Origin of the sequence: Janthinobacterium sp. 78 (assembly GCF_003096775.1) — a bacterium.
Taxonomy (GTDB): domain Bacteria; phylum Pseudomonadota; class Gammaproteobacteria; order Burkholderiales; family Burkholderiaceae_D; genus Janthinobacterium; species Janthinobacterium tructae.
Genome location: NZ_QENT01000001.1, coordinates 6,069,904 through 6,127,574, shown reverse-complemented (window position 1 = coordinate 6,127,574; position 57,671 = coordinate 6,069,904). Strand labels below are relative to the sequence as shown.

Annotated in this window: 50 protein-coding genes (2 of these 50 only partly in view); 32 read left to right on the top strand and 18 right to left on the bottom strand. The window is 62.9% G+C overall.

The features are described 5' to 3' along the window. The 6 genes from secD to C8C92_RS27630 form a co-directional block, all read left to right on the top strand. A protein-coding gene (secD, locus tag C8C92_RS26960; protein ID WP_099761859.1) for a protein translocase subunit SecD crosses the window boundary here: on the top strand, positions 1-104 show its end. Its footprint begins 1,762 nt before the window's first position; only the last 104 of its 1,866 coding nucleotides appear in the window; its start codon lies off the left edge, out of view; it ends in the stop codon at positions 102-104. Between the two features lie 90 nt (positions 105-194). Further along, positions 195-1,217, top strand: coding sequence for a protein translocase subunit SecF (gene secF / locus C8C92_RS26955; protein ID WP_099761860.1), 1,023 nt, complete (start codon positions 195-197; stop codon positions 1,215-1,217). A 73-nt stretch (positions 1,218-1,290) separates the two neighbouring features. Then, entirely contained in the window at positions 1,291-2,040 is a 750-nt protein-coding gene (locus C8C92_RS26950) for a hypothetical protein (RefSeq protein ID WP_133250841.1), read from the top strand. After that, complete coding sequence (locus C8C92_RS26945; protein WP_165829559.1) at positions 2,037-2,738, top strand: YafY family protein; 702 nt, start codon at positions 2,037-2,039, stop codon at positions 2,736-2,738. Before C8C92_RS26950 ends, C8C92_RS26945 begins: the two co-directional genes overlap by 4 nt. A gap of 74 nt (positions 2,739-2,812) precedes the next feature. Then, on the top strand, positions 2,813-3,439 hold the full coding sequence (locus C8C92_RS26940) for a glutathione S-transferase family protein (RefSeq protein ID WP_116745775.1): 627 nt from the start codon (positions 2,813-2,815) through the stop codon (positions 3,437-3,439). Between the two features lie 186 nt (positions 3,440-3,625). Beyond that, positions 3,626-3,799 carry a hypothetical protein gene (locus C8C92_RS27630; RefSeq protein WP_165829558.1) on the top strand — a complete coding sequence of 58 codons (174 nt, stop codon included), beginning with the start codon at positions 3,626-3,628 and terminating at the stop codon, positions 3,797-3,799. Here the strand turns inward: C8C92_RS27630 and C8C92_RS26935 are convergent. From C8C92_RS26935 to C8C92_RS26925, 3 genes are all read right to left on the bottom strand, one after another. Further along, positions 3,796-4,641: an HDOD domain-containing protein gene (locus C8C92_RS26935; protein ID WP_116745774.1), complete on the bottom strand. Its 846-nt coding sequence runs from the start codon at positions 4,639-4,641 to the stop codon at positions 3,796-3,798. The genes C8C92_RS27630 and C8C92_RS26935 overlap by 4 nt on opposite strands. 153 nt (positions 4,642-4,794) lie before the next feature. Next, a complete protein-coding gene (locus C8C92_RS26930) occupies positions 4,795-5,079 on the bottom strand; it encodes a hypothetical protein (RefSeq protein WP_071075179.1) in 285 nt (94 codons plus the stop codon). A gap of 45 nt (positions 5,080-5,124) precedes the next feature. After that, positions 5,125-5,559: a MarR family transcriptional regulator gene (locus C8C92_RS26925; protein ID WP_165829557.1), complete on the bottom strand. Its 435-nt coding sequence runs from the start codon at positions 5,557-5,559 to the stop codon at positions 5,125-5,127. 131 nt (positions 5,560-5,690) lie between these two features. On the opposite strand from C8C92_RS26925, the gene C8C92_RS26920 reads away from it, so the two are divergent. The 9 genes from C8C92_RS26920 to C8C92_RS26880 all read left to right on the top strand — a co-directional run bounded on the left by C8C92_RS26920 (position 5,691) and on the right by C8C92_RS26880 (position 19,580). Further along, entirely contained in the window at positions 5,691-6,635 is a 945-nt protein-coding gene (locus C8C92_RS26920) for a helix-turn-helix domain-containing protein (RefSeq protein WP_099761864.1), read from the top strand. A gap of 140 nt (positions 6,636-6,775) precedes the next feature. After that, positions 6,776-8,017 carry an acetylornithine/succinylornithine family transaminase gene (astC, locus tag C8C92_RS26915; RefSeq protein ID WP_071075182.1) on the top strand — a complete coding sequence of 414 codons (1,242 nt, stop codon included), beginning with the start codon at positions 6,776-6,778 and terminating at the stop codon, positions 8,015-8,017. 107 nt (positions 8,018-8,124) lie between these two features. Then, positions 8,125-9,156 carry an arginine N-succinyltransferase gene (locus C8C92_RS26910; protein ID WP_116745773.1) on the top strand — a complete coding sequence of 344 codons (1,032 nt, stop codon included), beginning with the start codon at positions 8,125-8,127 and terminating at the stop codon, positions 9,154-9,156. A gap of 13 nt (positions 9,157-9,169) precedes the next feature. Continuing rightward, positions 9,170-10,222: an arginine N-succinyltransferase gene (gene astA / locus C8C92_RS26905; RefSeq protein ID WP_116745772.1), complete on the top strand. Its 1,053-nt coding sequence runs from the start codon at positions 9,170-9,172 to the stop codon at positions 10,220-10,222. Beyond that, positions 10,215-11,696: a succinylglutamate-semialdehyde dehydrogenase gene (astD, locus tag C8C92_RS26900; RefSeq protein WP_116745771.1), complete on the top strand. Its 1,482-nt coding sequence runs from the start codon at positions 10,215-10,217 to the stop codon at positions 11,694-11,696. The genes astA and astD overlap by 8 nt, the downstream gene beginning before the upstream one ends. Positions 11,697-11,705: 9 nt before the next feature. After that, positions 11,706-13,046, top strand: a complete 1,341-nt coding sequence (gene astB / locus C8C92_RS26895; RefSeq protein ID WP_207781054.1) for an N-succinylarginine dihydrolase — start codon at positions 11,706-11,708, stop codon at positions 13,044-13,046. Positions 13,047-13,199: 153 nt separating this feature from the next. After that, the gene (locus C8C92_RS26890) at positions 13,200-17,915 is read left to right on the top strand and encodes an NAD-glutamate dehydrogenase domain-containing protein (RefSeq protein WP_116745769.1); all 4,716 of its coding nucleotides are present in this window, start codon (positions 13,200-13,202) and stop codon (positions 17,913-17,915) included. After that, entirely contained in the window at positions 17,915-18,934 is a 1,020-nt protein-coding gene (locus C8C92_RS26885) for a succinylglutamate desuccinylase (protein WP_116745768.1), read from the top strand. Before C8C92_RS26890 ends, C8C92_RS26885 begins: the two co-directional genes overlap by 1 nt. A 136-nt stretch (positions 18,935-19,070) precedes the next feature. Then, the gene (locus tag C8C92_RS26880; protein ID WP_099761870.1) at positions 19,071-19,580 is read left to right on the top strand and encodes a DUF1993 domain-containing protein; all 510 of its coding nucleotides are present in this window, start codon (positions 19,071-19,073) and stop codon (positions 19,578-19,580) included. On the opposite strand, the gene C8C92_RS26875 is transcribed toward C8C92_RS26880, so the two are convergent. Beyond that, positions 19,577-20,101, bottom strand: coding sequence for a glycine zipper 2TM domain-containing protein (locus tag C8C92_RS26875; RefSeq protein WP_116745767.1), 525 nt, complete (start codon positions 20,099-20,101; stop codon positions 19,577-19,579). The two genes, C8C92_RS26880 and C8C92_RS26875, sit on opposite strands and share 4 nt — an antisense overlap. 161 nt (positions 20,102-20,262) lie before the next feature. Here C8C92_RS26875 and C8C92_RS26870 point away from each other — a divergent pair, with 161 nt between their 5' ends. From C8C92_RS26870 to C8C92_RS26845, 6 genes are all read left to right on the top strand, one after another. Then, positions 20,263-21,375 (top strand): NADH:flavin oxidoreductase/NADH oxidase, encoded by a 1,113-nt coding sequence (locus C8C92_RS26870; protein ID WP_116745766.1) that lies wholly within the window; start codon positions 20,263-20,265, stop codon positions 21,373-21,375. A 153-nt stretch (positions 21,376-21,528) separates the two neighbouring features. Then, positions 21,529-23,112 carry an ATP-binding cassette domain-containing protein gene (locus C8C92_RS26865; protein WP_116745765.1) on the top strand — a complete coding sequence of 528 codons (1,584 nt, stop codon included), beginning with the start codon at positions 21,529-21,531 and terminating at the stop codon, positions 23,110-23,112. Positions 23,113-23,366: 254 nt separating this feature from the next. Beyond that, entirely contained in the window at positions 23,367-23,825 is a 459-nt protein-coding gene (locus tag C8C92_RS26860) for a RidA family protein (protein WP_116745764.1), read from the top strand. A 115-nt stretch (positions 23,826-23,940) separates the two neighbouring features. Next, on the top strand, positions 23,941-25,371 hold the full coding sequence (locus C8C92_RS26855) for an amino acid permease (RefSeq protein ID WP_116745763.1): 1,431 nt from the start codon (positions 23,941-23,943) through the stop codon (positions 25,369-25,371). Between the two features lie 293 nt (positions 25,372-25,664). After that, the gene (locus C8C92_RS26850; protein WP_099761875.1) at positions 25,665-27,137 is read left to right on the top strand and encodes an amino acid permease; all 1,473 of its coding nucleotides are present in this window, start codon (positions 25,665-25,667) and stop codon (positions 27,135-27,137) included. A gap of 67 nt (positions 27,138-27,204) precedes the next feature. Then, complete coding sequence (locus C8C92_RS26845) at positions 27,205-29,166, top strand: S9 family peptidase (protein ID WP_243420378.1); 1,962 nt, start codon at positions 27,205-27,207, stop codon at positions 29,164-29,166. 55 nt (positions 29,167-29,221) lie between these two features. On the opposite strand, the gene C8C92_RS26840 is transcribed toward C8C92_RS26845, so the two are convergent. Both C8C92_RS26840 and C8C92_RS26835 read right to left on the bottom strand, forming a co-directional pair. Continuing rightward, entirely contained in the window at positions 29,222-31,375 is a 2,154-nt protein-coding gene (locus C8C92_RS26840; RefSeq protein WP_116745762.1) for an FUSC family membrane protein, read from the bottom strand. A 90-nt stretch (positions 31,376-31,465) separates the two neighbouring features. Next, positions 31,466-33,154: a M14 family zinc carboxypeptidase gene (locus tag C8C92_RS26835; protein ID WP_116745761.1), complete on the bottom strand. Its 1,689-nt coding sequence runs from the start codon at positions 33,152-33,154 to the stop codon at positions 31,466-31,468. A 149-nt stretch (positions 33,155-33,303) separates the two neighbouring features. Here C8C92_RS26835 and C8C92_RS26830 point away from each other — a divergent pair, with 149 nt between their 5' ends. Next, positions 33,304-33,870 (top strand): hypothetical protein, encoded by a 567-nt coding sequence (locus C8C92_RS26830; protein WP_116745760.1) that lies wholly within the window; start codon positions 33,304-33,306, stop codon positions 33,868-33,870. A gap of 68 nt (positions 33,871-33,938) precedes the next feature. Here the strand turns inward: C8C92_RS26830 and C8C92_RS26825 are convergent, their stop codons facing one another. From C8C92_RS26825 to purB, 6 genes are all read right to left on the bottom strand, one after another. After that, entirely contained in the window at positions 33,939-36,092 is a 2,154-nt protein-coding gene (locus C8C92_RS26825; protein WP_099761879.1) for a S46 family peptidase, read from the bottom strand. A 305-nt stretch (positions 36,093-36,397) separates the two neighbouring features. Next, a complete protein-coding gene (locus C8C92_RS26820; protein ID WP_071075198.1) occupies positions 36,398-36,667 on the bottom strand; it encodes a GlsB/YeaQ/YmgE family stress response membrane protein in 270 nt (89 codons plus the stop codon). 164 nt (positions 36,668-36,831) lie between these two features. Continuing rightward, entirely contained in the window at positions 36,832-37,407 is a 576-nt protein-coding gene (locus tag C8C92_RS26815) for a YceI family protein (protein ID WP_116745759.1), read from the bottom strand. 36 nt (positions 37,408-37,443) lie between these two features. Beyond that, the gene (locus C8C92_RS26810) at positions 37,444-37,998 is read right to left on the bottom strand and encodes a YceI family protein (RefSeq protein WP_116745758.1); all 555 of its coding nucleotides are present in this window, start codon (positions 37,996-37,998) and stop codon (positions 37,444-37,446) included. A 41-nt stretch (positions 37,999-38,039) separates the two neighbouring features. Then, positions 38,040-38,564, bottom strand: a complete 525-nt coding sequence (locus C8C92_RS26805) for a cytochrome b (protein WP_070311507.1) — start codon at positions 38,562-38,564, stop codon at positions 38,040-38,042. Between the two features lie 186 nt (positions 38,565-38,750). Then, positions 38,751-40,130: an adenylosuccinate lyase gene (purB, locus tag C8C92_RS26800; protein WP_116745757.1), complete on the bottom strand. Its 1,380-nt coding sequence runs from the start codon at positions 40,128-40,130 to the stop codon at positions 38,751-38,753. Positions 40,131-40,407: 277 nt separating this feature from the next. Between purB and C8C92_RS26795 the strand changes: the two genes are divergently transcribed. The 5 genes from C8C92_RS26795 (at position 40,408) to C8C92_RS26775 (ending at position 47,868) form a co-directional block, all read left to right on the top strand. Next, positions 40,408-41,022 carry a glutathione S-transferase N-terminal domain-containing protein gene (locus C8C92_RS26795; RefSeq protein WP_116745756.1) on the top strand — a complete coding sequence of 205 codons (615 nt, stop codon included), beginning with the start codon at positions 40,408-40,410 and terminating at the stop codon, positions 41,020-41,022. Positions 41,023-41,029: 7 nt separating this feature from the next. Then, positions 41,030-42,058: a LacI family DNA-binding transcriptional regulator gene (locus tag C8C92_RS26790; protein WP_116745755.1), complete on the top strand. Its 1,029-nt coding sequence runs from the start codon at positions 41,030-41,032 to the stop codon at positions 42,056-42,058. Between the two features lie 312 nt (positions 42,059-42,370). Continuing rightward, the gene (locus C8C92_RS26785) at positions 42,371-44,665 is read left to right on the top strand and encodes a TonB-dependent receptor (protein WP_116745754.1); all 2,295 of its coding nucleotides are present in this window, start codon (positions 42,371-42,373) and stop codon (positions 44,663-44,665) included. Positions 44,666-44,680: 15 nt separating this feature from the next. Continuing rightward, positions 44,681-46,543, top strand: coding sequence for an alpha-amylase family glycosyl hydrolase (locus tag C8C92_RS26780; protein ID WP_243420377.1), 1,863 nt, complete (start codon positions 44,681-44,683; stop codon positions 46,541-46,543). Next, entirely contained in the window at positions 46,540-47,868 is a 1,329-nt protein-coding gene (locus C8C92_RS26775) for an MFS transporter (RefSeq protein WP_099761886.1), read from the top strand. Before C8C92_RS26780 ends, C8C92_RS26775 begins: the two co-directional genes overlap by 4 nt. Positions 47,869-47,922: 54 nt before the next feature. Here C8C92_RS26775 and bfr read toward each other — a convergent pair whose 3' ends face one another. Continuing rightward, positions 47,923-48,399 carry a bacterioferritin gene (bfr, locus tag C8C92_RS26770; RefSeq protein WP_034745609.1) on the bottom strand — a complete coding sequence of 159 codons (477 nt, stop codon included), beginning with the start codon at positions 48,397-48,399 and terminating at the stop codon, positions 47,923-47,925. A 398-nt stretch (positions 48,400-48,797) separates the two neighbouring features. Here bfr and C8C92_RS26765 point away from each other — a divergent pair, with 398 nt between their 5' ends. Then, positions 48,798-49,478: a Fe2+-dependent dioxygenase gene (locus C8C92_RS26765; RefSeq protein WP_071321708.1), complete on the top strand. Its 681-nt coding sequence runs from the start codon at positions 48,798-48,800 to the stop codon at positions 49,476-49,478. Positions 49,479-49,700: 222 nt separating this feature from the next. Here C8C92_RS26765 and C8C92_RS26760 read toward each other — a convergent pair whose 3' ends face one another. Both C8C92_RS26760 and C8C92_RS26755 read right to left on the bottom strand, forming a co-directional pair. After that, positions 49,701-50,402: an energy transducer TonB gene (locus C8C92_RS26760; protein ID WP_116746136.1), complete on the bottom strand. Its 702-nt coding sequence runs from the start codon at positions 50,400-50,402 to the stop codon at positions 49,701-49,703. Positions 50,403-50,419: 17 nt separating this feature from the next. Then, positions 50,420-50,635: a (2Fe-2S)-binding protein gene (locus C8C92_RS26755; protein WP_071075208.1), complete on the bottom strand. Its 216-nt coding sequence runs from the start codon at positions 50,633-50,635 to the stop codon at positions 50,420-50,422. Positions 50,636-51,047: 412 nt separating this feature from the next. On the opposite strand from C8C92_RS26755, the gene C8C92_RS26750 reads away from it, so the two are divergent. From C8C92_RS26750 to C8C92_RS27625, 4 genes are all read left to right on the top strand, one after another. Further along, on the top strand, positions 51,048-51,332 hold the full coding sequence (locus C8C92_RS26750; RefSeq protein ID WP_071075209.1) for a FeoA family protein: 285 nt from the start codon (positions 51,048-51,050) through the stop codon (positions 51,330-51,332). Between the two features lie 2 nt (positions 51,333-51,334). Continuing rightward, on the top strand, positions 51,335-53,236 hold the full coding sequence (locus C8C92_RS26745) for a ferrous iron transporter B (RefSeq protein WP_116745753.1): 1,902 nt from the start codon (positions 51,335-51,337) through the stop codon (positions 53,234-53,236). Positions 53,237-53,245: 9 nt separating this feature from the next. Then, the gene (locus C8C92_RS26740; protein WP_099761889.1) at positions 53,246-53,521 is read left to right on the top strand and encodes a hypothetical protein; all 276 of its coding nucleotides are present in this window, start codon (positions 53,246-53,248) and stop codon (positions 53,519-53,521) included. A 70-nt stretch (positions 53,522-53,591) separates the two neighbouring features. Further along, positions 53,592-53,753, top strand: coding sequence for a hypothetical protein (locus C8C92_RS27625; protein ID WP_165829556.1), 162 nt, complete (start codon positions 53,592-53,594; stop codon positions 53,751-53,753). A gap of 51 nt (positions 53,754-53,804) precedes the next feature. Here C8C92_RS27625 and nagZ read toward each other — a convergent pair whose 3' ends face one another. The 3 genes from nagZ to C8C92_RS26725 form a co-directional block, all read right to left on the bottom strand. Continuing rightward, positions 53,805-55,346, bottom strand: a complete 1,542-nt coding sequence (gene nagZ / locus C8C92_RS26735) for a beta-N-acetylhexosaminidase (RefSeq protein ID WP_116745752.1) — start codon at positions 55,344-55,346, stop codon at positions 53,805-53,807. A 181-nt stretch (positions 55,347-55,527) separates the two neighbouring features. Then, positions 55,528-57,138 (bottom strand): FMN-binding glutamate synthase family protein, encoded by a 1,611-nt coding sequence (locus C8C92_RS26730; protein WP_116745751.1) that lies wholly within the window; start codon positions 57,136-57,138, stop codon positions 55,528-55,530. 103 nt (positions 57,139-57,241) lie between these two features. After that, positions 57,242-57,671 carry the 3' end of a M48 family metallopeptidase gene (locus tag C8C92_RS26725; protein WP_099761892.1) on the bottom strand. It continues 581 nt past the right edge of the window, so only the last 430 of its 1,011 coding nucleotides appear in the window; its start codon lies beyond the right edge, outside the window — the gene reads right to left on this strand; the stop codon is at positions 57,242-57,244.

Here is a 57,671-nt window from a genome sequence, read left to right as displayed (position 1 = left end):
CCGTGTTCGTGTCGCGCGGCGTGGTCAACCTCTGGTATGGCCGCAAGAAAAAGCTGACGACCTTGTCGATCGGCACGGTGTGGGTGCCGGGCACGAGCAAATAAGCGGCGGCCCCGACTCACCCAATAGCGACAACAGCGATCGCGTCCGGTGGCACAACCGCCGGACGCACAGAATAGAACTCAGAGGATTTCATGGAATTTTTCCGGATCAAAAAAGATATTCCCTTCATGCGCCATGCGTTGATTTTCAACGTCATCTCGGCCGTGACCTTCCTTGCCGCCGTCTTCTTCCTGTTCCACAAGGGCTTGCACCTGTCCGTGGAATTCAAGGGCGGCACCGTGCTGGAGGTGAAGTACCCGAAAGCGGCCAACCTTGAAGGCATACGCGGCACCCTGATCGGCATGGGCTACGAAGAGCCTGGCGTGACCAGCTTCGATACGGCGCGCGACGTGATGATCCGCCTGCCGGTGGAAAAGGGCGTGACTGCCGCGAATACCTCGCAGCGCGTGTTCGAAACCCTGTGCAAGGTCGAGCAAGGCACGACCAAGGGCATCGATACCGTCACCGACAAGGGCGAGCACGTCATCAAGACCGCCTGTATGGACGCCGCCGGCAACGAAGCGCTGGTGCTGCAGAAAGTCGAATTCGTCGGCCCGCAAGTGGGCGACGAATTGACGCAGAACGGCTTGAACGCGTTGGTGATGGTGATCCTGGGCGTGATGATCTACCTGGCCATCCGCTTCGAATGGAAATACGCGGTCTCGGCGATTATCGCCAACTTGCATGACGTGGTGATCATCCTGGGCTTCTTTGCCTTCTTCCAGTGGGAATTCTCGCTGACGGTGCTGGCGGCGATCCTGGCGGTGCTCGGCTACTCGGTCAACGAATCGGTGGTGATCTTTGACCGTATCCGCGAAAACTTCCGCAAGCAGCGCAAGGCGACCGTGCATGAAGTGATCGACAGCGCGATCACCAGCACCATTTCGCGTACCATCATCACCCACGGTTCAACCCAGATGATGGTGCTGTCGATGCTGGTCTTCGGCGGCCAGACCCTGCACCACTTCGCACTGGCGCTGACCATCGGTATCTGCTTCGGTATTTACTCGTCCGTGTTCGTCGCGGCCTCGATCGCCATGTGGCTGGGCGTCAAGCGCGAAGACTTGATCAAGCCGGTCAAGGAAAAAGACGAGACCGACGGCGCCGTGGTGTAAGCGCAGTTTGTTGCATGACGAATTCAAGAACGATCACCCGCGCGGTGGTCGTTTTTTTTTGTAACGGATGACGATGAAGCGTTTGATAGTGATGGGCCTCATGGCGGGCATCGGCACGCTGGCCAGTGCCGCGGAATTGCGCCGCGTAGGCAGCGATACCATCGCCCTGCGCGGCGCCATCGCCGAGGGCGACGTGGATCAGTTGCGGCAACTGGCCACGCCAGCGACCACCGTGCTGCGCATCAATAGCGCAGGCGGCGACCCGCAGGCGGCCATGCTGCTGGGGCGCTACCTGCGCCAGCAGCAATGGCGCCTTGCCATCGACACCGTGTGTGCCGGCAGCTGCGCCCTGTACCTTTTCCCGGCCGCGCACCATACAAGCATTCCAGACACCGCCGTGCTGGCACTGCAGGACTCTGCCTTTCTGCGCGCGCAGGAAGGCCCGCAGCACATGCGCCGCAGCCTGCTCGAGGCGGGCGTACCGGCCGATGAGCTGGAGCGTGAAACTGCGGCGCTGGCCGTGCAACTGGCGCAGGTGGCGGCGCTGGAAGCGGCGTTTGCCGCGGAGCTGGGCATCGCCCCCGCCTTCTACCGCGATTTCCGGCAGGTGGCGGCGCAGGCCGATGGCGTGCGCCAGCGCTTTCCCGACCAGGAGGCGGCCGTTCACTGGTGGCCGGGGGCGGCACGGCTGCAGCGCTGCTACGGTATCGCTGGCGTGGACGAAGGCTCGCGCGCGGCGCGCCTGGCGCCCGACGGCTATCTGTACGTGCCGGCCCTGTCGGCCCTGGTGATGGGCGACCAGGCTTTGCAGGCTTGTCCATGAGCCGCAGCGGCCGTTTGTTCCTGCTGATGGACGCCATGCGCGCCAAGCGCGTGCCCGTCACGGCGGCCCAGCTGGCGCAGCAGCTGGGGGTATCGGAGCGCACGATTTACCGCGATATCCAGACCCTGGCCGAACTGGGCGCACCCCTGCAGGGTGAGGCCGGCATCGGCTATGTGCTGCGCCGCGGCGCCTTTCTGCCGCCACTGATGTTCGGACCCGATGAACTGGAAGCGCTGGTGCTGGGCGCGCGCTGGGTGCGCCGCCAGGGTGATGCGGGCCTGGCGCAGGCGGCCAGCAATGCCCTGGCGAAGATCGCCGCCGCCTCGCCGCGCGACCTGCGCGACAGCATGGCCGAGACCAGCTTGTGGGTGCCGCTGGGCCGTCCTGCCGATGGCACGCAGCCGGCCGACCGCTACGTGCAGCCGGTGCGCGAGGCCATCCGCTACGAACAGAAGCTCACGCTGGCCTATCAGGATGAGCACGGCAGCGCCACCTCGCGCACGGTGTGGCCGTTTGCCCTGGCCTTTTTTGAAGGCAAGCGCCTGCTGGCCGCCTGGTGCGAGCTGCGTGGCGATTACCGGCATTTCCGCATCGACCGTATCGCCGACGTGCAGCAGCATGAGGAGCGCTATCCCACGCGGCGCCATGTGCTGTTGGATACCTGGCGCAAGGCGCATGAGATTGATCCGGAATCGTGAGATGCGCTCCTGACAAAAACTGTCAGTGACTGGTTCTACGATAGTGGCTTCTTCACTCACCGGAGCCATCCACCATGCGCCTGTACCACCACCCCATGTCTTCGAATGCCCGCCGTGCCCTGATGACGGCGATCCACCTTGGCCTGCCTCTGGAACTGGCCGAAGTCGACCTGATGAATGCGGACGACCGCCGTCGCCTGGCCGAACTGAACCCGAACGGCAAGGTACCCGTGCTGGCCGATGGCGATTTCCTGCTGTGGGAATCGTGCGCCATCATGCAATACCTGGCCGAGCAGGTGCCGGGCCAGACGCTTTATCCGCAGGCGCCGCAAGCGCGCGCCGACGTCAACCGCTGGCTGTTCTGGGCGGCGCAGCACTTCGCGCCGGCCATCAGCGTGCTGGCCTGGGAACGCGCCTGGAAGGGCATGACGGGCAATGGTCCGGCGGACCCGCTGGAAGAGGCACGCGGCGAGCGTGATCTGCATGAGTGCGCCGTGGTGCTGGACGCGCATCTGGCGCAGCGCAGCTGGATCCACGGAGACGATGTGACCCTGGCCGATTTCGCCGTGGCCGCGCCGCTGATGTACAGCGAGGCCGTGCGGCTGCCGCTGGCGCAGTACCAGCATATCGAGGCGTGGTTTGCCCGCGTGCGGCAACTGCGCGCCTGGCAGGAAACGGATGTGCAGCTGTTGCCGGGATAATCTGCCCGCTAAGTGTGCCAGCGCACGGAGCCGGTGCGGCGCACCACATAAGATAGGGCTGTCTCTTTCAGGACATCCCTAGCTTTGGACTTTACCCGCTTTCGAGCGGGTTTTTTTTTGTTCGGAGCTTGATAACTGGATCATCGCTGCACAGATGCGGCGTCTCCCACTGCAAGCAGGTACGCCATGTTCATGCCACGCCATCCGAAGCCACTCTTGAGTACCCGGGCGGTCGCCACGCAAGTCGCCCAGCAGAAGCAGGGAACGCAGGCCATGGACAAGCATGTGCTGATCGTCGACGTGCCGAAGCCGGCGCCAGGCGTGCCGATCATGCCGCCGGTGCCGGTAAAACAGGATTAATGCACGAGCACCTTCAGCAGCGACTGCACTTCATCGTCCGATTCTTCCATGATGCTCGACAGGGTCGCATCGCCGATCACGCAATCGATGCTGCCGGCGGCGCGGGCTGCCCGCACGGCGATGGCGGCCGGACTTTCGTTGAGGGGCGACGATACGGGCGCCAGGTCATTCGCCAGCAGCAAGGTGTCGCCCAGCGATTCGGGCGGGATGGCGCGCAAGCCTTCCCACAGCGCAGCGATGGCGCCCATCACCGCTTCCGGCACCTTCAGTTTGGTCAATACGCCATGGCCGATGGCTTGTTCGCCATGTTCGACCCAGTCCGCCGGTTCGCCGTCGAGGATGCCGGGGAATTCGGCTGCGCGTGACAGCAGATAAAAGCCGCCCACTTCATGCATGATGCCGGCAAACAGGGCCGTATCGGGGTCCACCCTGGTGACGCGGCGAGCCAGTACCTGCGACAGGGCCGCCACGTGGGCCGTATGTTCCCACAGCTGCTTGGCCTTCGCCTGCAGCACGGGATCGGTAATGGTGCTGCCCAGCTGGCGCACGATCAGCGACGCTACCACCGACTGCAGGGTACGCACGCCGAGCCGTTGCACGGCATTGCGCACGCTGGTGATTTCGTTGCCGGAACGGTTGAACGCCACCGAATTGGCGATGGCCACCGTGCGCGCGGCCAGCAGCGGGTCGGCTTGCACCAGCTTGGCAGCGGCCTCGATATGGCAGTCGGGATCGGCCAACGCCTCTTGCAGCTTGAGCGAAGCGTTCACATTGGCAGGAAAGGTCAGCTCGCCACGAGCGGCTTGTGCGGCGATGCTTTTAAAGGCGTCGAGTCTGTTCATTGAAAAAATTATACTCGCAATATTTCCGTACGGAACTTTTTAAGCGTGATCTTTTCGCAAACAAGCGAGTAAAAGGCAAGTAAACCCCCGTAAACGGAAAAAGGGCAGGCCACTGGATCAGCGGCATGCCCTTTTTGGATTATGCGAGCGCTATCAGTCAGATTCGCTGAAGATTGCGTCGCAGCCTTCAACGAGCTCGTCGCTGTCTTCCAGCTCATCCGTCAAGCCCAGGTCGAAGAGTTCCTCGACGGCATTCATGAAGCTGTTGTGCTTGGTGGCGCCGATCAGGCGGTAGATTTCGCCGTCTTCGTTGCGCACGCCGATGATCAGTTTTTCCTGGCGTACCAGTTCCGGCGTGCTGGCGTTGAGCAGCAGGTTGCCGATGATGTGTTTATCGAAATGAGCGGGCTTTTTGCCGTCGAGCAGTGTGGTTTTCAACTTGGTTTCCTTTGTCTTGTTTGAATGTCTGTGCTTGGTGAATGATCAACTGTGGCCGTTGGCGATGGCGTGTTTCAGGCTTGCCAGGGTGGTTTCCAAGCGCATGAAATCGTCTTCGGTATAGCCGTCAAACAAGCGCTGTCCCTGCTTTGTCAGCTTGGGGAACACGTCATGGAACACCTGTTCACCCTCGCAGCTCAAGCGCACGAAGTAGGAGCGCTTGTCTTTGTTGCAACGTTCGCGTACCACCAGCCCCTTTTGCTCCAGCCGGTCCACCACGCCCGTCAAGGTACCCTTGGTAATCAGGGTTTTCTGCCCCAGCTCCTTGTAGGACATGCCGCAGGTGTTGCCGAGCGTGGCAATGATGTCGAATTGCGCATGCGTCAAGCCGTACTGGCGCACGAAGTCGCCTGAAAACCGCTCGAAGCCTTGCATGCATTCGGCCAGCAGCCGGATACTTTTTAAATATCGTTCACCCATGGGGTGTGATTATATCCTTCCATCCCGCTTTTTTCCGCCGGGGCAGCGGCGTTATTGCATCAAGGGTTCGATGGGGCGGAAGTCCGGTATCATGTGGGCAACTCAGCCCTTGCCCCTGGTCCGTCCCGCCGATGTCTTTCGCTAATCTTTCCCGTATCGGCCTCGACAAACCGCTGCGTCTGCTGTTGGTCCATGCCGGCGATGCCGAGTCGATTACCTGGGCGGGCCTGGTGCAGCCGCTGCGCCTGTGCGCGCGGGCACTGGGGCCGGACGCGCTGCAACTGGACGTGCGCACGCCCGAGCAAGTGGCCGCGCAGGGCGGCAACTGGCATATCGCGCTGCTGGTGGCCGATGAAACGGAGGCGCCGCTGCGCGCCGAGCTGTGCCGGGCCGTGATCGAGCGCTGCCGTTCGGCGCCATTCTGGGGTGGCGTGGGCGCGGCCGTGCTGTGGCTGGCCGACGCGGGCGTCATGGATGGCGTGCGCATCGCCTTGCCCTGGGCCCTGTACGCCGATGCGGAAGCGAAGGCCGAACGCGCCATCCTGACGCCGCACCTGTTCGACATCGACGGCCCGCACATTACCTGCTGCGGCGGCGCGGCCAGCATCGACTTTTCGCTGACCCTGATCGAGACCATCTTTGGCGCCGACGTGCAGGCGCTCGTCAAGGAAGCGTTGTGCGTGGACAAGGTGCGCGGCAAGGAAGAACGCCAGCGCGTGGCCTTGCAGGCGCGTTTCGGCGTGCTGCAGCCGAAATTGTCCGAAGCGGTCACCTTGATGGAAGCCAATATCGAGGAGCCGCTGTCGACCGATGACATCGCCAGCCTGGTGGGCCTGTCGCGCCGCCAGCTGGAGCGGCTGTTCAAGCAATACCTGGGCAGCTTGCCGTCGCGCTACTACCTGGAGCTGCGCCTGCAGCGCTCGCGGCAACTATTGCTCGATACACATTATTCCATCGTGCAAGTAGGCCTGATGTGCGGCTTTTCCTCCGGTTCGCACTTTTCCACGGCGTTTGGCACCCTGTTTGGCAATACCCCGCGCGAAGAGCGGCAAAGAAAGCTCATGCCACCAGCTTAGTCAGCGGCAAGGCAGCTGTGATGAATTGTGAAAATCCTTGTCGCAGATTCAAAAGAGTTTTAGCATCCCGCTTTTTATAATGCAGTACACACGTAGCTGTCGTAGCTGCGGAGTACCTAACATATTGATGGGGAAATGCTATGAATGCCAAGCTTGATTCGACCGTAACGGCTCGTCCAGTCACCCGGGATACCTTTGACCAGGTCCTCGTTCCTACCTACGCCCCTGCAGCCATGGTTCCCGTGCGCGGTTCCGGACTGGATCTGTGGGATCAGACCGGCAAGCATTACCTCGATTTCACCTCCGGCATCGCCGTCAACAGCCTGGGCCACTGCCATCCTGTGCTGGTCGACGTGCTGACCAAGCAAATCAATAATTTGTGGCATTTGGGCAACGGCTACACCAACGAACCGGTGCTGCGCCTGGCGCTGGCCCTGACGGAAGCGACTTTCGCCGACCGCGCTTTCTTCTGCAACTCGGGCGCGGAAGCCAACGAAGCGGCCCTGAAACTGGCGCGCAAGTACGCGCACACCAAATTCGGCGCGCACAAGTCGCGCATCATCTCGTGCTTGAGCTCCTTCCACGGCCGCACTTTGTTTACCGTCTCCGTCGGCGGCCAGGCCAAGTACACGGAAGGCTTCGAGCCGCTGCCACCGTCGATCGACCACATCGCCTACAACGACATCGAAGCGGCGCGCGCCGCCATCGGCGATGACGTGTGCGCCGTGATCGTCGAGCCGGTACAAGGCGAAGGCGGCGTGGTGCCGGGCAATCCTGAATTCCTCAAAGAGCTGCGCGCCCTGTGCGACAAGACGGGTGCTTTGCTGATTTTCGACGAAGTCCAGAGCGGCATGGGCCGCACTGGCGCGTTGTTCGCCTACATGGGCTATGGCGTCACGCCGGACATCCTGACGGCCGCCAAGGCGCTGGGCAACGGCTACCCGATCGGCGCCATGCTGACCACGAATGAACTGGCGCAAACCCTGTCCGTCGGTACCCACGGCACCACCTACGGCGGCAACCCGCTGGCCGCTACTGTGGCCTTGAGCGTACTGGAAACGATCAACACGCCAGCGTTCCTGGCGCGTGTGAAGGAAGCGAGCGTCAGCACCATCGCCATGCTGCAAGGCTTGATCACGGATTACCCGCAAGTGTTCTCCATCGTGCGCGGCAGCGGTTTGCTGCTGGGCCTGGTAGTCAGCGATGCCTGGAAGGGCCGCGCGAAAGACATCCAGAAGGCGGCCGAAGCGCAAGGCTTGATGGTGCTGATCGCCGGCATGGACGTGGTGCGCCTGGCGCCGGCCCTGATCGTCTCGGACGAGCAGATTGCCGAAGCGGGCCGTCTGCTGCGCGTCGCCATCGACGGCATGCTGAAAGCCTGAGGCTAGCCTCGCTCCCTGTTTGATCACCGGCCCGCCGCTTTGCTGCGGGCCGGCTTGGTTCTACCCGGGTATTCAGCCCAAGTATCGTCAGCATTGAAGGAGTACCCATGTATGTTGTCCGTCCGGTAGAAATTGCGGATATCGCCGCCCTCGAAGCGCTGGCTGCGGTAACCATGCCGGGTGTCCATACCCTGCCGAAGACGCGCGAAAAAATCGCCGCCTCCGTCGAGCGCTCCATCGCCTCGTTTGCCGCCCATGTCGACATCCCCAGCGAAGAGTCGTATCTCTTCGTGCTTGAATCCCTGCCCGACAAGAGTATCTTTGGTACCGCCGCCATCTTCGCCTCGGCCGGCTCGAACGGCACCTATTTTTCCTTTCGCAACGACGTCATCCAGCAAGTCTCGCGCGACCTGAACATCAGTCATAGCGTGCATGCGCTGACCCTGTGTTCGGAGCTGACGGCGTATTCGCAGCTGTCCGGCTTTTACGTACGCAACATGGAGCAGGCGGGCCTGGAAGCGGCCCTGCTGTCGCGCGCGCGGCTGCTGTTTGCCGTACTGGCGCCGCACCGTTTCGGCGACCGCTTCTTCGTGCCGCTGGCCGGCATCACGGACGCCAACGGCCAGTCGCCGTTCTGGGATGCGCTGGGCCGCAAGTTCTTCCAGATGGATTTCCTTGATGCCGAAAAAGTCATCGGCGGCGCGCGCAACCGCACCCTGATCGTCGAACTGATGCCGCACTACCCCGTGTACGTGCCGCTGCTGCCAGGCGACGCGCAGGCGGCCATGGGCCAGATCCACCCGAGTGGCGAACTGGCGTTCAATTTGCTGACGGAAGAAGGCTTTGAAGCCGACGACTACATCGACATTTTCGATGGCGGCCCGATCCTGCAAGCGCACAAGCATGCGCTGCGCTCGTTTACGGGCTCGCTCACGCGCCGCGTCGTCGCTGGCGTCACGCCCAGCCGCACGGGCCTGAAAGTGCATTACGCGGTCGCTTCGGGCGCGGAGCGCAACTTCCGCGCCGTCACCTTTACCTGCGATGCGCTCGAAGCGCAGGACACCGTCGGCTTGCCGCCCGAGCTGCTCGAAGCGCTGGCCGTGGCCGAAGGCGACAGCGTCATTTGCGTGCGCATTTAACCGAGAGAACATTATGCTAGTAGTACGCGCCATCAACGCTTCTGACCTGGACGCCCTGTACGGCTTGGCCAGCCAGGTCGGCACCGGCATGACCACCCTCAAGCCGGACATGAAAATGCTGGGCGACCGCCTGGCCATTGCCTGCGCCTCGTTCGCCGAAACCATCGCGCCCGAAAAGCGCGACTACATGTTCGTCATGGAGGATACCGATACGGGCCGCCTGGCCGGCGTGTGCGCCATCAAGGGCGCCGTGGGCCTGGAAGAGCCGTTCTATAACTACCGCATCGGCACCCTGGTCCATTCCAGCCGCGAGCTCGACGTGTTTACGCGCATGGAAACCCTGTACCTGTCGAACGACCTGACGGGCAGCACGGAACTGTGCTCGCTGTTTTTGCACCCCGATTACCGCAGCGGCAACAACGGCAAGCTGCTGTCGAAAAGCCGCTTCCTGTTCATCGCCCAGTTCCCGCACCTGTTCACGGAAAAGCTGATCGCCGAAATGCGCGGCTACCAGGCGCCGGACGGCAGCTCGCCGTTCTATGAAGGCCTGGGCCGTCACTTCTTCAAGATGGATTTCCACCACGTCGACGACTTGACGAGCCTGGGCAAGAAATCCTTCATCGCCGAACTGATGCCGCGCCAGCCCATGTACGTGGCCTACCTGCCCGACGAGGCGCAGGAAGTCATCGGCAAGGTGCATCTGAGCACGGCGCCCGCGCGCCGCCTGCTGGAACAGGAAGGCTTGCACTTCGAAGGCTATGTCGACATTTTCGACGCCGGTCCCGTGCTGCAGGCGCGCGTGTCCGAGTTGCGCGCCATGCGCGACAGCATGCCGGCCGTGTTGGACGCCGAGGTTGTCCCCGATGCCTGCGGCGATGCGGCGCAAGCCGAGCCCTATCTGGTGTCGAACACCGACCTGAAAGATTTCCGCATGATCGTCACCAGCGCCAATCCGCACAGCGGCAAGATGGCGCTGAACGACGATGAATTGCACCTGCTGCGTTGCCACAACGGCGACACCGTGCGCACCTTGTCACTCAACCCGAGGAAGCATCCCCATGTCTAATGTGAATACCATGCAATCGAACTTCATCAACGGCGCCTGGCTGCCAGGCACGGGCCGTGAACTGCTGACCATCGACCCATCGAACGGCAAGCAAACCTGGGCCAGCCTGGAAGCGACGCCAACGCAGGTCGAAGAGGCTTGCCAGGCCGCGCGCGCCGCCTTTGACGCGTGGGCCGATACGCCCGTCGAAGAACGCATCGCCATCTGCGTGCGCTTTCGCGACCTGCTCAAGGAGCATGCGGAAGCGCTGGCGCTGCTGATCTCGGAAGAAGTGGGTAAACCGTTGTGGGAGTCGCGCACGGAAGTGGCCACCATGGCCAACAAGATCGATATCTCGGTGCAGTCCTACCACGCGCGCACGGGCATCACGCAAAGCAAGATCGCCGATGGCGACGCCGTGCTGCGCCACCGTCCGCATGGCGTGTTCGGCGTCTTTGGCCCGTACAATTTCCCCGGTCACCTGCCGAATGGCCACATCGTGCCAGCCCTGATCGCCGGTAACACCATCGTTTTCAAGCCCAGCGAATATGCGCCGCGCACGGCCATCAAAACCGTGCAGCTGTGGCAGCAGGCCGGCTTGCCGAATGGCGTCGTCAACCTCGTCAACGGCGGACGCGACACGGGCGTGGCCCTGGGCGCGAATGCGCACCTCGACGGCGTGCTGTTTACGGGTTCGTGCCAGACGGGCATCAGCCTGCACCGCCAGTTCGGCGGCCAGCCGGGCAAGATGCTGGCGCTGGAAATGGGTGGCAACAATGCCTTGGTCGTATGGGATGTGCAGGATGTCGACGCCGCCGTGCACCACGCGATCTTCTCCGCTTTTGTGTCGGCCGGCCAGCGCTGCACCTGCGCGCGCCGTCTGGTAGTGCAAGATAACGCCGCCGGCGCAGCGTTTGTGGCGCGTCTGGTGGAAGTGGCGGCGAAACTGGGCATCGGCGCGTCCGACGCGCAGCCGCAGCCTTTCATGGGCCCAGTCGTGTCGGCTGCCGTGGCCGCGCGCCTGGTGCAGGCGCAGGCGGACATGGTCGCCAGGGGCGGTACCACTCTGCTGCAGATGCGCCAGTTGAACCCCGCAGCGGGTTTTGTGACGGCCGGCATCGTCGACGTTACCAACGCTGTCGGCATCCCCGACGAAGAGTGGTTCGGTCCACTGCTGCAAGTGATCCGCGTGGCCGATTTCAACGCAGCCCTGAAGGTTGCCAACGCCACCGAATTCGGCCTGGCCGCCGCGCTCCTGTCCGACGATGCGGCGCTGTGGCAGCTGTTTCAAACGCGCGCGCGCGCCGGCATCATCAACTGGAACCGCCCGACCACGGGCGCGGCCAGCACGGCGCCGTTCGGCGGCATCGGCAAGTCGGGCAACCACCGTCCGAGCGCCTATTACGCGGCCGATTACTGCGCCTACCCGGTCGCCTCGATCGAAAACAGCGCGCTGGAAATGCCGGCCAAGCTGTCGCCCGGCCTGAATTTTTAAGGAATCCTCATGCACAGCACGCGCGAATACAATTTTGACGGCCTGGTCGGGCCATCGCATAACTATGCCGGCCTGTCGTTCGGCAATGTGGCCTCGTTCAGCAATGTGAAAAGCGCTTCGAATCCGAAGCAGGCCGCCTTGCAGGGTCTGGCCAAGATGCGTGCCCTGGCCGCGCGCGGCTTTGCGCAAGCCTTGCTGCCGCCGCAGGACCGCCCCAATTTCCGCCTGCTGCGCAGTATCGGTTTCACGGGCACGGACGCCGAGGTGCTGGCGCGCGCCTGCAAGGAATCCCCTGTGATTCTGGCCTGCGCCTATTCGGCCTCGCCCATGTGGACGGCGAACGCCGCCACGGTCAGCCCGTCGGCCGACACGCAGGATGGCCGCGTGCATTTTACGGCCGCCAATCTGAACAACAAGCTGCACCGCGCCTTCGAGCACGCGCAGTCGGCACGCAGCTTGCGCGCCATCTTCAGTGACGAAAAACACTTTGCCGTGCACGACGCGCTGCCATCGACGCCCGCCTTTGGCGACGAGGGCGCGGCCAACCACACGCGTTTGGGCGCCAGCCACGGCGCGCCATCGGTGGAGTTGTTCGTGTATGGCCGGGTGGAGTTCGATCCTTCCGCGCCGTCGCCGAAGCGCTATCCGGCGCGCCAGACCCTGGAAGCGTCGCAAGCCGTGGCGCGCCTGCATGGCCTCGATGCAAAACGCACCGTGTACGTGCAGCAGAATCCCGAGGTGATCGACCAGGGCGTGTTCCATAACGACGTCATCGCCGTCGGCAATGGCAATGTGCTGTTCTATCACGAGCAGGCGTTTACCGATGAAGAGGCGAGCCTGTCGCAGCTGCACCGCGCCGTCGCCGCCACCGGTGCGCAACTGGATGCTCTGCGCGTGGACACGGGCCAGGTGCCGATCCAGGATGCGGTGACCAGCTATCTGTTCAACAGCCAGTTGCTGACGAAAGAAGGCGGCAAGATGGCGCTGGTGATACCGCAAGAGTGCCAGGAAAACCGCGCTGTGTCGCGCTACCTGGAAGGCCTGGTGGCCAGCGGTGGACCCATCGATGAACTGATTCATTTCGACCTGCGCCAGAGCATGCGCAACGGCGGCGGGCCCGCCTGCCTGCGTTTGCGCGTGGCCCTGACGGAAACCGAAGCGCGCGCCATGCACCAGGGCGTGATCATGACGGAAACGCTGTACCATCGGCTGGTGCAGTGGGTGGAAAAACACTACCGCGACCACCTGGAGCCGGGCGACCTGGCTGACCCGCAGCTGGCGCTGGAAGTGCATGCGGCGCTTGAAGAATTGACGATCATCCTCAACTTACCTGGATTGTACGACTTGTAGGCGATAGAAAAAACACAGAAAAAATCCGAGACAGACTATCCGCAACACAGACAGAATTGGACGGGCGACCCCCGTCTCTTGACACCGCTGCCGCCCAGCCACAAGCCCGAACGACAGCGTTGGACATTCACATTACCGTAATGGAGATGCAAGATGAATCACACGCCACAAGATTTGCGCACACAAACGCTGGAGCTGATTAACGCGGCCGGCAATGCGAACAAGGCGGCAGCGCCTGTCGTACAACTGGTGCAGGCATGGCTCGACTCGCTCGACGCCGAAGACCTGGCCGATATCGCGCCCGACAGCCTGGCGCCCGTGCTGGTCGACGGTTTTACGCAAGCGGCCAAGCGTACCGGCAGCGGCTGCCAAATCGCCACCCTGCGTTATGCGGATGGCCGTGGCGGCATGGCGAGCGCCTTGCTGATCCTGAACGAAGACATGCCTTACCTGGTCGACTCCATCGTCATGGCCATGCGCCGCCAGCACCTGGCCGTGCGTGGCGTGATGAACACCGTGCTGCCCGTGCGCCGCGCCGCTGACGGCAGCGTCGAAGCGGTGCGCCAGCCGGGCGACCCGCTCGAATCGTATGTGCTGGTGCTGCTCGACGAAGAGCTGGCGCCGGAAGCCCTGGCTGCGCTGGTCGCCGCCCTGGAGATGGTCGCGCGTGACGCCGCCATCGTGCGTCGCGATGCTGCCGCCATGGGCGAGCGCCTGGCCTCCGTCGCCGTGGCTGCAGCGCAGCATGGCGAAGAAGGCGCGGAAGTCGCCGCTTTCCTGGAATGGGCCCGCAGCGGCGGCTTTGAAGTGTTCGGCTATGCGTATTACCGCGTCAAGCCGGGCGTGCGCGAACTCGAACGCGACATCCCGAGCCGCGTCGGCGTGCTGCAGGATACGGCCCACCCCGTCTACAGCACCTGCCTGGCGAATATTCCCGGCGACTTCGACACCCTGGCCAAGCGCGACTCGGCGCTGTCCATCGTCAAGGCCGACGTGGCAGGCACTTTGCACCGCGACCAGCAGCTCGATTTCATCGGCGTGCGCGACATGGATGCGCAAGGCGCGATCCTGGGCGAGCATTGCTTTGTCGGCCTGTTCACCCGCGCCGGCAATTCCACCCCGTTGGCGGCGCTGCCGTTTGCGCGCGGCCGCGTGGCCAAGGTACTGAGCCTGGCCGGCGTGCGCCAGCAAGGCTTCCGCGCCGAGAAATTCCGCGAAATCCTTGAGTCCTTGCCGCGCACCGAAGCGCTGGAAGCGGACCTCGACTGGCTGGCGCAAGTATGCGGCGCCGTCGTCTCGCTGTACAAGCAGCCGCGCACCAAGGTCTTTGCGCGCCGCGACGTGTATGCGCGCCACCTGAACGTGCTGGTCTACCTGCCGCGCGAGCGCTACAGCGCCAGCGTGGCATCGAGCCTGGCAAAAGCCCTGCAAGCCAGTTCCGGCGCCACGCACGTGAGCACGCAAACCCTGGTAGCCGACGGTCCCCTGGCGCGCGTCTACCTGATCGCCCACGCCGCCCGTTACCCGCTGGACCTGGAAACGGACATCGAACAGCCGCTGCTGGGCGTGCTCGATGGCTGGCATAACGGCTTTGCCGCCGTGGCCGACGCCGTGCCCGACGTGGCCCTGCGTACCAGCCTGCGCAAACTCTGCGCCACCTTGCCGCTCGATTACGTCGCCGCTACCGCGCCGGCCGTCGCCTTCCGCGACCTCGACACCATCCTGCGCAACACCGATCCATCGCACGTAGCCGTGCGCATCGAGACGGGTGCCGTCACCACCATCCGCCTGCATTCGGCCAACAAGGTGCCGCCGCTGTCGGCCATCCTGCCGGCCCTGCATAACGCTGGCGTGGCCATCGACCGCGAGCAGGCCTTTTCGATTTCGCCACCGGACGGCACGCGCTATTTCGTCACCAGCCTGACGGTCGATGCCGCCAGCGCGGCGAAATTGGCACAGCCATCCGTCGTCGCCGTGGCGCAGGAACTGTTTGCCGCCCTGTTCAACGATGAAGCTGAAGATGGCCGCCTGAATGGCCTGGTCATCGAAGGCGGCCTGTCGACGCGCGAAGTGCAGCTGGTGCGCGCCTACACCAGCTACTGGCGCCAGACGGGCAGCCGCTTCTCGGTGCGCTACATTGCCGAAAGCCTGCGCAAGCAGCCGGCCCATGTGAAAGCCCTGGTCGACGCCTTCCTGCAGCGCTTCGATCCCGCGCTGTCCGACGCGCAGCACGCGGCCGCCCTGGAGGCGATCGCCACCATCAAGGCCGGCCTGCCATCGGTGAATCACGCCGATACCGAGGAAATTCTCGGCGCGCTGGCCGACCTGATGGCCGCCACCCTGCGCACCAGCTATTTCCAGAACAATCAACAAGGCGACAAGATCATCTTCAAGTTCGATACCAGCAGCCTGGCGCTGGTGCCGGAACCGCGTCCTTACCGCGAGATTTTTGTCTTCTCGCGCCGCTTTGAAGGCGTGCACCTGCGCGGCGGCCCTGTCGCCCGCGGCGGCTTGCGCTGGTCCGACCGCATGGAAGACTACCGCACCGAAGTGCTGGGCCTGGTGAAGGCCCAGATGGTGAAAAATGCCGTCATCGTGCCGGCCGGCGCAAAGGGCGGTTTTGTCTGCAAGATGATGCCGAAGGACGCCGTGCGCGAAACCATCGCGGCCGAAGGCGAAGCCGTGTATCGCCTGTTCATTTCCAGCCTGCTGGAAGTGACGGACAACCGTTCGCTGGGCAATATCGTGCCGCCAGTCGATACCGTCTGCTTCGATGAAGCCGATCCTTACCTGGTGGTCGCCGCCGACAAGGGCACGGCCACGTTCTCGGACATCGCCAACGGCATCGCCGTGCAGCGCGGTTTCTGGCTCGGCGACGCGTTCGCCTCGGGCGGCTCGAACGGTTATGACCACAAGAAGCTGGGCATCACGGCCAAGGGCGCATTCGAAGCCGTGAAGCGCCACTTCTATGAAATGGACCACGACTTGAACACCACGCCGATCACCATGGTCGGCGTGGGCGACATGTCGGGCGACGTGTTCGGTAACGGCGTATTGCTGTCGCGCCAGCTGAAACTGGTGGCCGCATTCGACCACCGCCACATCTTCCTCGACCCGACACCGGACGTCGCCGTCTCGTTCGACGAACGCGCGCGCCTGTTCGCCTTGCCGCGCTCTTCGTGGGACGACTACAACAAGGAATTGATCTCGGCTGGCGGCGGCGTGTATCCGCGTTCCGCGCGCACCATCGAGCTGTCGCCGCAAATCCGCGCCGCGCTCGATATCGCGGAAACCTCGCTGGCGCCGGAAGAACTGATGCACCGCATCCTGAAGTCGCCGGTGGATCTGTTCTACAACGGCGGCATCGGCACCTATATCAAGGCATCGACCGAGACGCACGCCCAGGTGAAGGACCGCGCCAACGACCATATCCGCGTCAGCGGCAATGAGCTGCGCGTGAAAGTGGTGGCCGAAGGCGGCAACCTGGGTGCGACGCAGGCAGGCCGCATCGAGTTCGCGCTGACGGGTGGGCGCATCTTCACCGATGCGATCGACAATTCGGCCGGCGTGGATTGCTCGGACCATGAAGTGAACGTGAAAATCTGGCTGGACGTGGAAGTCAATGCGGGCAAGCTGACGGAAGCGGAACGCAATCGCGAGCTGTATGCGATGACGGACGACGTCGAGCGCCTGGTCTTGCGCGACAACACGCAGCAGACGCATTTGCTGGTGCGCGAGTTGCAGGCGCAAAGCGAAAGCGCGGTGCAGGATGGCTATGCCGCGCTGATCGCCAGCCTGGAAGAAGAGGGTGCCCTGTCGCGCGAGCTGGAGCAACTGCCTTCGGTGGCCGAACTGGCGCGCCGCAAGCTGGATAACCGTGGCCTGACCACGCCGGAACTGGCGGTGGTGATCGCCAACGTGAAGAACCGCTTCAAGCGCATCTTGTCCGCGCTGCCGTTGACGGATGAAACCTGGGCCGAACCGGTCTTGAAACCGTACTTCCCGTCGCTGCTGGTGGAAACCCGTTCGGCGCTCGACCACCCGCTGGCCAACGCTATCCTGGCGACCGTGCTGGCCAATGAAGTGATCAACCGCTGCGGCCCGCTGATGATCCGCAACCTGGCGGCAGAACATGGCGTGGACGAGTCGGCCGTGATCCTGGCCTGGGGCCAGGCCTGGGTGGCGCTGAATCTGGCGCCCGTCTTCGACGCGCTCGATGCGGATGCCTTGACGATTCCGCGTGCCGTGTCGATCAAGGTCGACGCGCAAACGCGCGTGCTGCAGCAGACCATGATCGCGGGCGTCTTGTCCGTGCCGGCCGAGCAATTGCGTGGCGCCGGCCTGGCCGAACTGACGCGTTTGTTTGGTGCGGAATCGAAGCGCGAACTGCTGCAAGCCGTTGGCATCAAGTCCGAAGCGGCGCTGGTGCCGGGTTTGACGCCGGCCTTCGTGCAAGCGTGGGATGCGGTCGACGCGCTGGAAGTCGTCGCCGGCTTCCTGTTCCCGGCCCTGTCCGTGCCGCGTCCTGCGGCGATGGACCTGGCGGCCTTCCTGCAAGTGGGCCTGGCCCTGCGCAGCCAGGCGGGCATCGATACGCTGGAGCGTGGCCTGAAGCTGGCCGCGCAAGGCAAATCGCAGGAACAGTTGCGCAACTACGCGCAGCAAGCGCTGCGCCGCACGCAACAGCGTCTGCTGACGCAGGTGCTGGCGCGTGCCGGGCAAGGCAATGCGGGCCAGGCCGTCGATGCGGTGACGGGCGCGCTGGGCTTGTCGGCGTATGTGGCGGCGACGGAACTGGAGCAAGCCATGCTGGACGTGTGGACGCTCTCCGAGGCTGTGAATAAAGTGACAGTGGAAGCGGCGGTGTAATGACGCAAGCAGTACGACAAGTTGGACCGGGCGCTGGCGGCTTGCCGCCAGCCGTGCAGGCGCTGGCGCAGGCCGATTTCAGCGGCGTGGCGCAGTTGTTTGCCAACGCCGGTTTCACGGTGGCCTTGCCGGCGCCGGGCATGCTGCAAGTCGTCAAGCCGCAAGCCGATGCGGGGCGCGCCAGCGTGGCCGTCTCGGTGGGCGTGCATGGCGATGAGACGGGGCCGATCGAAGTGCTGGCGCATCTGCTCGACGCGCTGTCGCGCGATGCGTCGAAGCTGGCCGTCGACCTGCTCGTTTGCGTGGGCAATGTCGATGCGATCCGGGCCGGCAAGCGTTTCATCGACGCCGACCTGAATCGCATGTTCCGCCCCGTGCGGGGGAGTTTGGCGCAAGCGGCGGAAAGCGCGCGCGCCGATGAAATGATCGCTGCGACAACAGCGTTCTTTGCAGCGGCCGGTCCCGTGCGCTGGCACCTGGATTTGCACACGGCCATCCGGCCTTCCGTGTACCCCACGTTTGCCATCGTGCCGGACCTGGTGGCCGACGACGCCAAGGCGCAGCTGATAGCCTGGCTGGGCCAGGCGGCCATCGGCGCCATCATCATGAACCCGCAGTCGGCCGGCACGTATAGTTATTATTCGGCCGAGCATTGCGGTGCGGCCGCCAGCACGGTGGAGCTGGGCCGCGTGGGCACCCTGGGGCAGAACGATTTATCGCTGTTCGACGACGTGTCGCGGGCGCTCGATGGCTTGCTGCGCGGGCTGCCTGCGCAGCCCGTCAAGGCGCAACCGCACGTGTTCAAGGTGGCGCAGGAAATCATCAAGCACAGCGATGAATTCCGCATGGCGTTTGACCGCAGCACGCAAAACTTTACGTCGCTGCCGCAGCACGCCGTGATCGCCAGCGATGGCGACCATGTCTACACGGTGCGGCACGCGGAAGAGCTGGTGGTGTTCCCCAACCCGGACGTGCGCGTGGGCTTGCGCGCGGGCTTGATGGTGGTGCGCGTGGCCTGATCGTCCAGCCTTCACACAGCATTTGGCGCCAGCCGGGGAAGCCCGTTTGGCGCCATTTTTTTGCCTGGCGTTCGGTGCGCACCCGCAGGCGGCGCCTCGGGTACACTGGCTCATCGTTCACTATCAGGAGTTCGCCATGTCCGTGTCCATGTATCAGGCAACCATTCCCGTCTTCATCCGCGGCTTGCGGGTCGTCTCGGCCCTGCTGGAAAAAGCGCAAGCGCATGTCGAGGAAGATGGCATCGTGCCCGAGATTTTGCTGGGCGCGCAGCTGGCGCCCGACATGCTGGACTTGACGGCGCAGGTGCAGCGCGCCAGCGATACGTCGAAGATGTCGGTCGAGCGCCTGAGCGGCGTGCCGGCACCGAAGTTCGAGGATAACGAAGCGTCGTTCGAGCAGCTGCAAGAGCGCATCGCCAACACCATCGCCTACATCGACAGCGTCAACGCGGGCCAGATGGCCGGCAGCGCGCAGAAGGAAGTCGTGCTGAACTGGACAGACGAGGGCAAGAAATTCTCGGGCGACGATTACCTGCTCGGCTTTGCCTTGCCGAACTTCTATTTTCACGTCTCCATGGTCCACGCCATTCTGAGAAACAATGGCGTGGCCGTGGGCAAGCTCGACTATCTGGGACCTTACGATTAACGTTGCGGTTGCTGCTCAACCTGGTTCTGCACCGCATTGCCCAGCATGCCGCCGCCGATCACGCCGGCCACCGTCGCCAGCGCCTTGCCGCGGCCGCCACCGACCTGATTGCCGATCAAGCCGCCGATAACGGCACCCGTGCCGATGCCCACGTAATTGGGTTGTGCCGGTGCCGGCGCAGGCACTGGCTGCTGCTGGCGCACCGGTTCGCGGTAGCCATCGTTGTTGTTATTGTAGGCAGGACGCGCCTGTGCCACTGGCGTGTGGTGCACGACGCGCTTGTGCACGACGGGTGCCGGGGCTGGCGCCGGGGCAGCTTGTGCGACGACGGGCGCGGCAACCGGTGCGGCCACAGGCGCTGCCAGGGCCGCCACGTCGGCAGGTGCGGCCGGCACATTCGCCCGCGAATTGGGCAGGATGCCGGCGATGGACGCCGCGCCGACCAGGCACAGGACCGTCACGGAAATGGCGGCGCCGGCCATCAAGGGGTGGATGCGGCTGGCGGTGGTCGTCGTGTTCATGTGTTCTCCTGGGGTGGTATTGCCGGTGTTATTGATGTGTCCAGATTAGCGGCCGCGCCTGCCCAAGGCTAGCCCTTGCGCTGTATCAAACGTAAGCAGGTGTAAGCCCTGCTGTCCAAAGCGCAGTAGAATCGGTGCTTCCCCCTTTCCGAAAGTCCGCCATGAGCCAGCTATTCACGCCGTATGCACTGGGGCCGCTGCAGGTGGCCAACCGCATCGCCATTGCGCCCATGTGCCAGTACTCGGCCGACAATGGCAACGCCACCGACTGGCACATGATCCACCTGGGCCACCTGGCCCTGTCCGGCGCGGGCTTGCTGATGACGGAAGCGACGGCCGTCTCGCCCGAGGGACGCATCTCGGCCGATGACCTGGGCCTGTGGTCGGATGCGAATCAAACGGCGCTGGCCAAGGTGGTGCAGGCGATCCGCCATCATTCTCCGATTCCATTGGTGGTGCAACTGGGCCACGCGGGACGCAAGGCGTCGAGCCGCGCGCCATGGGACGGCGGCGCCTGCGTGCACCTGGCCGACGGCGGCTGGCAAACGGTGGCGCCGTCCGCCATTGCCCACGCACCGGGCGAAACGGTGCCGCTCGCCCTCGACGAGATGGGCTTGTTGCAAATCAAGGGCGCCTTTGTCGCGGCCGCCCAGCGCGTGCATGCGCTCGGTATTGAGGGCATCGAACTGCACGCGGCGCACGGCTATCTGCTGCACCAGTTCCTGTCGCCCCTGTCGAATCACCGCACCGATGCGTATGGCGGCAGCCTGGATAACCGCATGCGCTTTCCGCTGGAAATCTATGAAGCCGTGCGCGCCGCCGTGCCGGCCACGGTGGCCGTGGGCGTGCGCCTTTCCGCCACCGACTGGGTCGAGGGCGGCTGGGAAATCGAGCAAAGCGTGCGCTTTGCGCAGGAACTCAAGCAACTGGGCGCCGATTTCATCCACGTCTCCAGTGGCGGCATTTCGCCACAGCAGCAGATTCCTGTGGGACCGGGCTACCAGGTGGCGTTTGCCGAACGCATCAAGCGCGACAGTGGCTTGCCCACCATCAGCGTGGGCTTGATCACGGAGGCGCAGCAGGCGGAAGATATCATCGCCAATGGCCAGTCCGACATGGTGGCGCTGGCGCGCGCCATCCTGTTCGACCCGCGCTGGCCCTGGCATGCGGCGGCCCAGCTGGGTGCGCAAGTGTCGGCGCCACCGCAGTACTGGCGCTCGCAGCCGCGCGAGTACAAGAACCTGTTTGGCGACAGCACCCTGGGCCAGCGCTAAGAGACCTGCTCTGCTACACTGACGCTTCTTCCCCATTTCTCCAGGACGCTTCGACATGCGCCATTGATACTGCCGTGCTGTGCACGGCCTCGCCCTTCCCGCCAGCGCAGCATTGCGCCGCGCGGGTTCGCCAGCCTTGCTCAAGGAGTATCCATGCCTGCATTACTACAACTCGACCGTCTTTTTTTTGTGCTGCCCGATGGCCGCACCCTGTTTTCCGATTTGCAATTTGCCTTTGCCCCGCAACGTATCGGCCTCGTCGGCGATAACGGCGTGGGCAAGAGCGTTCTCGCGCGCCTGCTGGCGGGCCAGGCGCAGCCGTCTTCTGGCGCCGTGCGCTGCGACGGCAGCGTGCATTACGTGGCGCAGGAGCTCGATCCGCAGCGCTATCCCACCGTGGCGGCCCTCGCCGGCATGCAGGACTTGCTGGCGGCGCTGGCGCACATCGCCGCCGGCAGCGTCGACGAGGCCGACTACGCCCTGGTGGGCGAGCGCTGGGATGCCCCCGCCCGCCTGCGCCAGGCGCTCGACGCGCTCGATTTGCGCCATGTCGATGCCGACACGCCGACGAGTCGCCTCAGCGGTGGCGAACGCCAGCGCATCGCCTTGCAGGGTGCCTGGCTGTCGCAGGCGGACTGGCTGGTGCTCGATGAACCGAGCAACCACCTTGATGCTCAGCAGCGCGCCCGCCTGGTGGCGCAGATGGCGCGCTGGCCCGGCGGCTTGCTGTTGATCAGCCATGACCGCGCCTTGCTGCAGCACGTCGATGCAATCGTCGAGCTGTCGCCGCAGGGCTTGCGCAGCTATGGCGGCAATTACGCCTTGTATGCGCAGCAGCGGGAACTGGAGCAGGCCGGCTACGTTGCCGCCCTGCAAGCGGAAAAGGCCGGTGCCAGACGTGAACAGCGCGAGGCACAGCAGCAGGCAGAACGGCAACATAAACGGGTGACGCGCGGTGAGCGCGAGGGCCGCGAAGGCAATCAAAGCAAGCTGCTGCTCGACGCGAAAAAGGAGAAAAGCCAGGATAGCCAGGGCAAGCTGCGCCTGCGCGCGCAAGAGGCGCAGCAGGCACGCCAGCAGCGCGTGATGGACGCCAGCGCCCGCTGCGCGCCCGAGGTCGAACGGCTGCTGCTGGCGCCCGAGAGCCTGGTGCCGAACGGTAAATTGCTGTTGGAATTGCGCGACGTGGTCTTGCCGTATGGCCAGGCGCACGCCATCAACCTGGTACTCAGCGGGCCGCGCCGCCTGGCCGTGACGGGCGACAATGGCAGCGGCAAGTCGACCCTGCTGCGCGTGATCGCCGGACAGCTGGCACCGGCCAGCGGCGAGCTGCGCTGCCATGCGCAGGTGGCCTGGCTGGACCAGCATGCGGGCCTGCGGGAGGGTGAGCGGAGCGCCGTGCAACGCTTGCAGGAACGCAACAGCATTGTGCCGGAAGGCGAGCTGCGCACGCGGCTGGCGCTGCTGGGCATTGCCGGCGCGCGCGCCACCATGCCCAGCCGTTTGCTTAGCGGCGGCGAGCGCATGAAGGTGGCGCTGGCAGCCGAATTGTATGCGCTGGCGCCGCCGCAACTGCTGTTGCTCGATGAACCCGACAATCATCTGGACCTGGCCAGCCTGCATGCGCTGGAGCAGATGCTGCTGCAATATCAGGGTGCGTTACTTGTGGTTTCGCACGACCAGGCATTTTTGGCAGCGATAAACCTTGACCCGGAGGGCTTGACATTGCACAAGTGACAATTGAATGAAAAAATACACGCTCGATGCCTGTAGAGCATGCTTCATGAACCAATGCTGAATTTTGTTTGATTGTCGGTATAATCCACTGAATAACCGGGCCTATTTGTGAACTAAAACTGCTCGTTCACCAATATGATGACGTTTAATCTGGCACTGTTGTCGGTCACTACCGCGCTGCCAGGGCGTCATCCTCCGTGCCCTGCCGTGCATGAATTTTGGTTTCGCTTATATTGTTTTCTTGGAGAAATAGCATGTCGTTTTACGAAAAACTCAAAGCCCTCAACATTGAACTGCCAGTCGTTGCAGCACCAGCTGCCGCCTACGTGATGCATGCCCGCACGGGCAACACCGTCTTCCTGTCCGGCCACCTGGCCAAGAAGGATGGCAAGGTCTGGGTCGGTCAACTGGGCAAGGACGTCACCACGGAAGAAGGCAAGATTGCTGCGCGCGGCATCGCCATCGAACTGATTGCCACCTTGCAAGACGCGTGCGGCGGCGACTTGAACAAGGTCAAGCGCATCATCAAGGTCATGAGCCTGGTCAATTCCACCTCCACATTCACGGAACAGCACCTGGTGACCAATGGCGCCTCGGAACTGTTCGTCGAAGTCTTCGGCGACAGCGGCAAGCATGCCCGCTCGGCCTTCGGCGTGGCGCAAATCCCGCTGGGTGCTTGCGTCGAGATCGAACTGATCGCCGAACTGGCCTGATCATCTGAACATGCCGGCGCTTGTCGCCGGCGCACCGTTTCCTCCTTTCCAGCAAGAGCGGAACCGCCATTGGAGGCAGGGATCGGTGTATTCAAGAAAAAAACGGAGACACGTAATGAAAACGAGTGAACAAGGCTTGCACCGCGGCCTGGGCGAGCGGCAAATCCGCCTGATGGCGCTGGGCGCCGCGATTGGCGTGGGCCTGTTTTTGGGTTCCGGCAACGCGATCAAGATGGCCGGTCCCGGCATCATGCTGTCGTATATCATCGGTGGCGCGGTCATCTTCATGATCATGCGCGCGCTCGGTGAAATGGCCGTGCACAATCCCGTGGCCGGTTCTTTCAGCCGCTATGCCCAGGATTACCTGGGGCCCCTGCAAGGCTATCTGACGGGCTGGAACTACTGGTTCCTGTGGCTCGTCACGTGCGTGGCGGAAATTACCGCCGTCGCCATCTACATGGGTATCTGGTTCCCCGACGTGCCGCGCTGGATCTGGGCCTTGGCGGCCTTGGGCTCCATGGGCGCGATCAACCTGCTGGCCGTGAAAGCTTACGGCGAGTTTGAATTCTGGTTCGCCCTGATCAAGGTGGTCACCATCATCCTGATGATCATCGGCGGCACGGGCATGATCGTCTTCGGTCTGGGCAACGATGGCGTGGCCATCGGCATCTCGAACCTGTGGACGCATGGCGGTTTCTTCCCGAATGGCGCGCAAGGCGTGCTGATGTCGCTGCAGATGGTGATGTTTGCCTATCTGGGCGTGGAAATGATCGGCCTGACGGCCGGCGAAGCGGCCAACCCGAAGAAATCGATTCCCGACGCTATCAACTCGGTGTTCTGGCGCATCCTGATTTTCTATGTCGGCGCGCTGTTCGTCATCCTGTCGATTTACCCATGGAATGAAATCGGCACCACCGGCAGCCCCTTCGTGATGACGTTCGAACGCCTGGGCATCAAGACGGCCGCCGGCATCATCAACTTCGTCGTGCTGACGGCGGCTTTGTCGTCGTGCAATGGCGGCATCTTCAGCACCGGTCGCATGCTGTACAACCTGGCGCTGCAAGGCCAGGCGCCGAAGGCGTTTGCGGAAACCACGGCTGCCGGCGTGCCGCGCCGCGCCATCCTGGTGTCCGTCTTCGCGCTGTTGCTGGGCGTACTGCTGAACTACCTGGTGCCGGAAAAAGTGTTTATCTGGGTCACCTCGATTTCTACCTTCGGCGCCGTCTGGACCTGGGGCGTGATCCTGGTCACGCAGATCCAGTTCCGCAAGACCTTGACGCCGCTGGAAATCAAGAACCTGGCCTTCCGCATGCCGTTCGCACCGTACGGTTCCTGGATTTCGCTGGCTTTCCTGGCGCTGGTGATCGGCTTGATGGCGTATTTCCCCGATACGCGCATCGCCCTGATGGTCGGACCAGCCTGGCTGATCCTGCTGACGGTGCTGTACTACGTGCTGGGTCTGGCGCCGAAAGACCGCCGCGACGACGTGCCGCAAGGCTACGAAGCAGGCTGGCCACCGGCCGATGCGCCACACGTCAAGAAGTAAGCCAGCGTAGTTGAGCTGAGTCAAAAGCGCGCCCCTGCTCCTGCAGCGGCGCGCTTTTTCTTTCATACAAGCAATTTCTTCTTCGCCAGCACTCCTGCGACTTTACTGGCGCACGCCTGGCGTTGTTTCCTTGCATCAAAGTTCTGTTTAGCTGAGCCGATGAAAGCCCTATAATCGCTTAGTTTTGAAAATGGACGCGATCTTTCCGGTTTTTTGCCAGGTAGGGCCGGAGCGCCGTTTCAAGTCTTTTTACCCGTCGTACGAAAATACGTATGCCTCATAAAGGAATGCTAGTGAGCCAAACCCTGGTCCAGAAACTTTGCCGCACCAAGCCGATCGATACCACGGTCGACTATGGTGAAGGCCTCAGCAGCAGCGGCTTGAGCCGGTCCATCGGCCTGTTTTCCCTCACCATGATCGGCGTCGGCGCCACCATCGGCACGGGCATTTTCTTTACCATGGTCGAAGCCGTCCCCAAGGCGGGCCCTTCGGTCGTCCTGTCTTTCCTGATCGCCGCCATCACGGCCGGCTTGACGGCCTTGTGCTACGCGGAGCTGTCGTTCCGCATTCCCGCCTCCGGCTCCTCGTATTCGTTTGCCTACGCCACCGTGGGTGAGTTTCTTGCCTTCATCATGGCCGCCTGCTTGCTGCTCGAATACGGGTTGGCGGGCAGTGCCGTGGCCATCGGCTGGTCGTCCTACCTGAACAACTTCCTGGAAAATGCCTTCGGCTGGCACATTCCCGAGATGCTGCGCACGCCGATGATCGTTTCCGGCCCGCATGGCATGGAGTTTCATGCCGGCCACATCAACCTGCCGCCGATCTTTTTGATCTGCATGTGCGGCTTCTTGCTGCTGCGCGGCGCCAAGGAATCGGCCCTGATGAACGCCATCATGGTCATCATCAAGCTGGCGATCCTGGTATTTTTTGTCGTCATCGCGTTTTCCGGATTCAATGCCGACAACTTCTTCCCCTTCTTTAATACTGACAATAGCAAGGGCTTTGCCGGCATGACGGGCGTCACAGCCGCGGCCGGCACCGTCTTCTTCTCCTTCATCGGCCTCGATACGGTGGCCACCGCAGGCGACGAAGTGAAAAATCCCACGCGCAATGTGCCGCGCGGCATCCTTGGCGCCTTGCTCATCGTCACCGTGTTTTACCTGCTGGTGGCCGTGGCCGCCCTGGGCGCGCAACAGGCGAAATTGTTCGAAGGCCAGGAAGCGGGCCTGGCGGTGATCCTGCAAAACGTCACGGGCAAGACCTGGCCCGCCCTCGTGCTGTCGGCCGGCGCCGTCATTTCCGTCTTCAGCGTGACCCTGGTGACGATTTACGGCCAGACGCGCATCCTGTTTGCCGTCAGCCGCGACGGCCTGATCCCGAAGTCGTTCCAGAAGATCCACCCGCGCACGCTGGTGCCAGTCAGCAATACCATCATCGTCTGCCTGGTGGTGGCCGTGGTGGCCGGCTCCATCGATGCCACTTATTTGTGGGACATGGTCAGCATCGGCACCCTGACCGCCTTCATGGTCGTCTCGGTTGCCGTGCCCGTGCTGCGCCACAAGCAGGGCGCCAACCGCATCGAAGGCTTCAGCGTGCCGTTCGGCCCGTATGTGATTCCCGGCATGAGCATCCTGGCGTGCCTGTACATCATGCGCGATTTGCCGCATACGACGTTTGTCGTGTTCAGCGTGTGGATGGCGGTAACGGTGGCCATTTACTTCTTGTACAGCATGCGGCATTCGCACCTGGGCAAGAAGGCCCGCTAATGCAGCCTGTTCCAGCCAAAACCGCCGCGCTTGCCGGCGGTTTTTTTTATTTCTAACCGGAATTTACATGATGAAAATAACTGATCTGGCCGCCTGCGGCTTGCTGGCTAGCAGCCTTCTGGCGAGCCTGGCGCAGGCCGCCCCTGCAACCGAGCCGGCATTGCGCGATTACCGCGCCGTGGCCCTGTCGGCCAATGGCCAGCACATCGCCGCCATCGAATCGAGCAAGGCGGCGGAACAGCCGCAGCCGCAGCCGCAGCGCCCGCATGCAGTCATCGTCGTGCGCGATGCCGCCAACGGCGCCATCGTGCAGCAATTCGATCCTTGCACCGTGTGTTCGTACGACAAGCCCAGCTGGTCGCCGGACGGCAGGCAGCTGGCCTTCGTCGGCTACGACGCCAAGGCGGGCACGGCGCAGCTGTACCTGGCCACCCTGTCGCAGGCGCCGGTGCGGATGTTAACCAGTATCAAGGGCGTGGCCAACACGGCGCGCTGGTCGCCCGATGGCAAGCAGGTCGCCTTGCTCGCCACGGTGGGCGCGCGCAAGCTGGCCGGCGCCGTGGAGGCAGGCGCGCGCCAGGTGGGTGAAGTGGGCAGCGAAGACGATGCCCAGCGCATCGCCGTGGTGTCTGCCAGCGGCGGTGAGCCGCGTTTGCTGTCACCAGGCGACACCTATGTGTATGAATACAGCTGGACGCCCGATGGCCGCGGCTTCGTCGCCACCAGCGCGCAAGGTAATGGCGACAGCAACTGGTGGGTCGCCAAGCTCAGCCATATCGATGCGGCCACGGGCGCCCTGCGCGTGATCGCTTCACCGGCCATGCAGCTGAACCTGCCATCGGTTTCGCCGGATGGCAAGACGGTGGTCTTCATCGGCGGCCTGATGAGCGATTTCGGCTCCATCGGCGGCGATATCTACACGGTGCCGCTGGCCGGCGGCACGCCGCGCAATCTGACGCAAGATTATCGCGGTACCTTCAATGGCGTCGTCTGGCGCGGTACCGGTTTGCTGGCAACGGCCCTGATCGATTCGCAGCTGGCGCTGGTGCCCCTCGATGCGCAAAGCGGTCCGGCCCAGCCGCTGCTGCTCGGTGAGATCAGCAGCAGCGGCAGCGATGGCCGTCTGTCGTTCAGCGCCGATGGCCGGCAAGCCGCTGCCGTACAGGAAGATTTTACGCACCCTTCTTACCTGGTGGCGGGACCGGTGGGCCAGCTGAAAAAGATCACGCGCGACAATGACGGCTTTGCGCCGCAGTTGGCGGTGCAGAACGTGGGCTGGCACAACGAGCAATACAAGGTGCAAGGCTGGCTGCTGGGACCGTTGTCGGTGGAGGCTGGCAAGCGCTACCCGATGATCGTCAACGTGCATGGCGGCCCAGGCGCTGCCGCCTCGCCCCGTTATGTGGCAGCGAGCACCGTGATCGAGGAATTGACGCAAAAAGGCTATTTCGTCTTCCTGCCGAATCCACGCGGCAGCTTTGGCCAGGGCCAGGCGTTTACGCGCGCCAATATGGCCGACTTTGGCGGCGGCGACTGGCGCGACATCCTGGCCGGTATCGATGCGGTGGAAAAAGTGGCACCCGTCGACGGCCAGCGCCTGGGCCTGATCGGCCATTCGTATGGCGGCTTCATGACCATGTGGGGCGTCACGCACAGCGACCGCTTCAAGGCGGCCGTGGCGGGCGCGGGCGTATCGAACTGGATCAGTTATTACGGCCAGAACGGCATCAACCAGTGGATGATCCCCTTCTTCGGCGCCTCCGCCTATGACAAGCCCGAGGTCTACCGCCGTGCCTCGCCGATCGAATCGATCAAGGCGGCCAAGACGCCGACCCTGATCTATGTGGGCGAGCGCGACGTGGAAACGCCGGCCGCCCAGTCGCTGGAATTCTGGCACGGCTTGCGCGCCATGGGCGTGCCGTCCAGCCTGTTCATCTACGACGGCGAAGGCCATTCCTTCCGCAAGCCCGAACACCAGCGCGACTTGCAGCAGCGCACTATCGGCTGGTTTGAACGGTATTTGAAGTAGTGATCAGTGGCCTGCCACAGGCAGGCCAGCCTGGATAAAGCGGCTGACAAACAGGTTAGTTGCGCGGTGAAACGATATGCACGATCGCGGCGCTATGTACCACAATCTTGTCCGCATCTGCCTGCAACAATCGGATACGTCGCTTGACCAGTGGCCAGCCCGACCAGGCTACGTCGCTGACGGGCGGCGCGGCAGGAGCGGCCAGCGGCGCGCTGATGGCCGCCTTGTCGTCGAGTTGCTCCAGCGCGCGCGACAGGGTCAGGCACACTTGCGTGTGGCTGTGGCCAAGCAGGGCGTTGACGGGCGCGACAGGCAGCTGGCTGGCGTGGCGCCCCAGGATCGAGCGCAGCGCCGCCACGTGGGCTACCAGCAGGTAATTTTGCACGATGAACAGGTTGATGTCTTCCACGGCCCGCTGCTTGCTGGCCGGTTCGTCGAGCATGCGCACCAGTGCCGAGCTGAGGGTGGCCAGGCTGTCCATCAAACGCTTGCGCTCGATGCGGTAGGCGAAATCATCGAAGCATTTCCCCTGCAGCAGCGCGAAGCTGGCCTGCATATAGCCGAGGTTCACGTTGAGCACCTGGCGCACGAGGCGTGGCAGGCTCTGGTATTCCCAGTTGGCCAGCACAAAGCTGAACACGCTGGCCACCGCCGCGCCGATCAGGGTGTCGATCAGGCGTTCGCTGACGAGGTTCGGATTGCTGGGCGCCACCAGGTGCATTTGCAGCAAGATCATCAGGCTGACGGCGATGGCCGTGTAGCGGTAGCGCAGATAAATGAAGGTGGGCGTGGCCACGATGGAGAGAAATAAAATGGCCATCAGCACGATATTGCTGTGCACAAAGCGGATCACGATGGCCGTGACCACGCAGCCGATGATGGTGCCGATGATGCGGTCGGCGCGGCGCTGGCGCGTCATGCTGAACGTGGGGCGCAAAATGATGACGATGGTGAGCACGATCCAGTAGCTGTGCGCCGCGTACGGCAGCCAGTGGCCGATCAGCAAACCTACAGAGATGGCCATCGAGACGCGCAGGGCGAAGCGGAACACGGGCGAATCGAGGCGCAAATTCGACAGCAGGGTTTTCAGCTCGTATTTCTGCTGCGACAAGAACGGCGCCATGTCGGCGCCGCTCCAGAACGGCACGTCGGCATAGACTTTTTGCGTGGCCAGGTGCAGCTCGGCTATCATTTTTAAAATGGCGCGGATCTTGTTGCGCTGCGCGCGCAGGGTCGCCAGCGCTTCCTGCGCAGCGTCGCCTTGTGCGTGCAGACGGGCAATTTCCGCTTCGATATCGGCCCATTCCTTGTCATAGCTGATCTGCGCATACGAGGCGCGCTTGCGCGTGACGGCATACGCCACGGCTTCGATATCGCGCGCCGCCTTGTAGGCGAGGTCATGCAAGGATTGCAGTACCTCGGAGTCGGTCAGGTGCTGGCGCAGCAGCGCGTAATCGGTGTGCGTGGAAAGGATCAGTTCATATAAATCGAGCATGCACACGTGCACCTGCACCACGATGGCATCCTTGCTGTTCTTGTGGCTGCGCAAAATCAGGTCGCGCGACGCTTGCTGGCGGTCGGCCAAAATGCTTTGATGGCGCACCAGCTTGTTGAATTGCTCCGTCAGATTGAAACGCGTATCGTAGAAATCGGCCTTGATGTCGATGTAGGCGGCTAACTCGAACAGGGCTTCGGCCAGCACTTGCTGTTTGATGCGGTGGCGCAAGACCCAGGCGATGGCCATGGCATAGGCCAGATAGATGAGGCCACCGAGCATGAACAGGCCCGCGTGGTGAAACGATTGCTGCCACGTCATCTCGTGCTCCATCGACATGGTCATGATGAACAGGGCGGCCAGCTGCAAGGGCATGGATTTCTTGCCGTACACCACCATCATGCTGGCGAGAAAACTCACCAGCACGAGCACCGTCATCAACAGCCACTGCACGGGCCCGCACAGGCTGATCAGCAAGGTGACGGCGCTGCACAGCAGCACGGAAGCCAGCATTTCGTTGAACTTGTGGCGCAGCGGGCTGGGCATGTCCATCAGGGTCGTGCACAGGGCGCCGATGCATACCGTCATGGCGGTGGCACTGTCGCTGATTTCCTGGACCAGCAAGGCTAAGCCCACCAGGCCGACGGCCACGCGCAAGCCCAGGTAAAAATAATGACTGTAAATAAAGGTGCGCAGGTTCAGTGCGTAGTGCATGGGATTACCTTGTGGGCAGGGCACAGAAAGAGGCGCCGCACCGGGATCTCCGATGCGGCGCCAGGATGTTGCAGTTGCTGCAGCCTTGATTTACATCAGGGCAATGACGGGGTAGCGCCGCCATTCAGGTTCGGCAAAGCGCTGGCAGTGCTCAAAGATGAAATCGAGCACGGCTTCCTGGTTGCTCAGCAGGGCCGGGTTGGCTGCTTTCCACTCGGCAAACTTGGCCGCCAGCGCCGGTTCGTCGCGCAACAGTTCGGATGCCATGTCTTCAAACACGTAATCGGAAAATGCTTCTTTCTTCTCGAGCACGCTGTTGAAGAAGCCCCAGCGGAAGAAACTGTCGTGCGCCTGCGGTTCCAGCGTTTCCACGGCGTAGCGCGCGTTGTCCTGCGCCAGGCTGATGACATAATCGCCCGCCTGCACGGTGAACTGGTCCGTGCGCGCTTCCACTTCCACCATATCGTGGAACATATGGCCTTCGTAGGCGGTGGCGCGCGTACCGACGGATGCGATGTGGTAATAGCGTGCCGTTAGCGTCTGTTCGGCGGTGATGCGGGTCATTTCCACGCCGTTCCAGCGCAGGCGCTCGATGACTTCGCGCCAGGCTTGCGGCACCACATAGGCTTTCGGCGCGGCGATGGTGACGTCCGCATCGAAGCGGTTGTAATACTTGATATCGCGTTCCCACGGCTGCGAGCGGTCGTAGGACAGGCGCTGGTAGTCGCCCAGGAGACTCGGCGTGTATTGCGCCGCGTAACCCTTGAAGGGGAAGGTCGACGGCTGCTCTTCGTTCATGGCCCAGTGGATCGGCCATTCCGCTTGCGTGCGGCCCGCCGCCTTGGCTTGCGCGCGCAATTGGCGGATTGTCTCGCCATGTTCGATGGTAAACGCCATCGTGATGTCGAGCAGGGCGCGCATGGAAGCGTAGCGGTCGGCAAACGGTTTCAACATATGCGTTTCCGGCATGAAACCGATGACGTGATGCAGGGCCGCAAAACCCGTCGAGAAACGCGGCACTTCGAGGAATTCGGCGATGCCGTGGTCCGGGCTATCCTTGACGGGATTCACATACGGGCAGGTGGGCCAGCCGGCGCTTTCCATGGCCGCAAAGATGTGCGGCAGCATGGTGTCTTGCAGGAAGGGGCCGAGGCCATTGCCCAGCTTATCCGTCTGCGTGTGGATCAGGGTCATCGTGTACGGGTAGTCGGCGCCGTTCGACGTATGTGTGTCGACCATCACGTCCGGGTCCCAGCTGGCCAGCAGGCGGTTGAACACTTGCGCGTTCAGGCTGTCGCACTTGATGAAATCGCGGTTCAGGTCCAGGTGGCGGCTATTGCCGCGGAAACCGAATTGCTCCGGGCCATCCTGGTTTACGCGCGAGGTGTTGGCGCGGTTCAGGCTGCCATCGACGTTGTAGATCGGAATGAACAGCAGCACGGTGCTGCCCAGCGCCGCCAGGCGCTCGGGTTGCGTGCAAAGGTCGCGCACGATGGCCATGCAGGCGTCGATGCCTTCCGGTTCACCCGGGTGGATGCCGTTGTTGTTGAAAAAGACGGTGCGGCCTGCGCGCTTGATTTGCTCACGGTCAAACACGCCGTCCGTGCTGACGACGCCAGCGTGGATGGGCACGCCCGAGTCGGACAGGCCGATCTGTTCGAAGTGCAGCACGTGCGGATAGCGTGCGGCGAGATCCTTGTAGAAGGTGATGCATTCCAGCCAGGTCGTGGTCTGGTTGTGGTTACCGAGTTCGTAGGTCGTGCGCAAGTCTGGTGGCATAGCGGTCTGAGTCTGGGAGGGGGAAGGCGCGCTGGGTAAGTACGCCCGCTAGGGGCCAATTGTAGCACCGGCGCTCCTGCCTTGATGCGCCGCAGGGGCTTGCTGCAGTCCCTGTGCTATGAATACCTTTCACGTGTAAGGGAGGCGGCATGGGCAAGATGGCGATGGCGGCGCTGGTGTCGTGGATTTGCGTGGCGGCACAGGCGGCGCCGTTGCGGTTGCCGGCAAGCAAGGGGCCGGTGGCGCAGGGCGGGGCCGTGACGGCCGCCGCCCGGGGCGCGCTGATACGCTACCGGGGCTGGCTGCTGGCCGTCGATGGGGCAGTCTCGGAAGAACGGCCTGACGTCTTGCTGACGTCGGCCGACGCGGGCCAGGCGCCGCAGTTGCAGATCGGCGCCATGCAGCGCAGCTTGCCCCTGTGGTCAGTCTTTGAGCTCGTCAAGGGAGGCACGCGCTTGCGCATCACCGCGCTGCCGGGACCTGAGGCGCCCGCGCTGCTGCTCGATTTTGGCGAGGCCGATTATCGCATCGTGATTCCCGCCGCTGCCATTGCCTGGCCGGCGTATCGGCTGCTGGCGCAGCGCTTTCCAGGCGCCGACCTGGCCTTGCTGCTGCAGGATGGCCGGCGGGTCATGTTGCCGCTGGGAAGAGGTCGCGCGCCAGTGTTTGGCGCGGAGCAAGCTGTGCCTTACCGTTTCACCAAAGTAAAACGTTAGGCGAAAAAAAGCCACTCCCGCAGGAGTGGCTCAGGCTAAAGCGCCCGTTGCCGGGTTATGGCTTTTTGTTATTCAGCGCCCATTTCTTTCAGCAGGTTGTCGGCGTGGTCGATGTGTTTCATGTTCCACAGCATGTAGCGCAGGTCGACCTGGATCGAACGGGTGTTGGCCTTGTTGTAGTCCCAATCGGAAATGATCGAGTCCAGCGTGCCGTCGAAGGCCAGGCCGATGAATTCACCTTTCGAGTTCAAGGCAGCCGAACCGGAGTTGCCGCCGGTGATATCCAGGGTGGCCAGGTAGTCGACCGGCACGGTTTTCAGCTTCGGATCGACAAATTTGCCGAAGTCCTTGGCTTTGATTGCGGCCAGTTGTTTCGCTGGTGCATTGAACTCGCCTTCGCCCGTGGCTTTGGCGGCGACGCCATTGACGGTGGTGAAAGCGGTCCAGGTGGTGCCGTCGGCGCCATGGTCACGGCCGGCAACTTTGCCGAACGTGACGCGCAAGGTGCTGTTGGCGTCAGGGTAGACGGCTTGCCCCTTGCTCTTCATGAAGGCAATTTTTGCTTTCATGTAGTTGGCGTAGGCTTGCTGGATCTTGCCTGCCAGTTCTTCGTCTTCCGCTTCGTTTTTCAGCGAATCCGGATACATGGCGACGGCTGCCTGGATGAAGCTATCCTTGCTGGCCTGGAATTCGGCTGGCGTGCGTTTCAGCCATGCTGCGCGTTCTTCCTTGTCGGCCAGTTTGCTGCCGGCATACAGTTTGTCCAGGGCGGCGGACAGCTCGGCTGGCGACATGCCGTCCTTGATGCCGATGGCGGCGTCGAAGCTGGCGCGGCGCTGTGCTGCCGGTTGCGCGGCGTACTTGGTCAGGCTGTTCAGTACCAGCGCCTTGTCGACTTTTTCATCGTAGGTGCGCTCGACCGATGTGACGCCCGAGGTCAGGCGCGGCAAATCGCGCGTCTGGTAGCCGGACTTGCGTTCCGTATCGGCCTTGGTGCTTTCGTTGGACAAACGATACAGGCTGCGTGCCGTGTTCAGCAGGCGTGGCTGTGCGTAGCCCAGGAAGAAGTCGCGCTTGGTGTCGGCATCGCGCTCGGCGATCAGCTTTTCCACCTGCTCGATGTCGCCGGCAAATTCCGCCTTGCGTGCTGGCGTGGCGTTGACCCAGGTTTTCAGCGCGTCGTGTTCCGTCGTCTTGCGCGCCAGGAAGTCGCTGCCGGCGTAGGAATCGAGCATGCCTTGGCGGTTCTTGTAGTAATTGTTGACGCCAGCGACCTGACCCGCGTATTTCAGCGCGACATCCTTGTTGTCCTTGGTTTCGCGCGCGATGATGGCCAGGGTTTCGCCCGAGGCTTTCACGAAGGCCGGGTAGTTCCAGTCAAACGTGTACGCCACTTCCGATGGCAGGCGGTGACGGTTGGTGCGGCCAGGGTAGCCCAGGACCATCACGAAATCGCCTTCTTTCAAGCCATCCTTGGCCAGTTTCAGCACGTGTTTTGGCTGGTAAGGCACGTTGTCCTTGCTGAAGTCGGCAGCCTTGCCATCGCGGCTGACATAGGCGCGGTAGAAACCGTAGTCGCCCGTGTGGCGTGGCCACATCCAGTTGTCGGTGTCGCCGCCGAATTTGCCGACGCCCGCTGGAGGCGCGTGTACCAGGCGCACGTCGCGGATTTCCAGTTGCTTGATCAGGTAGAACTCCAGGCCGCCGTAGTAGGCCGACACGGTGCAGCGGAAGCCGGCTTCTTTTTCGCATTCGGCGACCAGTTTTTTCTGGTTTTTCTCGATCGCGTCGATGCGTGCCTTGCCTTGCAGCTTGGCCACGTCGGCGGTGATGATCTTGTCGCTGACATTCGTCACGGCCGAGGTGACGAAGATGCGGCTGCCCGGAGCGGCCGGCAATTCTTCAGCGAAGGTCTTGGCCAGGAAGCCGTTGGCCAGCAAATCGCGTTCCTTGGTCGAATTGACCGCCACGCTGTTGTAGACGCAATGGTGGTTGGTGGCAACCAGGCCTTGCGGCGAGACGAACGAGGCCGAGCAACCGCCCAGGCTGACGATGGCGCCCATCGGGAACTCGGTCAGTTTGGTCAGGGTGGTCGGATCGAGTTTCAGTCCGGCCGCTTTCAGTTCCTTGGCTACTTGTGGCAGCTGTTGGGGCATCCACATGCCTTCGTCGGCGTGTGCGAAATTGCTCAGGATGGCGAGCGCGATTAAAGATTTTTTCATTCGAGTTCTAGTCTTTTTACATGGTGGGAAGTCGGAACCAACGTGTACCCAGTGTTTTTCTCAGCGGGCGACCTAGAGTATCCGTATCGAACTCGCACTAGTCAATCACATTTTCCGGGGTGCATGTTTATGTCGAATTACTTAAATTGCATTATTTGTGCTGGCATGGGGGAGAAAATCGCCTGCCAGCGCGCATTTTTCCGTACGGCGGCTGTGGTATTTTTTCCATACTTGTCTTGGCGGCAAGGAAATGCCCGGGAGCTTGCGCGGCCCGGACATGTGGTGAACGATGGCGTGTCGCCGGTCTAGCGGATTTTGCCGCGGCGCAAAAGATTCACGATGCCCAGCAGAATCACGGCGCCCAGGAACGAGACCAGCAGCGAAGACAGGCTGAAATTGTCGCTGTTGATGGTGCCCGTGCCGAACAGGGGCGCCAGCAGCCAGCCACCGAGAAAGGCGCCGACGATGCCGACGACGATATTGAGGAAGATGCCCTGTTGCGCATCGGTTTTCATGACCATGCTGGCCAGCCAGCCGATGACGCCGCCAATAACGATCCAGATAATGAAATTCATGTAGTCCTCCGCGCGATGGGTGAGTGGTTTTCATGTTAGAAAAACATCATGCCAGGTGATACTGATGCCGCACGATAGAAAAGTCCAGCGGATTTGCGTCGCGCATGCAAAAGCCCGCCTGGCTGCGGGCAGCGAGGCGGGCTTGTCATGCGGCAAGGCCGTGTTTAGTCGGCCTTGATCGCTTCGACCTGGATGGCCAGCTTGACTTCCGGCGAGAATGCCGGCATGCCGTAGTTCAGGCCAAAGTCGCTGCGCTTGAATTCCGCGCTGGCATCGGCGCCGCACACTTCGCGCTTGTAGCGCGGGTGCATGATGCACTTGAATTTGCTCACGTTCAATTTGACGGGCTTGGTCACGCCCAGCAGGGTCAGTTCGCCATCGACTTCCACCAGCTGATCGCCATTGAACTTGAACGACTTGCTCTTGTAGGTGATTGCCGGGAATTTTTCCACATTGAACATGTCCGCTTTTTTCGCGTGCGTGTTCATGGCGTCGAGGCCGAAATCGATCGAATCGGCATCGATGACCAGGTCCAGGCTGCCCGTCTTGGCGGCCCGGTCCAGGGTCACGGTTCCCTTGGTCTTGTTGAACTTGCCGCGCCAGACGGACATGCCCATGTGATCGGCTTCAAAGCTGGGGAAAGTGTGCGTCGGGTCGAGGTTGTAGGTGTCGGTAGCGGCCATGGCCGAACCCGCGCCGGCGGTTGCCAGCACGGCGATCATCAAGTGCTTGAATTTCATTGAGTTCCTAGAGTTAAACAACGAGAAATAAAACGATTATTGGGCTGCGACGTGGAATTTTATTGTGACTTCATCCGCGACCATGCTCGTGTCTTTCCACTCGCCTTCGCCGATGTTGTAGGTCAGGCGCTTGATCGGCAGGGCGCCGTCAAACGCATATTTGCCGCCGTCGGCTTTCACCGTCAGGGGGAAGGTTACGTCGGTGGTCTTGCCTTTGATGCTCAGCTTGCCGCTTACCGTCAGCTTGCCCGCGCCGGCGGCCTTGATGCTGCTTGAGACAAAGGTGGCTTTCGGGAACTGGGCCGAATTGAACCATTCTTTCTTGGCCACTTCCTTGTTGTACTCGGGGTCGCCGATATCGATGCTGGCCGTCTCGATCTCCACCGACGCCTTCGAAGCGTCCGGCGTGGCCGGGTTGTAATCGATGGCGATAGTGAATTTCTTGAACTTCGCTTCCACGGGCACGTTCATTTGCTTGAACACGGCCGACACGCTGGTCTTGGCGGGATCGACTTTCAGCAGGGTGGCAGCGGTGGCGGCCACGGACAGGCCCAGCAGGGAAGCGAGGACGAGGCGTTGGGTGGTTTTCATCTTATTTTTCCTGGAGTTTCAGTGAGCAAGGGAAGTCGGTGTTACGGCAACATGCGCTTGAGGACGCCGTCGCGGTCGATGAACTGGTGTTTCAGCGCCGCCAGCACATGGGCGGCCACGGCGGCGGCCATTGTCATGTTCAGAACATAATGAATTTCTTTTAAGAGCGGCTTAAGTTCCGGGTTCGGCGCCATGATGACCGGCAACTGGAACAGGCCCAGATAGACCACCGGCACGCCGGCTGCCAGGGTGTACAGGTAGCCGGAGATGGGCACGGCGAAGATCAGGATATACAGCAGCACGTGCATGGCGTCGGCCGCCTTCTTTTGCCAGGCAACCATGCTGGCCGGGTGCGGTGGCGGCACGTTGGCCTTGCGCCACAGCAGGCGGATGGCGGCGATGGCCAGCACGGTCACACCGAGCCACTTGTGCCAGGAGAAATATTTGAGTTTGGTCGGCGTCAGGCCGGGAATGTCCGTCATGACCAGGCCCATGACGAAGGCGCTGATGATCAGCAGGGCGGTCAGCCAGTGCAGGATGATGGCGGTGGTGGTGTAGCGTTGCATCGGCGGCTTTCTTGAATGTAGTACGCATTAGGACTAATTCGGCCTAATATACCAAAGAAAAGCAAATTGCGCAGTGTGCTGCCGATTCTACAAGAAAGATTGCCGGAAAAACCGCGGGGCGGGCAGCATTTGTATGCTGGCCGCCCCGCAGGAGTGGATCTGCCTGATCTGGGGTGCGATGGTCGCTTAGATTGCCTTGGCCAATTGCGCCGCGATGCCGATGTAGTTACCTGGCGTCATGGTCAGCAGCACGTCCTTGGCATCCTGCGGAATGGCCAGGCCATTGACGAAGGTTTGCAGCGCTTCTTTCGAGATGCCCTTGCCGCGCGTCAGCTCTTTCAGCTGCTCGTACGGGTTTTCGATGCCATAGCGGCGCATCACGGTTTGTACGGGCTCGGCCAGCACTTCCCAGGTGGCGTCCAGGTCTTGCGCCAGGCGCGCGTGGTTCACTTCCAGCTTGTTCAGGCCGCGCAGGCAGCTGTCATAGGCCAGCAGGGTGTAGCCCAGGCCCACGCCGATATTGCGCAGCACGGTCGAATCGGTCAGGTCGCGCTGCATGCGCGAGACGGGCAGTTTTTCCGACAGGTGTTTCAGGATTGCGTTGGCCAGGCCCAGGTTGCCTTCCGAGTTTTCGAAGTCGATCGGGTTGACCTTGTGCGGCATGGTCGACGAACCGATTTCGCCCGCTTTCAGCTTTTGCTTGAAGTAGCCCAGCGAGACATACGTCCAGATGTCGCGGTTCAGGTCCAGCAAGATCGTGTTGGCGCGCGCGAAGGCGTCGAACAGCTCGGCCATGTAGTCATGCGGCTCGATCTGGATGGTGTACGGGTTGAAGACCAGGCCCAGGCGCTGTTCGATGACGGCTTGCGAGAATGCGGGCCAGTCGAAGCCGGGGTAGGCGGACAAATGGGCGTTGTAGTTGCCGACTGCGCCATTCATCTTGCCGAGGATTTCCACTTGCTCGATGCGTTTCACGGCGCGCTGCAAGCGGGCCACGACGTTGGCCATTTCCTTGCCCAGGGTGGTCGGGCTGGCCGTCTGGCCGTGCGTGCGCGACAGCATCGGCACGTCGGCATTGTCGTGCGCGATCTGCGTCAGCTTGGCTACCAAGCCTTGCAGGGCCGGCAGCATCACGCCATCGCGCGCGGCTTTGAGCATCATGCCGTGCGAGGTGTTGTTGATGTCTTCCGAGGTGCAGGCAAAATGGATGAATTCCGACGCCGCCACCAGTTCCGGCACGTCCGCCACTTGTTCCTTCAGCCAGTACTCGACCGCCTTGACGTCATGGTTGGTGACCGCTTCGATGGCCTTGATGCGGGCCGCGTCGGCTTCCGAAAAGTCGGCTGCCATCTTGTCGAGCAGGGCGCTTGCTTCCGCCGAGAACGGTTTGATTTCAGCGAAACCGGCTTGCGACAGCGCTTGCAGCCAGGAGATTTCCACTTTCACGCGGTGGTGCATGAAACCGGCTTCGGACAGGATCGGGCGCAGCAGATCGGTCTTGCTGGCGTAGCGGCCATCGAGCGGAGACAGGGCCGACAGCGTGGAATACGGAGTTGTAGAAGTCATGAGAGCGGACGCAAGTTAAAGAAACGGTTGGCGTGTGGCGCGCGGGGAGGGCAGGGCTATCGCAATACAGCAACACTGACGGCGCCACAGTAAAGGGCGATTTTACCACCGCTGGCCGCTGGCCAGCCGTCCGTCGGGCTCCAGCGCACCGCAATCTGGCCAAATCCGGCCCCGATGCGGCATGCCTGCCACACTGCGGCGAGCGCCGGGCGCGTGCTGCCAAACGCCGCTGCCGCCGATGCTATACTGCTTGCTGCTCCTTTACCTTAAAGTACCTATGAAACTGATCGGCTCCCTTGCCAGCCCGTATGTCCGCAAAGCCCGTATCGTGCTGGCGGAAAAAAAGCTCGACTATGTCTTTGAGCTGGAAAACGTGTGGGTGCCGGAAACCCGCATCGCCCAGGCCAATCCGCTGGGCAAGGTGCCCTGCCTGGTGATGGAGGATGGCAGCACGCTGATCGATTCGAAAGTCATCGTCGAATACCTCGACACGCTTACGCCTGTGTGCAAGCTGCTGCCGGCCGGCGGCAATGGCCGCGAGCGGGCCGATATCAAGAACTGGGAAGCGCTGGCCGACGGCATCCTCGACGCGGGCGTGCTGGTGCGCCTGGAGCGCACGCAGCGCCCGCCCGAGCAGCAAAGCGCGGCCTGGATCGCGCGCCAGCTCGACAAAATCACCTTGGGTCTGGACGCGCTGGAAGCGCGCCTGGGCGAGAGCGCGTATTGCGCCGGCAAGAACTACACCCTGGCCGACGTGGCCGTGGGCTGCGCGCTGGGCTGGCTCAGCTTCCGTTTCCCGGAAATCGACTGGCGCGCGGATCACCCGGCGCTGGCGCGTTTGTTCGATAAATTGTCCGAGCGGCCATCGTTCAAGGATACCGTGCCGCAGTGAGCGTACGATGACCGGTACCGATTCGAAGGCGCAGCAACGCCTGCAGATGGCCGATATCGCGCGCCTGGCCGGCGTGTCGACGTCCACCGTGTCGCGCGCGCTGAGCGGCAGTTCGCTGGTCAACGAAGAGACGCGTGCGCGCGTCATCGCGCTGGCCCGTTCGCTCAAGTACTCCATCAATATCGGCGCGCAAAACCTGCGCCTGAAACAGAACCGCACTGTCGGCGTGGTGGTGCCGTATGACGCGGCCACGCGCCAGCACCTGTCCGATCCTTTCTTTCTGAGCATGCTGGGCAGCCTGGCCGATGCGCTGACGGAGCAGGGCTTCGACATGCTCATTTCGCGCGTGGATGCCGAAACGCTCGATGCGGCTGCCCAGTCCTTCGATAGCGGTCGCGTGATCGGCATCATCCTGATCGGCCAGTGGCGCCACCATGAACAACTGAACCAGCTGGCCGCGCGCCAGGTGCCCATCGTCGTGTGGGGCGCGCAATTGCCGCAACAGCTGTATTGCACCGTTGGCGGCGATAACGTCGCTGGCGGCAGGCTGGCCACGGAACACTTGCTGGCGGCGGGGCGCACGCGCATCGCCTTCTTTGGCGACGCCAAGCTGCCCGAAGTGGCGCAGCGCCATCAGGGCTATGCGCAGGCGCTGGTCGCGCAAGGACTGGCGCCCGACCCGCAACTGTACGTGGCCGGCTCCTTCCTGCCGCAGGGCGGCGCGACGGACGTGCAGGAACTGCTGGATCGCCAGATCCCGTTCGATGCCATCTTTGCCTGCAGCGACTTGCTGGCCATGAGCGCCATCAGCGCCCTGCGCGCGCGCGGCGTGGCCGTGCCGGAACAGGTGGCCGTGGTCGGTTACGACGATATCGAACTGGCCGCGTATTTCCACCCGCCGCTGACCACCGTGCGCCAGCCGATCCGCGCCGCCGGGCGCGCGCTGGTGGCCTCGCTGCTGGCGCTGGTCGACGGCGCGCCTGCGCCATCGCGGCAATTGCCAACCGAGCTGATCGTACGCGCCTCGGGCCGCTGAGGCGCGCATCTCCTATCGGTTGCAACCGATTGCAATAATTTCAGATTTTTCCGTTAATTTTCATGCTGCATGGCAGCATGAAAAACCCTGTATTCGTTTCAAACCCCGCCTGTTTCCCTCTGTTTTGCCCGTGATATTCCCTTAAAAACAACATAAATTCCATGTTGCAGTGCTCGATTGCAATCGATTGCAATAAATTCTTATTCGTTGAATAATGACGTACCGGCTCAGCCAGCGCGCCACGGCATGCAGCGGCCAGGACTCATAACAAGCCGATACCTCGATGTATCGGCATACAACACTGGAGACAAGATGAAGACACGTACTGCTCAACGCGGCTGCATGGCCGCCGCCGTCGCCCTGGCCATGCTGCAATTGGGTGCCGCCCAGGCACAATCGGCCGGCGACACCGCCAGCGCCGCTCCCGCCGATGGCCTGAACCTGGAACGCATCGTGGTCACGGGCACCACCGGCGGCACGTCGAAAATGAAATCGAGCAATTCCGTCAGCAGCATGGAACTCGACACCATCCTGCACAACGCGCCGACCAGCGCCGCCGAAGTCCTGCGTTCGGTACCGGGCTTGCGGGCCGAATCCTCGGGCGGCGAAGGCAATGCCAACATCACCGTGCGTGGCTTGCCCATTTCCGCCGGCGGCGCGCGCTATGTGCAGATCCAGGAAGACGGCTTGCCGGTGCTGCAGTTCGGCGACTTCAACTTCACCACGCCCGACAGCTTCGTGAAAATCGATTCCACGCTGGACCACCTGGAAGTGGTGCGCGGCGGTTCGGCCTCCACCCTGGCCACCAATTCGCCGGGCGGCATCATCAATTTCATCAGCAAGAATGGCAAGGAGCAGGGTGGCAGCGTGGCCCTCAGCCGTGGCCTGGGCTACGACCAGACGCGCGTGGACTTCGATTACGGCGCGCCGATTTCGGAGCGCACGCGCTTCTTCATCGGCGGCTCCTGGCGCACGGGCGAAGGCATCCGCCACAGTGGCGTCAACAGCGAAAAAGGCGGCCAGATCCGCGGCAATGTCACGCATGAATTCGACAGCGGCTTCGTGCGGCTGTCGTTCAAGCACCTCGACGACCAGTCGCCCACGGCCCTGCCGGTGCCGGTCAGCGTGCGCAATGGCCGCATCTCGGAAATCGCCGGCATCGACCCGCGCAAGGCCAGTTTCTATTCGCCGTACTGGGTGCCCGACATGGTGCTGAACAAGGATAACCAGCGCGTGGCCACCCGCGTCAACGACGGCTTGCACGTCAAAAGCGATAGCGTGGGATTGGAAGCCTCGTTCAAGCTGGGCCAGGGCTGGAGCGTGAGCGAAAACTTCCGTTACGCCGACAATTCGGGCCGCTTCACGGGCGTGTTCCCATCGAATAACGGCAGCGACGGCAGCTATGTGTTTGCCAGCGGCCCGAATCAGGGCAAGCCCTACACGGGCCGCGCGTTTTCCGCCGTGGTGTTCAATACCTCGATCGACGACGCCAGCAATACCCTGAGCGATACCAAGCTGGCCAAGACGTTTGTTCTCGACAGCGGCAAGCTGACCACCACGGCCGGCCTGTACCTGTCGCAGCAAAAGCTGGGCCTGACCTGGAACTTCAATGAATACCTGATGCAGGCCACGGGCGACCAGCCGGCGCTGCTGCAGACGGCCAGCAGCACGCCAGGCTTCAGCGGCCCGGCCTTCGGCGCCTGCTGCTCGCGCGCCGTCGACATGGAATACCGCACGACGTCGCCCTACCTGAACCTGGCCTGGGAAAGCGGCGCGCTGAACCTCGACGGCGGCCTGCGGCGCGACCGCCAGCATGCCAGCGGCACGGCCAATATCGCCACCGGCGCGCAAGCCTACCTGCCATCGACGGTGCAGCAGGTCGATTACACGCTGGGCCACACCTCGTACTCGCTGGGCGCGAACTACAAGCTGCAAGCCAACCTGGCCGTGTTTGCCCGCGTCAGCGAAGGCGTGGCCTTCAATGCGGACCGCATCCTGTTCGGCACGCCGCTCGATGGCAGCGTGCCCGTGGCGATGAATACCGTGCGCCAGCTCGAAGGGGGCGTGAAATGGCGGCGCGGTCCCCTGAGCACTTTTGTGACCGTGTTCCAGGCCAAGACCAAGGAAAGCAATTACGAGGCGACCACCCAGCTGCGCACGGCCAACAGCTATGAAGCCAAGGGTGTGGAACTGGAGGCGGCTTACAGCAACGGCGACTTCCGCATCAATGGCGGCCTGACGTTCACGGATGCCGAAATCACGGGCACGGCGGCGGCCGACGTGGCGCTGATCGGCAACACGCCGCGGCGCCAGGCGCGTGTCGTGTACCAGATCGCGCCCACCTATGAATGGGGACCGGCCACCTTCGGCGCCAGCCTGGTCGGCACGGGCAAGTCGTGGGGCGACGACGCGCACACGATCACCTTGCCCGCCTACCAGGTGCTCAATGCCTTCGTCAATTACCAGCTGACGCCGCAAATGCAGGTGGCGCTGACGGCGAACAATCTGCTCAACAAGATCGGCTATACGGAAGTCGAGGGCGATGGCCATGCGGCCCGCTCGATCACGGGGCGCGCCGTCAAGGTCAGTCTGAAATACGCATTTTAAGCAAGGATAGGATTCATGATGTCGATACGCAGCCCCCTGGCGCGCCTGCTGGCGCCGCTCCCCACGCACTTGCGCGACGATGCGGCGCGCCGCTATGCGCGCCAGGAGGCGGTCTTGCTGGACCGCCTGGGCAGCCTGTATGGCCAGCGGCCGGACTTCCTGCCCTGGCTGGGCGACCTGATGGAAAGCGTGGGGCGGCTGTCCGCGGCGCGCGCGCCCGAACTGCGGCGGCAAGATGCGCAGCGCGAAGCGCAGCCAGACTGGTTTGCCAGCCAGTCCATGCTGGGCTACAGCGCGTATGTGCAGCGCTTCGGTGGCAACTTGCAAGGCGTGGCTGAACGCATTGCCCACCTGCGCGAACTGGGCGTGACGTATCTGCACCTGCTGCCGTTTTTGCGTGCGCGCGCCGGTGAAAGCGATGGCGGTTTTGCCGTCGCCAGCTTCGAGGAAGTCGACCCCGCACTGGGCAGCAATGCCGACTTGCTGGCGCTGACGGCGCAGCTGCGCACGGCCGGCATCAGCCTGTGTTCGGATCTGATCCTCAACCACGTGGCCGACGACCATGCGTGGGCGCTGGGCGCCAAGGCGGGCGATCCGCTGCTGCGCGATTTTTTCCACACCTATCCCGACCGTGTGCAGCCGGACCGCTACGAGCGCACCGTGGGCCAGGTTTTCCCGCAGGCGGCGCCTGGCAATTTCACCTTCGTTCCGGAGCTCCAGCGCTGGGTCTGGACCACGTTTTATCCCTACCAGTGGGATTTGAATTACGCCAATCCGGCCGTCTTCGCGGCCATGGCCGGCGCCATGCTGGGCCTGGCCAACAAGGGAATCGAGGTGTTCCGCCTCGATTCGACGGCCTTCCTGTGGAAGCGCGAAGGTAGCGATTGCATGAACCAGCCCGAAGCCCACAGCCTGCTGCAAGCCTTGCGGGCGATTGCCGCCATCGTCGCGCCGGGCGTGCTGCTCAAGGCCGAAGCCATCGTGCCCACGCCCAAGCTGCCCGCCTACTTTGGCAGCGATGCCGCGCCCGAATGCCATATCGCCTATCACAGCAGCCTGATGGCCGCCGGCTGGGGCGCGCTGGCCGAGGAAAGCACGGACTTGCTGCAGCAGGTGATTGCCGCCACGCCGCCGCTGCCGCCAGCCGCCAGTTGGCTCAGTTACGTGCGCTGCCACGACGACATCGGCTGGAACGTGCTGCTCAATGAAGCGGGCGCGAACGGGCCGGCGCGCCTGGCGCGCATCGCCCGCTTCTTTGCCGGTGCCCCCGGCAGTTATGCGTGCGGCGCGGCCTTCCAGAGCAGCAGCGCCGACAAGGCGCATGGCAGCAACGGCATGGCCGCTTCGCTGGCCGGCCTGGAAAGCGCCACTACGGTGCAGGAGCAGGAATACGCGTTGCGCCGCCTGCTGCTGCTGCATGGCCTGGCCTTGAGCTTTGGCGCCTTGCCGGTGCTGTACATGGGCGATGAACTGGGCATGACCAACGATGACAGCTACACGCAGCGCCCCGACCGGGCGATGGACAGCCGCTGGCTGCAGCGCCCCGCGTTCGACGACAGCCTGCTGGCATGGCGCCACGATGGCGTGAGCGCCAGCGGCCGGCTGTATCCGGCGCTGCGCCAGCTGATCGACGTGCGCAGGCGCTTGCCGGCCCTGGCCGCCGCTGCGCCGCGCAGCGTGCTGTCCGCCGACACGCCGGCCGTGCTGGCGCTGCTGCGTGGCGACGCCTTCCTCAACCTGAGCAATTTCAGCGGCGCCAGCCAGCGTTTCACCTTGCCCGCAGGCGAGTGGCGCAACAGCCTCGATGGCAGCGTGCTGGCCGGCACGGTAGGCTTGCAGCCATGGCATATGCTATGGCTGGAAAGGGAACAGTCATGAGCGACGCCAGCACGCACCGCCCGCATCTGTCGTTCTGGCAGATCGTCAACATGAATGTCGGTTTTTTCGGCATCCAGTTCAGCTTTGGGCTGCAGCAAAGCAGCATGAGCCCCATCTACAAATACCTGGGCGCCGACGAGGCGAGCCTGCCATATTTGTGGCTGGCCGGTCCCATGACGGGGCTGCTCGTGCAACCGCTGATTGGCGCCATGAGCGACCGCACGGTGACGCGCTGGGGCCGCCGCACGCCCTACTTTCTGATCGGCGCCATCCTGTGCAGCCTGGGCCTGCTGGCCATGCCCTTCAGTCCCACCCTGTGGATGGCCGCCAGCCTGCTGTGGATACTCGACGCGGCCAACAATGTGACGATGGAGCCATACCGCGCCTTCGTCAGCGACAAGCTCGACAAGAAGCAGCACTCGCTGGGTTTTCTCACGCAAAGCGCGTTTACGGGGCTGGGGCAAACGCTGGCCTACCTGACGCCATCGCTGCTGGTCATGCTGGGCATGAACAAGGATGCCGTCAATGGCAGCCATATTCCGCACATCGTCATCGCCGCCTTCCTGATCGGCGCCGTGTTCTCGCTGGCCTCGGTGCTGTGGACCCTGAAGACGACGCCGGAAAACCCGCTCACGGCGGCCGAGCTGGCGGCCATCCGCAGCCGCCCGCCGGGCTGGCGCCATACGCTGGCCGATATCGGCGCGGCCCTGCGCGAGATGCCGCCGACGATGAAGCAGCTGGCCCTCGTCAACCTGTTCCAGTGGTACGCCATGTTCTGCTACTGGCAGTACATCGCGCTGTCGCTGGCGGCCACCCTGTTTCACACGACGGACCCCGCATCACAGGGCTTTCGCGACGCGGGCCTGCTGAACGGGCAGGTGGGCGCCTTCTACAATTTCGTCGCCTTTATCGCCGCCTTTGCGCTGGTCCCGTTCACGCGCCGCTTCGGCCCCAAGCGCATGCACAGCCTGTGCCTGTGCGCAGCCGGTGTGGGCATGCTGAGCATCCCGCTGATCCACAGCCCGGTGCTGCTGTTGCTGCCCATGCTGGGCGTGGGCCTGGCCTGGGCCAGCATCATGGGCAATCCCTACATCATGCTGGCCGGCTGCATCCCGCCCGCGCGCACGGGCGTCTACATGGGCATCTTCAACATGTTCATCGTCATCCCGATGATCATCCAGATATTTACTCTGCCGCTGTACTACCGCAGTTGGCTGGGCGGCAATCCGGAAAACGTCATCCGGCTGGCCGGCGCCCTGTTGCTGTGCGCGGCGGTGGCGGTGCTGTTCGTCAAGCTGCGCCCACCGCAGGCCACAAAGACTTGAGGACGGACGTAAAAAAACCGGCTCTGCCGGTTTTTTTACGATGCTGCGAAACGGTTACTCTTCAATCGCCATCTGACTTTGCAGATAATTTTGAATACCAACTTTGGCGATCAGGTCGATCTGCGTTTCGAGCCAGTCGATATGCTCTTCCGTGTCTTCCAGGATCATCAGGAACAGGTCGCGCGACACGTAGTCGCCCGCTTTTTCGCTGATGGCGATGCCTTCCTTGACGGTGGCGTGCGCGGCGCGCTCCAGCTTCAAGTCGCATTCGAGCATTTCCGGCGTGTTCTCGCCGATCAGCAGCTTGTGCAGCGCTTGCAGGTTAGGCAGGCCGTCGAGCATCAGGATGCGGTCGATCAGCTTGTCGGCGTGTTTCATTTCGCCGATCGATTCTTCGTATTCCTTCTTGCCCAGCTTTTCCAGGCCCCAGTGCTTGTACATGCGCGCATGCAGGAAGTACTGGTTGATGGCCGACAGTTCGTTGGTGAGCTGTGCGTTGAGCATGCGGATGACTTCTTTATCGCCCTTCATGGGAATTCCTTTGTTCTGTGTCGCGTTCGATGATGAAACCGCAGGCTGCTGGCGTTCACTGCCGGGTGGCGCAGGGCTGCCTGGTGGCGCGCAGGTTGCCGGTTTCGCTATGCCCGCATGATAGCGCAAAATAGGGGCGTTTTTTGCTGCGAAACGGTGTCTTTCCGTCTTTTTAACGTAAATATCGTGCGAATAAAACCCATTCTCAAATGGATTGCCATATTTTCCCGTTTTTTATTTGTTAAGGAAAATGCAGGCCATTCTCATTCGCGTTCATGCTGCTATTTGGCTGCGCTGAAAAGGTGGGAAATGTTGCTCCGTTCTTGCTTTTGTGCCTTCTTGGCCGCTGCCGGCGATGCGATAATCAGGCAGCGATTTTACTGAAAAAGGATAGCAAGATGATGCTGCATATACCCGGCGTGCTGACGCCGGAACAGGTGACGCAGTTTCGCCAGCGCCTGGCGCAAACGGACTGGGTCGATGGGCGCGCCAGCGTCGGGGCGCAAGGGGCGCAGGTCAAGCGCAACCGCCAGTTGGCCGAAGGTTCGCCGCTGGCGCTGGAGCTGGGCGAGATCGTCAGCCGCGCGCTGATGGCCAATCCGCTGTTCTTCGCCGCCGTGCTGCCGCTGCGCATCCTGCCGCCGTTCTTCAACAGCTATGCGGGCGGCGAGCACTATGGCCTGCATATCGACGGCGCTATCCGCACGCCGAAAAACGGCATGCAGTCGATGCGCGCCGACGTCTCCTCGACCGTGTTCCTGAGCGAGCCGGACGAGTACGAAGGCGGCGAGCTGGTGGTGGTCGATGCCTACGGCACGCATGAGGTAAAACTGCCGGCCGGCGACGTGATCGTGTATCCGTCGAGCAGCGTGCATCAGGTGCTGCCCGTCACCAGCGGCGAGCGTATCTGCTCCTTCCTGTGGACGCAAAGCATGGTGCGCGAGGACTGGAAACGCAGCATGCTGTTCGAGCTCGATCAGAACATCCAGAGCGTGCGCGGCGAGCATGGCGATTCGCCCGCGACGGTGGGTCTGACGGGGCATTATCACAACCTGCTGCGGATGTGGGCGGAGATGTGATCGTGGGGGTGTCGGATTACGCGTGGCCTTTGGCCGCGCTAATCCGACCTACGATACTGCGTGAGGCACCGGCAAAAAAAAGTCTGCCTGGCCCGGGGATGTAGGCTGGCAGACTGAAACAAGCAGTTGCTTGACTGGTACAGAAAACAGGGCGCAAAAAAGCAAGCAGGGCACAGGGTGCGGTGCTTGCGGGCTGGCAGCGGCTCCGTGGCCGCCGGAAGGCTAGCTCAGTTGGAAGGTCAGCGGTACTAAAACGTAGACGGGGACAGGCTTGCCGTTTTCGATCATCGGTTTGAACAGCGCGCGCTGCGCAGCCTGGCGGCCCGCTTCATCGAGGTTGCTGTAGCCGGTCGATTTATGGACCAGGATTTGCTCCGGCAAACCCTTTTCATTGATCAGGATGCGCAATACCACGGTGCCACTTTCGCCCAGGCGGCGCGACAAATTCGGGTAGATCAGTTGCGGCGCCTTGATGTATTCGACGCTGCTGACGGTGCGTGGCGTGGACGGCGCCGGTGGCGTCGGCGATGGTGCCGCTGGCGCAGTCGGCGCGGCGGTGGCCACGGGGGCTGCTTCGGCGCGCGTCGGCTGCGGCGGCGTGATCGTCGGTTCGCTCGGTGCCACGGCGATCAGCGGCAGCGGCGGGATGACGGCGCGCGGCACGGGAGCACTCAGTTCCACGGTTTTCGGCACCGACGGTGCCGGCGGCTTGGGTGGCGCCGGCGGGGCGATGATGCTGATGGTGGTGATGGTCGGCATGGCCGCCGTGACGACGCGGCTCAGCAAGCCGCTCTGGATGGCGTAAAAGCCGGCGAGATGCAGGACGACGATGGCCATCAGCGGCGCGAACTTGTTGCGCTTCTTGTCGAAGTCGGCAAATTGTTGCACGGCCTGCACCGTTACGGGCGGGGGCATCATCGTCATGGCGTTCATCGCTTTCTTTAGTTTGTCAGTACAGCTCGCATCAATACGGTTTCTTGCAGCACTACGGTGGCGCTCAGGTGATCGTTCAGCACCTCCCGCGCGCAGGTATGGCATTTGCCGCAGCAGGTGGCCACGCCCAGGTCGCGGCGCAGTTCGGCCATGCTGGACAGGCCAAGATCGACGGCTTGACGGATTTCACGATCAGATATGTTGTTGCAGACACATACAATCATTGATACACCTTCTGGCTGGAGGATGAACAGACACTAGTGCTCTGAAGCATTGTTGCTAGTGTTTTAATGAGAATCATTATCATTACGTTTCATTGTCGCGCAAAGTGCAGGACAATGCAAGCGATTTTGCTCAAGTGTGCGGCGCCTGGCGGCGGGGCGCGGCGTGTGGATATGGCCTGCGTGCGCATGGCGCAGCCCTTGACAGGGGCCACTCTCCGGGCTAAATAAAAACAATTCGCATTCATGTTTATAATGCTGGTATTGTCTCGGACGGTCGCCGTCTGGACTGATTGAAAGGCCGCTTGTCGGTAATGCGCAACAGTGGCGTTTTACCTCACAAACCTGGGAGCAGTGCAAGGCGCCCCGCGCCGCAGCCTGTATCAGGTGTTCTTAATTTGAACGGAATTTGCTCATGACTCTAGTTCCACCCTTGATGACGCTCGATGCGCTGGCAGTCGGCCAGAGCGGCACGGTGTTGCATATCACGCCCCACACGGCAGGACAGACGGAAGATGGCGTGGACCTCGCCCGCCGCTTGATGGAGCTGGGATTCGTTCCCGGCGAACATATCCGCATGCTCAAGCGCGGCATTCCCGGCGGCGATCCGCTGGCCATCAAGGTCGGCAATGCCACGTTCGCACTGCGCCGCTTCGAAGCGGCGCTGATCACGATTCAACCGCTGCTTCAACCGGAATAACCATGGGTGCTGTCGAAACTATCGTGGAAGCGGGCGCGCACAAAGCGCCGCATCAGCCACAAATCGCCTTGCTGGGCAATCCGAACTGCGGCAAGACCGCCCTGTTCAACCGTTTGACGGGCGCGCGCCAGAAAGTGGCGAACTACGCCGGCGTGACCATCGAGCGCAAGGAAGGCCATTTCACTTCGCCCGCCGGCAAGCCCGTGCGCCTGCTCGATCTGCCGGGTGCCTACAGCCTGTCGGCCACCACGCCCGACGAAGCCATCACGCGCGACGTGGTGGGGGGCATGCGCCGCGGCGAGCCGCGCCCGGACGCCATCATCTGCGTGGTCGATGCCACCAATCTGCGCCTGAACTTGCGCCTGGTGCTGGAAGTCAAACGCCTGGGCTTGCCCATGCTGCTGGCGCTGAACATGACGGACGTGGCGCGCAAGCGCGGCATGCTGATCGATACGGCCAGGCTGTCGCAGGAACTGGGCATGCCCGTGGTGGAAACCGTCGCGGTACAGCACGATGGCGAAAAAGCCCTGTTGAACGCCATCGACGCGATGCTGCCCCTGCCGGTCGTGGAAGCGAAACCGCTGGCGGCCATCGATGCCGTCACGGTCGAAGAAACCCAGCGCGAAGTACGCCGCATCCTGGCTGCCGTCAGCAATGACAGCAGCGATACGGGCAACCTGACGGAAAAGATCGACGACGTGGTGCTGCACCCCGTGTTCGGCCCGCTCATCCTGGCCGTGCTGATGTTCCTGATCTTTCAGGCCGTGTTTGCCTGGGCCGCCACGCCGATGGAAATGATTACCGATGGCGTGGGCCACCTGGGTGCCCTGCTGACGGCGAACATGCCCGATGGCCACCTGAAGAGCTTGCTGGTGGAAGGCATCATCGGCGGCGTCGGCAGCGTGCTGGTCTTCCTGCCGCAAATCCTGATCCTGTTCTTCTTTATCCTGAGCCTGGAAGACTGCGGCTACCTGCCGCGCGCGGCCTTTTTGCTGGACCGCCTGATGGGCGGCGTGGGCCTGTCGGGCCGTGCCTTCATCCCGCTGCTGTCGAGCTTTGCCTGCGCCATCCCCGGCGTGATGGCGGCGCGCACCATCCAGAACCCGCGCGACCGCCTGGTCACCATCATGATCGCGCCGCTGATGACGTGTTCGGCGCGTTTGCCCGTGTATGCGCTGATCATCGCCGCCTTCATCCCGCAGCGCGAAGTGTGGGGCTATCTGAGCCTGCAAGGCCTGGTGCTGTTCGTGCTGTACTTTGCCGGCATCATCTCGGCCATGGCCGTGGCCTGGGTCATGAAGCGCGGCATGGGCGTGCGCGGCAACCAGCCGCTGATGCTGGAACTGCCGGCCTACCACTGGCCGCACCTGCGCAACCTGGCCGTCAGCCTGTGGGAGCGCGCGAAGATCTTCCTGACGCGCGTCGGTACCATCATCCTGAGCCTGATGATCATCCTGTGGTTCCTCAGCACCTTCCCCGGCGCGCCGGACAATGCGATCCATCCGCCGATCTACTACAGCCTGGCGGGCATCCTGGGCCGCGGCCTGGAAGTGATCTTCGCGCCCATCGGTTTCAACTGGCAGATCTGCATCGCGCTGGTGCCCGGCATGGCGGCCCGTGAAGTGGCTGTCGGCGCCCTGGGCACCGTGTATGCGCTGTCGCAAACGGGCGACGCGCTGGCCACCACGCTCGAGCCGCTGATCGCCCATTCATGGTCGATGGCCACCGCGCTGTCTCTGCTGGCCTGGTATGTGTTTGCGCCGCAGTGCCTGTCGACGCTCTCCGTGGTGAAACGCGAGACGGGCGGCTGGCGCTATCCGCTGCTGATGGCCGGCTACATGTTCGCGCTGGCGTATGGCGCCTCGTTCATCACGTATCGCGTCGCCCTGATACTGGGCGCTTAGGAGAAAAGCATGTGGCAAACCCTCATCGTCGCCCTGATCGTCGCAGCCGCGCTGCTGCATTTTTCGACCAAGTACCTGCCGGCGGGCGTGCGCCGCGCCATCGTGCGTGGCCTGGTGCGCTGCGGCCTCGATGAGGCGAAAATGTCAGCCTTCTTCAAGGTGGCGCCCGGCTGCGGCAGTGGCTGCGGTTCCTGCGGCTCCTGCGACAGTCCGCCGCCGCCATCGGCCACGCCGCCGGTCGACGGCAGCAGCAAGCGCGTGATTCTGATGCAGGTACAGCGCTAGATCTGATATACGTCTAGGCACGGGTGCGCCCGTGGGCTACACTGGGCTTTCCACATGGCAAGGAGTGGCAATGGCGATACTGTTGATCTTCATGTTTTTGTTTGCGATCGCCTCCTGGCTGCTGGCCAGCCGGCGCGGCCGCCACGGGGGACTCTGGTTTGGCATCGGCCTGTTCCTCGGGCCGTTCGCCTTGCTGGCGGTGGCGGCGCTGCCGCCCGTTGCGCCAAGCTGAATGAAAAAAAACCCGCGCATGCGGGTTTTTTTACGTCTGCAGTACTGCGCTTTACGCCTTGCCGGCCAGCTTGTCGACGACCGGCACCAGCGCGGCCGGGCGGCAGCCGAAGGCGGCCAGGCGGCCTTGCGCGTGGGGCGCCAGGTCCAGGTCATACGGCAAACGGCCCGCCACCAGCCACAGTTTATCCTGCGGCAGGGCCTCGACCAGGCGGCGCTGGCCATCGACGAACATGGCGTTATACGTTTGCAGCACGATCTGCTGCGCGCCTTGTGCAAAGGCGATGGCCGCATCGACCTCTTCGTCCAGCGCTTCGGCCGACAAGGCATATTCGCGCACGTCCAGGCCCGCTTTGAGCAGCGCCGGCAGCATCGAGCTGCGCGCTTCCTTGTTGCGGCCCAGCGCCACTTCGTCGATCTCGCTGCGCGAACGCACTTCCACCGTCAGCAGGGTCACGGGCAGGCTGGCGTCGAGCGCGCGGTACGCGCCCTGCACGCGCAGTGCCGCCTTTTGCAGCAGCTGCGACAGGGCCATGGCGGCCGGCTGCATCAGCGCCGGCGGGGCGACGGGGCGGTTGCGCCAGTCGCGCACGGCGCGGTTGCGCTTGAGTTCAGCCACGCGCGCACAGGCCGCGTCGATGCGCGAGATCGCAATGTCACCGCGCTCCACGGCGGCGATGACGGCGTCGATGGCCGCCGTCTGCTGCGCTTCGCGGTGCGAGATGAGGACGATGTCGGCACCTGCCTGCAAGGTGGCGATGGCGCCCTGGGCGATGCCGATGCCGTCGGCAATCGCCGCCATTTCCAGGCAGTCGGTAATGACCACGCCCTGGTATTGCATTTCACCGCGCAGCAGGTCCGTCAGCACGCCTTTCGACAGGGTGGCCGGCACGCTGGTGTCGGCTTCGAAGGCGGGAAAGACCACGTGCGCCGTCATGATGGCGTCGACGCCGCCGGCAATGGCCGCGCGGAACGGCGCCAGTTCCACGGCGCGCAGGCGTTCCTTGTCGTGCGGCACCAGGGCCATCGCGTAATGCGTGTCGGTGGCCGTGTCGCCGTGGCCGGGGAAGTGCTTGGCGGTCACGGCCATGCCGCTGGCGTGCTGGCCGCGCATGGCGGCCATGCCGTAGGCGATGACGGTGGCGGCATCCTCGCCATACGCGCGCACGCCGATGACGGGGTTGTTGCGGTTGTTGTTCACATCCAGTACGGGCGCGAGCAGCAGGTTGATGCCGACCTGGCGCATTTCATCGCCGCTGATCTGGTTCATGCGTTCGCAATCTTCAACCGAGCCGGCTGCCTGGAAGGCCATCGCTGCGGGAATTGGCGTGACGCCCTGCTCGATGCGCATCACCATGCCGCCTTCCTGATCGATGGAGATCAGCAGTGGAATGTCGGACACTTCCGCATTGATTTCCTGCAGTTCGCGGCACAGCGCGGACACTTGCGCAGGCGTGTGCACGTTGCGGCGGAACAGGATCACACCGCCCACCTTCTTTTCGCGTATCAAGGTCTTGATATGCTCGTCCGCCTGCAGGGCGTCGAAGCCCACCATGAATAGCTGTCCTACTTTTTCGCGCAAACCCTGCTCCATGCTGCAACTCCTCCGGTATTGATTGTGACGACGACATACGTATTCTGGCACCGTGGTGGCGCGTCGTGGCGGTCACCGGAAAAGCTGCCTTGGTTTTGTACTTGTTTTGGTATTGTATTGGATTTGGATATTTGCGCAAGTGGTTATTAATTGGTATTGCTTCACTTGCGCAAACGCCGTATCAATCGAGGCGCTGGAACGATACCGCCTGGGCCTTGGGCCAGTACAGGCCGAACACGGGCGGCAGCTGCGGCAGCTGGCTCGGGTCGAGCAGCTGGCCCGCTTCCAGGAAGGGCAGCAGGGCCGAGGCCAGTTTCACCTGGTTCGGCGAGATGCGCCGCACCAGGTGGTGCGGGCGCAGGTCCTGCGGGTGCGCCAGGCCGGCGGCGGCGATCAGTTCGGCCAGCGCCTTCATGGTGTTCTGGTGGAAGTGCGCCACGCGGGCAATCTTGTCGGACACCACCAGCGCGCGCTGGCGCTGCGGGTCTTGCGTGGCCACGCCCGTGGGGCAGCGGTCCGTGTGGCAGCTTTGCGACTGGATGCAGCCCAGCGCGAACATGAAGCCGCGCGCCGAATTGCACCAGTCGGCGCCCAGCGCCAGCAGGCGGGCGATGTCGAAGGCCGTGATGATCTTGCCCGAGCAGCCGATCTTGATCTTCGCGCGCAGGTTGGCGCCCACCAGGGTGTTATGCACCAGTACCAGCGCTTCCTGCAGCGGCGTGCCCACATGGTCCGTGAATTCCAGCGGTGCCGCGCCTGTGCCGCCTTCGCTGCCGTCGACGACGATGAAGTCGGGCGTGATGCCCGTTTCCAGCATGGCCTTGACGATGGCGAAAAACTCCCACGGATGGCCGATGGCCAGCTTGAAGCCCGTCGGCTTGCCGCCCGACAGGGTGCGCAGGCGGTCGATAAAGTGCAGCATTTCCAGCGGTGTGGAAAAGGCGCTGTGCGCGGCCGGCGAGACGCAATCCTCGCCCACCATCACGCCGCGCGTGGTGGCGATTTCGATGGTGACTTTCGGGCCGGGCAGCACGCCGCCGTGGCCGGGTTTCGCGCCCTGCGACATTTTCAGCTCGATCATTTTGACTTGCTCGGAGCTGGCGTTGGCGATGAAGCGTTCTTCCGAAAACGTGCCATCCTGGTTGCGGCAGCCGAAATAGCCGGAGCCGATTTCCCACACCAGGTCGCCGCCGTTTTCGCGGTGATAGGGGCTGATGCTGCCTTCGCCCGTGTCGTGCATGAAGCCGCCGCTGCGCGCGCCGCCGTTCAGGGCCAGAATGGCGTTGGCCGACAGGGCGCCAAAGCTCATCGCAGAGATATTGAAGACGCTGGCCGAATACGGCTTTGTGCGCGGGCAGTCCGGGTGGTTGCCGATCTCGATGCGGAAATCGTGGCCCGTCACCTTGGCGGGGGCGATGGAGTGGTTGATCCATTCATAGCCCGCCTGGTACACGTCGAGCTGGGTGCCGAACGGGCGCTTGTCCGTCTGCTCCTTGGCGCGCTGGTAGACGATGCTGCGCTGGCTGCGCGAAAACGGCGTCGCCTCGCTGTCGCTTTCCAGGAAGTACTGGCGGATTTCGGGGCGGATGCTCTCAAAAAAGAAGCGGAAATGCGCGAGGATGGGGTAGTTGCGGCGCAGGGCGCGCTTCGTTTGCAGCAGGTCGCTGATGCCGACCAGGGTCAGCGCACCGGCTAGCACGGGCAGCCAGTAATGATCGTAGTAAAACAGGGACAGGACAAAGATGGCGGCCGTCGCAATGAAGGTCAGGTAGCGAAATGGTACTAGGTGCATGGGCACTCCGGTGAAGTCAGACTGATAACTGTCGAGTCTACCTTCGATTCGCGGAACGTGCTGGAGGGAAAGAACGCGGCGCCCGGAGGACGCCGCGTGAGGCTTAGCGCTGTGCCGCGCGGATGCGGGCCACTCTTTCGGCGCTGGCCGGATGGCTCGACAAATACGGCGTGCCCTCGTCCAGCTTGCCCAGGGCGACAAACACTTGCGCCAGGTGTTCCAGCGCGATGCCATTCTGGCGCAGCATGGCGATCGCGTAGTCGTCCGCCTCGCGCTCGACGTCGCGCGAATACTTCAAGTCCAGCAGCAGCGGCGGCAAGGTCGCCACCACGGTCGACACGTCACCGAACAGCAGCGCCGCGCCGGCGCCCACGGCCGAGGTCTGGATCAGGCGCCGCGTCAGGTGGCGCTGCTGCAGATGGCCCAGTTCATGCGCCAGCACGCCCATGATGGCCAGGTCATCGGGCATCAGTTCCACCATTTCATCGGTCAGCACGATGTCGCCGGATGGCAGGGCAAACGCGTTCGGACCG

Bases quoted from the DNA above. Each gene is read 5' to 3' on its own strand.
- C8C92_RS26795 (WP_116745756.1), top strand. From the start codon at position 40,408: ATGAAACTGATCGGCTCCCTTGCCAGCCCGTATGTCCGCAAAGCCCGT.
- C8C92_RS26925 (WP_165829557.1), bottom strand. From the start codon at position 5,559: ATGGGTGAACGATATTTAAAAAGTATCCGGCTGCTGGCCGAATGCATG.
- C8C92_RS26825 (WP_099761879.1), bottom strand. From the start codon at position 36,092: ATGAAAAAATCTTTAATCGCGCTCGCCATCCTGAGCAATTTCGCACAC.
- C8C92_RS26810 (WP_116745758.1), bottom strand. From the start codon at position 37,998: ATGAAAACCACCCAACGCCTCGTCCTCGCTTCCCTGCTGGGCCTGTCC.
- C8C92_RS26830 (WP_116745760.1), top strand. From the start codon at position 33,304: ATGGGCAAGATGGCGATGGCGGCGCTGGTGTCGTGGATTTGCGTGGCG.
- C8C92_RS26740 (WP_099761889.1), top strand. From the start codon at position 53,246: ATGTGGCAAACCCTCATCGTCGCCCTGATCGTCGCAGCCGCGCTGCTG.
- C8C92_RS26870 (WP_116745766.1), top strand. From the start codon at position 20,263: ATGAGCCAGCTATTCACGCCGTATGCACTGGGGCCGCTGCAGGTGGCC.
- C8C92_RS26760 (WP_116746136.1), bottom strand. From the start codon at position 50,402: ATGACGATGATGCCCCCGCCCGTAACGGTGCAGGCCGTGCAACAATTT.
- C8C92_RS26730 (WP_116745751.1), bottom strand. From the start codon at position 57,138: ATGCACCTAGTACCATTTCGCTACCTGACCTTCATTGCGACGGCCGCC.
- C8C92_RS26880 (WP_099761870.1), top strand. From the start codon at position 19,071: ATGTCCGTGTCCATGTATCAGGCAACCATTCCCGTCTTCATCCGCGGC.
- C8C92_RS26820 (WP_071075198.1), bottom strand. From the start codon at position 36,667: ATGAATTTCATTATCTGGATCGTTATTGGCGGCGTCATCGGCTGGCTG.
- C8C92_RS26840 (WP_116745762.1), bottom strand. From the start codon at position 31,375: ATGCACTACGCACTGAACCTGCGCACCTTTATTTACAGTCATTATTTT.
- bfr (WP_034745609.1), bottom strand. From the start codon at position 48,399: ATGAAGGGCGATAAAGAAGTCATCCGCATGCTCAACGCACAGCTCACC.
- C8C92_RS26835 (WP_116745761.1), bottom strand. From the start codon at position 33,154: ATGCCACCAGACTTGCGCACGACCTACGAACTCGGTAACCACAACCAG.
- C8C92_RS26875 (WP_116745767.1), bottom strand. From the start codon at position 20,101: ATGAACACGACGACCACCGCCAGCCGCATCCACCCCTTGATGGCCGGC.
- C8C92_RS26890 (WP_116745769.1), top strand. From the start codon at position 13,200: ATGAATCACACGCCACAAGATTTGCGCACACAAACGCTGGAGCTGATT.
- nagZ (WP_116745752.1), bottom strand. From the start codon at position 55,346: ATGGAGCAGGGTTTGCGCGAAAAAGTAGGACAGCTATTCATGGTGGGC.
- C8C92_RS26920 (WP_099761864.1), top strand. From the start codon at position 5,691: ATGTCTTTCGCTAATCTTTCCCGTATCGGCCTCGACAAACCGCTGCGT.
- C8C92_RS26775 (WP_099761886.1), top strand. From the start codon at position 46,540: ATGAGCGACGCCAGCACGCACCGCCCGCATCTGTCGTTCTGGCAGATC.
- astB (WP_207781054.1), top strand. From the start codon at position 11,706: ATGCACAGCACGCGCGAATACAATTTTGACGGCCTGGTCGGGCCATCG.
- C8C92_RS26790 (WP_116745755.1), top strand. From the start codon at position 41,030: ATGACCGGTACCGATTCGAAGGCGCAGCAACGCCTGCAGATGGCCGAT.
- purB (WP_116745757.1), bottom strand. From the start codon at position 40,130: ATGACTTCTACAACTCCGTATTCCACGCTGTCGGCCCTGTCTCCGCTC.
- astA (WP_116745772.1), top strand. From the start codon at position 9,170: ATGCTAGTAGTACGCGCCATCAACGCTTCTGACCTGGACGCCCTGTAC.
- C8C92_RS26765 (WP_071321708.1), top strand. From the start codon at position 48,798: ATGATGCTGCATATACCCGGCGTGCTGACGCCGGAACAGGTGACGCAG.
- C8C92_RS27630 (WP_165829558.1), top strand. From the start codon at position 3,626: ATGTTCATGCCACGCCATCCGAAGCCACTCTTGAGTACCCGGGCGGTC.
- C8C92_RS26945 (WP_165829559.1), top strand. From the start codon at position 2,037: ATGAGCCGCAGCGGCCGTTTGTTCCTGCTGATGGACGCCATGCGCGCC.
- C8C92_RS26935 (WP_116745774.1), bottom strand. From the start codon at position 4,641: ATGAACAGACTCGACGCCTTTAAAAGCATCGCCGCACAAGCCGCTCGT.
- C8C92_RS26815 (WP_116745759.1), bottom strand. From the start codon at position 37,407: ATGAAATTCAAGCACTTGATGATCGCCGTGCTGGCAACCGCCGGCGCG.
- astC (WP_071075182.1), top strand. From the start codon at position 6,776: ATGAATGCCAAGCTTGATTCGACCGTAACGGCTCGTCCAGTCACCCGG.
- astD (WP_116745771.1), top strand. From the start codon at position 10,215: ATGTCTAATGTGAATACCATGCAATCGAACTTCATCAACGGCGCCTGG.
- C8C92_RS27625 (WP_165829556.1), top strand. From the start codon at position 53,592: ATGGCGATACTGTTGATCTTCATGTTTTTGTTTGCGATCGCCTCCTGG.
- C8C92_RS26940 (WP_116745775.1), top strand. From the start codon at position 2,813: ATGCGCCTGTACCACCACCCCATGTCTTCGAATGCCCGCCGTGCCCTG.
- C8C92_RS26755 (WP_071075208.1), bottom strand. From the start codon at position 50,635: ATGATTGTATGTGTCTGCAACAACATATCTGATCGTGAAATCCGTCAA.
- C8C92_RS26910 (WP_116745773.1), top strand. From the start codon at position 8,125: ATGTATGTTGTCCGTCCGGTAGAAATTGCGGATATCGCCGCCCTCGAA.
- C8C92_RS26745 (WP_116745753.1), top strand. From the start codon at position 51,335: ATGGGTGCTGTCGAAACTATCGTGGAAGCGGGCGCGCACAAAGCGCCG.
- C8C92_RS26855 (WP_116745763.1), top strand. From the start codon at position 23,941: ATGAAAACGAGTGAACAAGGCTTGCACCGCGGCCTGGGCGAGCGGCAA.
- C8C92_RS26885 (WP_116745768.1), top strand. From the start codon at position 17,915: ATGACGCAAGCAGTACGACAAGTTGGACCGGGCGCTGGCGGCTTGCCG.
- C8C92_RS26805 (WP_070311507.1), bottom strand. From the start codon at position 38,564: ATGCAACGCTACACCACCACCGCCATCATCCTGCACTGGCTGACCGCC.
- C8C92_RS26845 (WP_243420378.1), top strand. From the start codon at position 27,205: ATGATGAAAATAACTGATCTGGCCGCCTGCGGCTTGCTGGCTAGCAGC.
- secF (WP_099761860.1), top strand. From the start codon at position 195: ATGGAATTTTTCCGGATCAAAAAAGATATTCCCTTCATGCGCCATGCG.
- C8C92_RS26750 (WP_071075209.1), top strand. From the start codon at position 51,048: ATGACTCTAGTTCCACCCTTGATGACGCTCGATGCGCTGGCAGTCGGC.
- C8C92_RS26780 (WP_243420377.1), top strand. From the start codon at position 44,681: ATGATGTCGATACGCAGCCCCCTGGCGCGCCTGCTGGCGCCGCTCCCC.
- C8C92_RS26865 (WP_116745765.1), top strand. From the start codon at position 21,529: ATGCCTGCATTACTACAACTCGACCGTCTTTTTTTTGTGCTGCCCGAT.
- C8C92_RS26860 (WP_116745764.1), top strand. From the start codon at position 23,367: ATGTCGTTTTACGAAAAACTCAAAGCCCTCAACATTGAACTGCCAGTC.
- C8C92_RS26785 (WP_116745754.1), top strand. From the start codon at position 42,371: ATGAAGACACGTACTGCTCAACGCGGCTGCATGGCCGCCGCCGTCGCC.
- C8C92_RS26950 (WP_133250841.1), top strand. From the start codon at position 1,291: ATGAAGCGTTTGATAGTGATGGGCCTCATGGCGGGCATCGGCACGCTG.